Below are 57,671 nucleotides of genomic sequence, written 5' to 3' on the forward strand. Positions count from 1 at the left end.
CGAGGTCGAGCGGTACCTGTGCCCGCGCCGGAAGATCTCCTTCGACGGCTTCGTGAGCTTCGAGGGGCACCGCTACGGCGTGCCCTACTGGTACGTCCGCCGCGAGTGCAGGGTGAACCGGGAGGGGCGCGTGGTGCACATATACAGCGACGACCTCTCCCGCGAGCTCGTCGCCCACGCCGTCGGCACCGGCGCCGACAGCTGGTGCGAGGGGCAGTGGGAGACATCGCCGGCGCAGCCCGAGGAGCTGCCGACCCAGCCGGTGGGGACCGTGGTCGAGCAAATCGCCCCGCCCAGGACGAAACCCGGTTTCGAGAGGTTCGACTTCGGGAGGGCCGAATGATGGCGGGCGCGGGGGCGAGCCCCTACGAGCTCGCGAGCGACGCCGCGTCGAGGCTCGGGATCGCCGTCGGGGCGGAGGAGCTCGCGACCCTCGCCTCGGACCTCGACCTCGGCGACGGGGAGATGGCCGCCGTGGCAGCCACCTTCTCCTACCTTGCGGAGAAGAGGAGGCTCGCCTCCATCGAGACGCTGCTGAGGCTGAGCAGGCTGCCCAGGCGCGAGCCCAAGACCTTCGAGGGCTTCGACTTCTCCAGGATCCAGGGCCGGGACGCGGCCGCGCTGGGCAAGCTCCCGTCGCTGGCCGACCTCTACGCGCACCGCAACGTCGCCTTCGTCGGGCCCGGCGGCATAGGGAAGACGCACCTCGCGCAGGCCTACGGGCGCGAGTGCTGCATGCGGGGGCTCAAGACCTACTACATAAAGGCGACCGAGCTCAGGGACAGGTTCCAGAAGGCCGTCCAGCGGGGAAACACCTCGCGGGTCGTCTCCTCGCTCGTCAAGCCGTCGTGCCTCATCGTTGACGAGGTGGGGAGATGCGTCTACGACAGGCCGTGCACCGACCTGTTCTTCGATGTCGTCGACAGGCGCTACGAGAAGGAGGGGCCGAACGCGATGGTCCTCACGAGCAACATCGCCCCGAGCGGGTGGGATGAGTTCTTCACGGGCGACGACACGCTCCTCTGCGCCCTCGACAGGCTGTTCGACAAGGCGTCGGTGTTCGTGATGCGGGGCCCGAGCTACCGCGGCAGGGAGCTTGACACCTACTCGGTGGAGGCCGTCCCCCAGGCGGTGAAGGTGAGGGGGATCCAGCCCGAGGGGATGTAGGAATGCGATAGGAAAGTCATAGATGCGGGCGTGTTGGCTAAAATGGGTCGGCCGGGATTGGTCAATCTCGGCCGACTATATTTGGCTAAATTATTCCGGCGCTAACACTATCTTAAGCACTACGGCATCGAACCTGCCCACGAACCTGGCTTTAAGTACAGCTCGATTGAATCTGCTTTTGAATACACTTCGAACAAGCCTACCTATCGCTACAGCTATGTACGCGACCACCCCTCCAACTGGATGGGTCGCACCGACGCCTACTCCGAGGCCGGCATCAACGAGAAGGGCGTCTCCTGCTCCGCCACGCTAAGCACCTCCTATAACGAGGAGGCCGCTGCAGCAGACCCCATCGATGAGGAAGTGGGTCTGGGCGAGTACAGTTACGGCAGCATCATCCTGGGCGAGAGCGCCACGGCCCGCGAGGGCGTCGAGCTTCTCGGCAGCCTGATCGATGATCAAGGCGTCTGCACCAACGACCAGATCATCATCGCCGACAACAACGAGACCTGGCTGTTCGCCACACTTTCCGCCCATCAGTGGATCGCCATGAAGCTCGCTGACGACGTCGCGTCGCTCAACCCTAATATCGGGAGCCTCAACTACGATGTCGACCTCAATGACACCGAGAATTGCCTCCACTCTGAAAAGATCCAATCCATGCCCGAAGAAAAGGGTTTCGCCAAATACTCCGCTGACGGCAAATTCGATGTCGCCCAAACGTATGGCGAAAGCCTCGCCGATTCCGGCGTAAACCAGTGGTCCCGTTATGTGCAAGGCCGCAATTATTTTGGTAGTCAGCTGACCGAAGGCACAGATTACGACATTATCACAGTAAAGGAGAAAGGAAAACCTGACCAAAAGGGAGCCATGGTCAGCGAAATCCAGCCCCTGTTCTTCAAGCCTGGCAAGTCTGGTTGGAGCACTTTCGAGTTGATTCGCGCCTTCGGCAACCGCGGCGAGAACGTCCCTGGCCTCAACGCGAACACTGATGGTGTTTATTGCATCGGCAGCGAGCGCAACACCGAGATCAACCTCTTCCAGATTCGTCGCGGGTATGACCCCGAAGTCGCTACCATCCAGTGGGAAATGCTCTCCCGCGCCGCGTACTCCGTCGCCATCCCGTTGTACTCCGCTCTGATAACTGAGGTCAGCCCGTACTTCAGCGATCAGACCGTCTCCTACGATCACTGCAAACAGACTGACGTCGTGTACAACGAGGAGCCCGAGAACTCAATCAACTACGTCCTCATGGACATCAGCTCGCTCTGCTTTGAGAACCCTGACACCCTTGGTATCAGCGTCCGTGCCTACCTCGATGCGCTCCAGAACGAGCTCATCGAGCAGAACAAGGAAGTTGACGCCGCCATGCTAGCCGAGACGACCACCGAGGGCCGCACTGCCCTGGCTAACAAGGCCGGCAAGGCTGCTACCGAGAACACCTACAAGAAGTGCAAGGCACTGCTCCAGGAGATGCGCGCCTATCAGAAGGCCGAAAACTTCGACCAGCCCTTCACCCCGAGCGACCTGAACACCGAGATCAACGGCCTCAAGGTGTCCATCACCTACGCCAAGGACGCTCTTGCCACCGACCCGGTAACCCCGGATCAGCCTGGTACTCCTGAGCAGCCCGGTACTCCTGAGCAGCCCGGTACCCCCGAGCAGCCCGCTAAGCCCGAGCAGCCCACCACCAAGCCCGAGAAGCCTGGCAAGTCGGACACCACGACCACGGTAACCACCAACAAGACGAACACCAAGGGCGGCCTGCCCACCACCGGTGATCGTTTTGATGGCCGCATGGTGGCCGCATTCGCCATCGCTGGCGTTGCCGTCATCTCCGCGGGCGGTTACTTCCTCTACCGTCGCAATAAGGAGTAACGTCTTAGCTGAGCGGACAAGGCAGCAATGGCAGCCTCGCCCGCTCAGCCCGCTCTTTTGACCGGCGGGAAACCCGCCTGAAATCTTTTTAAAAAAGATTTCCCCGCACACACTTCGCTGTGCTATAGTGCAGCGCAACAGCAACTAGGTGCGACCGCGCCACGGCATCACGAAAGGAGCCACCAACATGAAGAACACGATGAAGTCTCTCAACAACTGGTGGTGGCGTGATGCGAATACGATCGGTCGACAGTGAGTCCCTCACGCCTGTTTTTGCGCTCTAGGTGATTGGAAGGCCTCCGGTTTCGACCGGGGGCCTTTTTCTATCTCGAGCCCGATCGCATTCGCATCACGCGCCTCCGCTTTTCTCTTGCACCCCCATTCCGAAAGGATTTTCACCATGTCTCAGAACACCACCGCCGCCCAGCCCCGCACCGTCCAGACCGCCGACCGCGGCAAACTCGACGTCCGCGCCCTCGTCCTGCTCGCCATCCTGCTCGCTGCCGGCTTCATCCTCAACTTCACCGTCGGCAAGGCCATCTCGGGCATCTCGGGCGGCATGATCAGCCCCGAGTTCATCATCTCGGCCTTCTGCCTCACCATCCTGGTCGTTCGTCCCAACATCGGCCAGGCGCTCGTCATTGGCCTCATCTCGGCTGCCGTGATCCAGATCACCACCACTTCGCCGTTCGTCGATTTTGCCGCCGAGGGCATCGCCGCCATGCTCATGGCCGGCATCGTCAACGCCGCCGGCAAGAACGGTCAGGTCAAGCCAGCCATCGCCATTGTCGCAACCTTCCTGACCACCTTTGTCTCCGGCGTCATCTTCATGATCATCAAGATGGCCATGCTCGGCGTGGTCGGCGAGCTCGCCGCCGCCATGCTGCCCGTCGTTGCCATGACCGCCGTCTTTAACGCCATTCTGGTCGGCGCCCTCTACCTGCCCATCCAGAAGGCTCTTAGACTCAACTAACCCGCTCGGCTTTACGAGCCACCCCATCTTGGCGTTCATTCGTCGCTCGCGTACCCAAGTACGCTTCGCTCCTCTTTCTCGCGCCAACCTGGGGCCCCTCGTAAAGCCGTCTCCGTGCTTCACCACCAAAAACTGTCCCAAACGACTAGCTTTTGGGGACGTTCTTAAACGACTAGTCATTAAAGAACGTCCCCAATGACTATGAAAGGTATCCATGGAAACGATCATCAACGTCGACGATGTCTCGTTCTCCTATGGCACGCAGACCGAGCAAGCGCTCAGCCACATCTCGCTCAGCGTGAACAAGGGAGATTTCATCGGCATCATCGGACCCTCGGGCGCCGGCAAGTCCACGCTTGCCGCCTGTCTGTCGGGCGCCGTGCCCCACCACTACACCGGCACGTTCTTTGGGTCCGTCATGGTCGACGGCCACGACACCTGCGAAGTCTCGCTCACCGACGTGTCGCAAATCGTCGGCAGTGTGCTGCAGGATATCGACACGCAGATGGTCGCTTCGGTCGTCGAGGACGAGATGCTCTTTGGCCTCGAGAACTTTGGCGTTCCCCACGACCAGATCAAGCAGCGCGTGAGCGAAACTCTCGAGACCGTCGGCATCAGCGACCTGCGCGACCGCGAGATCGCCACCCTCTCGGGCGGACAGAAGCAAAAGGTAGCCATCGCCGCCATCCTCGCCATGCGTCCGCGCGTCTTGGTTCTCGACGAGCCCACCGCGGCACTCGACCCCGCCAGCTCCACGTTGGTCTTCGAGACGCTGCGTGAGGCAAACCGCGCACTTGGAATCACCATCGTCGTCGTCGAGCAAAAGGTCGCCCTGCTCTCGGAGTACTGCAACCGCGTGCTCGTGCTCAACCATGGCGAAATCGCGCTGCAGGGCGAGCCACACGAGGTCTTCGCGCATACCGACGAGCTCCGTGCCATCGGCGTCGACTGCCCTCGCGTCACGCGTATCTTCAATAGCCTCGAGGCCGATGGCCTGGTAAGCGGTACCCCCTGCTTGGATGTCGATGAGGTCGAGCGCATGATTTCGGGCATCGTCGACCCCGCACGCGCGGCTATCGAAGCCCAGGCGCCCGCCGGTTCCCCGCATGCACCGTCGTTGCGCCCTCATGCCAAGGACGCCGAACCCGTACTCACCTTCAACCATGTTGAGTTTGCCTATCCCAATGGCGGCGCCGCCGTACACGACCTTAGCCTGACGCTCTATCCCGGCGAGCTCGTGGGCATCGTCGGCCAAAACGGCGCCGGCAAGACCACGCTCACCAAACTGCTCACAGGCCTGCTTAAGCCTGCCTCGGGCAGCGTGCGCGTTACGGGCCTGGACACCGCTGCGGTCCCCACGAGCCGCATCGCCCGCGAGGTCGCAACGCTCTTCCAAAACCCCGACCGCCAGATCTGCAAGGATACCGTGCTCGACGAGGTCGCTTTTGGCCTGGAGCTTGCCGGCATCGACCGCGCCGAGGCCCTGCGTCGTGCCCAGCTCGTCATCGACCGCTTTGGCCTGCCCGCCGACGAGGCGCCTTTCTCCCTTTCGCGCGGCCAGCGACAAATGGTGGCGCTCGCCTCCGTCGTAGTGGTTGAGCCCAAGATCGTAGTGCTCGACGAGCCCACGAGCGGCCTTGACTACCGCGAGTGCATGACCGTCATGGAAACGGTGCGCACCATGGCAGAGCGCGGCTGCGCCGTGATCATGGTCTGCCACGATATGGAAGTCGTTTCCGACTTTGCCGAGCGCATCGTTGTGATGGCCGACGGCCGTATCCTCGACCGCGGACGCACACACGAGCTGTTCTCGAATATTAAGCTCATGCAGCGTGCCTACGTGGAGCCGCCCCAGGTCATTGAACTCTCGCGCCGCTTGGCATCCTCCGTCTCCCCCGCTTTTGCGCAGGTGAGCGAGGTTACCGATATCGTTCGCATTACCAAGGAGATGGTCCGTCGTGGTTAACGTCATCGACTATATGCCGGGCGACACGCTGTTGCATCGCCTGAACCCCGTCGTCAAGCTGGGCTTCGCCGCCGCCATCATCATCGGCATCTTTTTGTCCGACACCTATGTGGCGCTGTTAGGCTTTTTGGCACTCACCCTTGCGCTGGGCGCCTACGCCGGCGTCGTCAATCGCCTGTTCTCGCTGCTCAAGCTGCTGATTCCGCTCGCGCTCATCATGCTGGTGCTGCAGTTGGCATTTATGCGCGACGGCAATGTGGTGTGGGGCTTTATCACCGACACGGGCCTTATCACTGGATCGAAGGCCTGCCTCCGCCTGCTGGGCGTAGCGTTGCCACTCATCCTCATGCTCATGGTGACCAAGCTCAACGACCTTGCCAACGCCTGCGTCGAGGTACTGCACGTACCGTATCGCTACGCCTTCACCTTTACCACGGCACTGCGTTTTGTGCCGGTGTTTGGCCAAGAGATGAATGCCATCATGGAGGCGCAGACCGCGCGCGGCGTCGAGTACGACACCAAGAACCCCATCAAGAAGCTCAAACTCATGCTGCCGTTGTGCGTGCCGCTGCTTATCTCGAGCGTGGGCAAGACCGACGCCACCGCGCTTGCCGCCGAGCAGCGCGGCTTTTATCTGCGCACGCGCGCCAGCTCGTACAAGCGCTATCCCATCAAGGGTCTGGATGTCGCCGTGCTCGCCATCAGCGCCGCCCTCATTGTCCTCGGTTTCCTGTTCTAGCTCATCGTCAGCACCAACCGCCTAATGCAAAAGGCCTCGGCTCGCACCAAACGAGCCGAGGCCTTTACTGTTTCCCCAGATAAAACCTACCAAAATAAACCTGTCCCTTTTTGGTAGGCATGGGGCTAGAGGCGGTAGGGAGCGCCGCTGCGAATGATGGATTCACGCACCAAGACGTCCATGGCGTCGAGGGTAATCTCGGGCATCTCGCGGTACTTCTGCAACACTGAGAGCTCCGTGCAAGCCAAAATGACGCGATCGCAGCCGCTGCGGGCGAACTCCCACATCACGCGGTCGAACTTGTCCATATCGGGCTCGCGTCCGGCTTTGACGTCGTCGTAGATGAGCGACATCACGTCGGCCTGACGCTTCTCGCTGGGATAGACGACCTCGACGCCCGCAGCCTCGCATTCGCGCCCATAGACGCCCGCGCCCACGGTGCCGTCGGTGCCCATGATGCCGATCTTGCGCACCGGCTCTGCCGGCATGCTCAGGTTGGGATCGAACTCGCACTCCCCCATCACCGCACCGGCCAGAGCATAGCGCACCGACTCGCGCGGCATGTGGATAATCGACACCTTCGTAAACGACTGGATCTGGTCGTAGAAGTAATGTGACGTGTTGCAGGGAATGGCGATGTGCGCACAGCCCAGCGATTCGAGCGCCTGGGCGCACTCCTTCATGGTCGCCAGCAGCTCGGCATGCTCACCGGTCTTGATGGCCAGCGTGCGGTCGGGCATGGTCGACTTGGAAAGCACCACCATGTCGATATGCTCCTGGTCGCACGTAGCCGCCGTATGGCGCACCACCTGGTCGTAGTAATACGACGTGGCCTCGGCGCCCATGCCGCCGATAACTCCCAGCTTTTCCATCGCCGCCTCCTTGGTGACGCTTGCGCAATTGCGCGTATCATACCCGCGCCCGCCCGATGTAAACCGGACGGGCGCCTCACTCATCTACTTGTAATACGTCTTGAACAGCTTAAAGTGACGCAGCTTGGTGTGCCACATGCGCAGCCAGCGGTTAAAGACAAAGTCGCCCTTCATAAACGAAGGGTCGGCGCCCTTGCCTTCCCTATCTAGGCGATGCACCTTAGCGCGCAGCTCGGGATCCTTGACATACTTGTCGACGACACCCATGGGGACGACCATCCACAGCGCCTCGTCCTGCGCCGTCACAAACTCCGGCTCAAACGGGCGGTTGAACACATACTCGTCTACCACGTACTTGGCAACGTTAAAGCCGCTGTTGGTGACATAGTAGTTGCTGCGGCCCTGGCGGGTGTTGAAGTCGAAGAACTTAAACGAGCCATCGCGCTCGTCATACTTCACGTCAAAGTTGGAATAGCCCACAAAGTGAAGGTCCTCGAGCAGCTTGCGCACGCCATCCATAAGCTCGTCATTGGGCTCGGTGATGATACAGGCGTGGTTGCCAACGCCATGGGGCTGATGCTCCTCGAGCAGCACGTGGCCCAGGCACATCATGCGCACCTTACCGTTGCGGTCGGAATAGCTGGTGAGCACGCGCATGTACTCGTCGTTGCCGGGCACGCGGTCCTGCAAGATCAGGTCGTCGGTGTAGCCGCTGGCATAGGAGTCACGGATAACCTGCTCCAGCTCGGTTCGATCGGCAATCTCATAAGCCTTCTTCTGGCCCTCGAACTCATGCTGCCACCACATGATGCCGTCGGACGGCTTCAGGATCATCGGGAACGGGAAGTCGATCTGGTCGAGCACTTCGGCCGGTGCCTCGCCTTGCGCATTGAGCATCTGCGCAGTAAAGGTAAAGGTGTGCGGATACGGCACGCCATGCTTCTCGCACAGCTCGTAGAAGATCTCCTTCTTCTGGCACTGCTCGAGCATGCTGTAGGGTGCATAGGGCGCAACGATGTTATCCGCCAGCTCATCGGCATCCTTTGCCTGGGCCACCAGGGCAACATAGTTATCGCCGCAGCCCATCAGGACGATCGTCTTATCGGCATGTGCCCGAGCGATATCGTTGACGGTCTTGAGCATCACGGGCATGGTATCGATGTCGACATTGGGCGTGTAGTCGATAATCTGGCTGCGATACGCAGGGCCCGTCTGATACTTGCCAAAGACCAGGCTCTTGACCTGATACTCTTCGTAGAAGGCGCGCGCCACCGAATAGGCGTTGATGTCGCCACCGAGCAGCACGGGAATGAACTCGCGCTCTGTAAATTGCAATGCCATGGAAACTTCCTATCATGAACTGCCCGCACAACGGGCGGTCTTAGTGCAACCGATTCATTCTAGCGTGCCAAACCGCCAGCACCCAAAGTTCCACCGTATCTATGGCAATCGGAGGATCAAACTCGGCGCAAAGACAGCGCTCACCGCTGTACGACAACGGGCAATGAACCTACCGTTGTTGTAGGATTCAGTGTATTGACATCCTCGAGCGAAAGGCGCGCACGTGCCCCAAGACCATCCGACCGATAATCCCATTCTCAATGCCGCGAGGCGCGAGCTGGCGGAACGCACACAAACGGCAGCTCCCCTACGCACCGCAAACGATGCTTACAATGGGCCTGCCCGTATCGTCTCAATCAACACGTCGGAGCACAAAGGCACGCGTAAGTCACCCGTCGCCGACGGGCACGACACCGTCATCGAGCAATTTGGCCTCGCTACCGATGCGCACGCCGGACATTGGCACCGCCAGGTCTCTTTTTTAGCCGCGGAGTCCATCCAGACGGCGCAGGCACTCGGGCTCGACGTACACGAGGGTGACTTTGGAGAGAACTTCACCACGCAAGGCATCAATCTACTCTCGCTCCCCCTGGGAACGCAGCTCAAGATTGGCAACGATGTCCTGGTCGAAATCAGCCAAATCGGCAAGGTCTGCCACACCCGTTGCGCCATCTACTATCTCGCTGGCGACTGCATCTTTCCCCACGAGGGCGTTTTCGGCGTGGTACTAAAGGGCGGAGAGGTCCATACCGGCGACGAAATCCAGGTAGTCAAACTCGGCGACGGCACCTGTTCGTTCACCCCCGCCGAGGCCCTCGAAGAGATTGAGCAGGCTCGCCAGAAGGGCACACTGTAGTTGTAAAACCCCACGTTGAGATAGCTTTTACAGCCCAAAACTCCTCTCAAACAGGCCCCGTAACGTTAAAGTTGAACTCTATGGTTTCTCAACAATTCATCATAACTGCAGGTCAAAGCCAAAGCCTCAAGTTCAACTTGACCCTTTGGAACCTTTAAGGTTCAAGTTGAGGTCGAAAGCAGTAGTAGAATACCGTTCGAACCATAACCTACGATTGATTGCAGAGGGACTGGATGCAGCATTCGAATCATCGCGCCGCAGCGCTCATTGCGTCGAAGCCGGCTCGTATCATCACGAGCGCCGCGCTCGCCGTTGCGCTGACGGCCACGCCGATGCTCTCCCCCGTTGCGGCGTATGCCGCCTCGCAGGCAACGCAGGACCAGCTTTCCGCAGCCCAGCAGAAGATCGAAGCCGCCACGAGCGCCTACAACGATGCCCGCACCAAACTCGACGATTTGCAAAAGCAGATTGACTCCAATGAGGCAAGCATCGAGGAAATCGAGGCTAAGCTTCCCGAGCAGCAGGCCAAGGCAAGCTCCGCCATGCGCGATCTGTACAAGTATCAGAAGGGCACCAATCCCATCGTGAGCTTCCTGGTCAACGCGCAGAGCCTGGGTGAGTTCATCACGACCTGTAAATACACCAACCAGATCACGAGCTCGAGCGTCGACGAGATCGAACAGCTCAATAACATGCAAACCGAACTCGAGCAGAACAAGGCCGAGCTCCAGCAGGCCAAGTCTCAGCTTGAGGCAGAGCAGAAAAACGCCGAGGATGCGCTGGCGCAGGCCCAGCAGCTCCGCAGCGAGGCGCAGGCAAAAGCCGAGCAGGAAAATGCCGCCGAGCTTGCCAAGCTTGAGGCCGATAAGGCCGCTGCCGCCGAGAAGCTCTCGGGCGAGGGCGTAAGCGGCAGCAATTCCAGCAGCCAGGCCAACAACGCCAACACCACCATCGACACCACGCCGAACAACTCGAACAGCGGCAACTCCGATTACGACTCGTTCATTAATGAGTGGACGAGCCGCATCGACAACTACCTTGCCGGCTCCCCCATGGCAGGTCAGGGCTATAACTTTGCCGTTGCCGCCTGGAACACCGGTGTCGACCCCCGTTGGTCCCCCGCCATCGCCTGCATCGAGAGCACCAAGGGTGCTTATTGCGCCAATTCTTACAACGCCTGGGGCTGGAGTGCCCGTGGCGGCGGTTGGCGCAGCTTTGGCAGCTGGAGCGAGGGCATCTCCGCTCACGTTGCCTATCTGGGCGCCAACTACGGCTCCACCCTTACCCCGGCAGCGGCCAAAAAGTACTGCCCGCCCACGTGGCAGGACTGGTACAACAAAGTCGCCGCTCAGATGAACCGCATCTAGGTGCAACTGCAAAGGGCCCCAATGGGGCCCTTTTCTTTTAGGTAGCGGAGGTATCGACGACGCCGGTCGCATTGGCAACCGCGACTATGACGATCATGCATAGGAGCAGCACACCCAATGCCTTGAACCAGAGTTTCGCGAGTTTCTTGCCGCGATAGCTGTCGAGCAGTGCGGATCGCCGACGAAGACGGCGCTTATCGAGCAGCGCAAAATGCATAAGCACCATAAGGCCATCGACAAAGAAAAAATACTCGATTATGAGAAGCCACGTCGGGTAGCTTTGGTTTGCTCCCGTGGGGTGAAAGACAGCAAAGTGACTTCCGGCAAAGAACACAAGCAGCGAGAAGCAGACGAGCGTATTCCAAATGCGCCCCAGAGACTCCGGAACGCGAGAGAGCAGACCACATGCAGCGGAGGCGGCGGGACTAGGAAGCCCTGCGGGGTTTTGGGGCCCTTGGGGCGTCAACACCGTCTCCGAGGCCGGAGTACGGACAGGCGCAGGCGCAGAAGGCCGCACGGGGTGAATCAGGTCGTATGCCACGCGCGTCGCCCGTCCCAACGCTTCCGCACTCGCAAAACGTTTGGCCGGGTCGAGCGCCATCGACATGCAGATGACATCGGCAAGTGGAGTGGGAATGCCACGCGCCTCGCATTGCTCGCGCATGTCGAGCCCTGGTTTAGGGTCGACTCCCGTCAAGCAGAAGAACAACAGGGCGCCAAGTGCGTAGACGTCGCTGCGCACACTCGTCTGCCCAAACCCATACTGCTCGGGCGGCGCATAGGGTCGTGTGCCAAACTTGACGGTGTCGGCATCGGCGCCATCGCGCCATACGCGCGCGATCCCTAGGTCGATAATCACCAGCGATGAAAATGTCAGGCCGTCATCAGGCGTATAGTTGGCACCTGTCACGATGATATTCGACGGCTTGAGGTCGCGATGGATCACCGGCGCCGACGTCTCCCCCGCCATTGCAAAACCGGCATGGAGCTCGCCCACGGCGTCGCAAAGGACAGGATACAATTCACGCGCATAATCGGGGGTGGCTCCCAGACGGTCCACCAGAGCCCCGAGTGTCTCCCCTTCGATGTATTCCATAACCACGTTGAGCTCGTCGCCCACACGACGACAATCGACGATTCTGGGCAGGTGCTCAAAACGCCTACCTGCCCGTTGCGCGGCAAACAGACGCTCGTATGCCCCGCCGATTTGAGCCGAAGCATCGATGCGTTTACGGACAAAGGGGCCGAGCGAACCACCGCCGGTTCCTTCAAAGTACACGAGCTCGGTTGTTTCAACGGACGAGCGCTTAAGTACACGCTCCACGCGATAGCTGTCGTCGCGATCGAGCGACGCCAGGTGCTCGGCAAGCGCTGCGGTCAGCTCGTCATCGGAATATGTTGGGGTCTGAGTATCCATAGCCTCCATCATAGCGCAGGGCGCAGACACCCCATGGCATCCGCGCCCCGTTCGTTTGCGTCGTTGTTCGGCAGCTCCGCCAGCTCAGATATCAACCGCTAACTCACCGTCTCCTCGCCAAAGCGATACAGCTCCTCGTTGACCTTTTGGAGGCTGCATCCGCGATCGATACAAAAGATGATAATCGCATCGCGGCGGTCCTTGCAGTTAAGGACGCTTACTCCGGCAGCCGTCAGCGCACGGTTGGTTTCTTTGAGCGTCAGCGCCATCGCAAAGGCAATCTGCAGCACCTTATTGCGACTCGGATGACGCGCACCGGTAAAGATCTGATAGCCAAAGGTCTCATTGAGATCGGCCATACGAACCACGCGCGAGCGCTCCAAGCCCTTTTCCTGCAGTAGCTGCTTCAGGTAGTTCGAAAGCGACGGGGCGGCAAAGTCGTGCTCCCTGATATAGCCATCGATGTTCGGCGCATCGAGAAGTTCATTGAGCAACTCCTCGGTCAGCTTTTTATCGGGCATACGACTTCACCTCCCATACGGCGCAACGGTAGCGACATGCTAGGCCAGCACCCAGCTTGCAGTGGCAGACTTATCAAACATGTTGGCAAAATACAGTGCCTTCTTGATATCGCCATCAAAGTAGATATTGCCCGCCACGGAGCCACCGGCGGAAAGGGTACCAGACTGCAGCTCATCGGAGCCCTCGCTGTAGTAACCCTGATTCTGCTGAGCGCCGTTGGCGTCCTCGCCCTTCCAGTCGTAGATGTTGTAATCTGCGCCCTCATCGCCATTGTTGACGTACGTGACGTGAATGCCCGTCATGGTCGAACCGTCATAATTTGTGAGGCCGGGCTGGACGGAATCGACAACGACGGAAAGACCGGAAGCCGTGGTGACCGTCGCACCAACCGCCAGGTCAGTCGTAGACTGCTCTTCCTTCTTCGCCTCTTCCTTCTTGTCGTCATCGCCAGCGTCCTCGGTGACGGTCGCCTTATCGCTATCACAACCGGCAAGAAGACCGGCAGTCCCCAAGGCGACGGTGGCGAATGCGCCAAGTGCAGTGCGACGGCTCAGCAGCACTTCGTTTTCGAGCTTTTTCATTATGCATCCTTTCTACGATCCGGCTACCGTGCCGGCACACAGCACATCGTAGGAAGGATTAAACTTGAATTCATTAGCTGAGAGCTAAGGTTGCGGTAAACGGCCAATGCAGTTATCCAAACGCCGAGCAAACGCACTTTGCGCGACCGTCTGCTGGCAGCGCATCAAACCACCGCGACGGATTCCCCGGTAAAAGCACTGATCATCAACAGGACAAAGAAAACAAGGTAGCTGGCACTCAGCAGGTACGCAATGATCAGAAAGACGACCCAGCCGACATTGGTTTTACCGTCGGCACGGCGTTGCTCGCGATTGCGGCAGAGCCAAATCGTCACGCCGATGGCAGTGATAAACAGCACGAGCGCCGCCGCGGCAAGCCCGGCAAGCGCAAACATCACGCCAATGCTCACAGCAATAACCGGGAGCAGCAGCAAACCGCACCCGCATCCACCCGGACTATATACGGCAGGCTGTCGGCGTCGCCTCATCGTCACGCCACCCCCATCATCTCTGAGCACTACAGCGCAATGGCCTGCTGAACAGGAACGATCTTATCGAGTTCCGGTTCGATCCGCCTTTTCTCGGCCTCAAGGTCAAACGCCACCTGAGCGCGCAGCCAATAACCATCCGTCAGGCCAAAATAACGGCAAAGACGGAGGTCGGTGTCGGCCGTCACGCGACGTTTTCCCAAGACAATCTGCCCGATACGCTGAGCCGGAATCCCGGTCTCTTTCGCAAGGCGATATTGAGAAATGCCCATGGGAACAAGAAACTCCTCTTTGAGAAGCTCACCAGGAGTCACTGGCGACAGCAAATCGGACGAGGTCTCATCACTTGTGATAATCGACGATTTCGACATTCCAAGCCATCTCCTGTCTCCACTCAAAACAGACCCGATAGCGCTCGTTAACACGGATGCTATATTGACCGGCACGATCGCCCTTCAAAGCTTCCAGGCGATTGCCCGGCGGAACGCGAAGATCATCAAGCGAAGCACAAACCTGCAGTTGGCGAATCTTCCTCAACGCAACACGCTCAAAGGGCACGAACCTCCTGACCCGCACACCCATGGCAAAGCGTTCGGTATCCTCATCTTCATACGATGCAATCATAGTATCGCCTTACGTTAGTAACGTCAAACGTTTCTATAGACTTACATCTCTATTATATCGTACGTTTGTTCGTGTTTTCTAGAACAAATAGTCCTTCACACCTTAGTCAAGCAAAAGCAATCGTTTATAGACATCGAGGCCTGTGAGTAGGATTTCCTCGTCGAAGAGCATGCTATCGGTATGCAGAGCGCTTGTGGCATAGGCGGGGCAGCCATCCGAATCACTCGGGTTGTCTTGGCCCTCTGGCATACCCGTGCCCAGCAGGAAAAACACGCCCGGCAAATGGCGCTGATAGAACGCGAAATCCTCGGCAATTAACAGCGGCTCCTCCATAAGCTGCAGCCCGGGCAAGGCAGGCGCGACGCTGGCAAATAGCTCGGGGTCGTTGTCGACCGGCGGATAGCCCTCGGCAAAGTCGAGATCGTACGTGCAGCCCGTTGCAGCGCAGGCATCGTCCAGCACGCGGCGCACGCCCTCGCGTGCCCGGTCGAACATGTCGTCTGTAAACACACGCAGGCTGCCGGCAACATGGGCCTCCCCCGCCACCGCATTGCAGACGGTGCCTGCCTGCAGCAGGCCGAACTTGCCAATGCAGGGCTCATCGGCACCCAGCTCATCCATCAGTTCGCGCTCGGCAACCAAGAACTTGGCAGCCGCCAGCGCCGCATCGTGCGACTCCTCGACCGGAACGCCATAGGTCTTAGCAATATGGATGCTCGTCCCGTGAATATGAATGTGTGTCTCACTCGAACGCGCCAGCAACGGACCGGAGCAGCTCGCCAACGTGCCGGCGGGCAGATCGGGCCACACATGGAAGCCAAAAATGCGGTCGGCCCCATAGCGCTCGAACACACCGCTCTCGCATACCGTCTTGGCACCACCGGTCGTTTCCTCGGCCGGCTGGAACACAAAGAGAACATTGCGCCTAATGGCGCCCGGATGCTCGCGAATCGTACGGTCGACATACGTCGCGGCGGCAAGCGCCATGGCCATGTGTCCGTCATGTCCGCAAGCGTGCATCTTGCCGGGATGGGTTGAGGCAAAGGCCGCTCCCGTCGCTTCCGCGATGGGCAGCGCATCCATATCGGCGCGAATCGCCGTGGCATGCGCGGCATCAACGCCGGCGTCGAAGAAAGCACAGACGCAGCTGGGGCACGGATGGGTCACTTCGCAGGTGAGCGGTGCCAGCACGCCCTCGATATAGGCAATGGTTTGCGGAAGATCGAAATCGAGCTCCGGAATGCGATGGAGATCGCGGCGATAGCGACGGAGTTCTTGGAGCTCGGTCATAGAGGATCCCTTCGTGAGGCACATCTGTTGCAACTTATTGTGATACAGGATTGTGGCGCACATGTTTCCAGCATATCCCTGCATTTTTTAAACGTTATATACGAATACTCTTGTTTGGTAAAGTGCAACGTGGTAGGGTCGTTACCACTTGATAGAGGCGCGGGCACGAAGAACCGCGGGCGAGCCGGCAGGCTTTGACCCCGTGGGGAGGCGAAACCCGCCGAACTGGGCTTTTCGGGCACGAACAACCTGGTGGGCCTGTGGGAAACACCCACAGGACTGTCTGCAGCAATGCGGGAGCGCTATCCGGACATTGGGTCCACGCTATGCGGATTCGATGCGCAGATGGCGCCGTCTGGATAGCGAGGTTTACGGGACATGGCATTGACCCCCAACGAGGCATATGCGGCCAAGCAGCCGTTTGTGGACAAGGAGACACTCGAGCATATCGTCGAGCAGTTCCCCACGCCGTTTCATCTATACGACGAGGCGGGCATCCGCCGCAACATGCAAGAAGTGCGCGACGCCTTTGCATGGAACCCGGGCTTTAAGGAATACTTTGCCGTCAAGGCCAACCCCAACCCGGCGCTCATCTCCATTCTCAACGAATACGGCTGCGGCTGCGATTGCTCGAGCTATACCGAGCTCATGATCGCCCGCTCACTGGGTATCACGGGACACGACATCATGTTCTCGTCCAACGACACACCGGCTGCCGACTTTGAGCTCGCCGACAAGCTGGGTGCCATCGTCAACTTTGACGACATCAGCCACATCGGGTTCTTTGAGCGCGTTGCGGGGCCCATCCCCAAGACGGTCAGCTGCCGCTTTAATCCAGGCGGCCTGTTCCAGCTCTCCAACGGCATCATGGACAACCCGGGCGACTCCAAATATGGCATGACCACCGAGCAGCTCTTCGAGGCCTTCCGCATGCTCAAGGCCAAGGGCGCCGAGGACTTTGGCATCCACGCATTCCTTGCCAGCAACACTGTCACCAACGACTACTACCCCAAGCTCGCGCGCATCCTCTTTGAGCTTGCCGTACGCCTGGAGCGCGAGACCGGCGCACACGTCGCCTTCATCAATCTGTCCGGCGGCGTCGGCATCCCCTACCTGCCCGAGCAGCAGACCAACGACATTCGCGCCATCGGCGAGGGAGTACACGCGGCATACGACGAGATCCTGGTTCCCGCCGGCATGGGCGATGTGGCGATCTGCACCGAGATGGGCCGCTTTATGATGGGCCCCTACGGCTGCCTGGTCACCAAGGCCATCCACGAGAAGCAGATCTACAAGGACTATATCGGTGTCGATGCAAGCGCCGTCGATTTGATTCGCCCTGCCATGTATGGCGCCTACCACCACATTACGGTAATGGGTCAGCCGGGCGGCGCCGACAAGGCCACAGCGTCCGTCACGAACACCTATGACATCACGGGCAACCTATGCGAGAACAACGACAAGTTCGCTATCGATCGCGAGCTGCCGCATATCGACATGGGTGACCTGCTTGTAATCCACGATACCGGTGCGCATGGCTACTCCATGGGCTACAACTACAACGGACGGCTGCGCTCGGCCGAGGTCCTGCTGCGCCCCGATGGCGCGGCCGACCTCATCCGCCGCGCCGAGCGCCCGGGCGATTACTTTGCCACGCTCGACGTGCTGCCGTGCGGCCGAGAGCTGCTGGCCAAGTCGCGCGCCGAAAGTGCACGCCGTCGCGCCAAAGACGAGCGCTTGGCAGTCGCAGCTCAATGGAACAAACGCATCCAGATCGCAGAGGCGAAGGGGAAGAACATGGACATCCGCAATCTCGAGGGCTCAACCGTCGCCCTAGTTACGCCGTTTAAAAAGGACGGCAGTGTCGACTTTGACGCGCTTGGGCGCCTTATCGATTTCCACCTGCAAAACGGCACCGACGCCATCCTCACCCTAGGCACCACCGGCGAGAGCGCCACGATGACCGACGACGAGGACAACTCCGTTGTCGCCGCGGTGGTCAAGCAAGTTGCAGGACGCGTCCCCGTCATCGCCGGCTCGGGCTCCAACTCCACGCAGACCATGCTCACCAAGTCGCTTACTTACCAGGGCTTGGGAGCCGACGGCCTGCTGCTCATTACCCCCTACTACAACAAGTCTAACGAAGAGGGTATCTATCAGCACTTTAAGACCGTAGCCGATGCCGTGGACATTCCCTGCATCCTGTACAACATCCCCGGTCGTTGCGGCTGCGGTATCAGCGAGCACAACGTAGAGCGCCTGGCCGCACATCCCAACATCATGGGTATTAAGGAAGCCTCGGGCGACGTCGCCTACGCGGCCAAGATCGCTCACCTGCTGTCAGACGACTTCCGCATGTACTCGGGCGAGGACGCGCTTACCGTGCCGCTCATGAGCCTGGGCGCCTCGGGCACCATCAGCGTGTGGGCCGATGTTCAGCCGCAGCTCGTGCACGACATGTGCCACGCCTATTTGGACGGCGACGTGGAGCGCGCCCGCGATATCCAGATTGCCGGTCAGCCGCTCATCAATGCCCTCTTTAGCGAGGTCAACCCCATCCCCGTTAAGGAAGCGCTCGCCCAGATGGGCATGATCGAGGCAAACTACCGTATGCCGCTGTGCCCCATGGCAGACGACACGCGATCCGCACTTACCGATGCTCTGAAGGGAGCTGGTCTGCTTGATTAAGACCGTCATTATGGGAACGGGCCGCATGGGCTCGCTCATCCGCACCACCGCCGAAAGCATTGTCGATGCCGCCGGGCAGCCCGTTTTTGATATCGTGGCCCAGATTGGCTTCGATTTGAGCGAGCTCGAGAACGCACCGGCTGCCGATGTGATTATCGACTTCTCGAACGTCGCGACCTTCGACGCTGTCGTCGCCTATGTCGAGCGCACGGGCGCGGCGTTGGTCTCAGGCACCACAGGCTACACCCCCGAGCAGATGGACCGCCTGCGTGAGCTGGGCCAGAACACCCGCGTTATGCACTCGGGCAATTACTCCATCGGTATCGCAGCCCTGCGCCATCTGGTAGCGCAGGCTACACGCGAGCTGCCCGGCTTTGACTGCGAAATCGTCGAGACGCACCATAACCAAAAGGTCGACGCCCCCAGCGGCACTGCCAAGTTGTTGCTCGACGCCGTCGTCGAAGCCGAGCCCGAGGCAGGCTACCACCCCGTCTATGGCCGCGAGGGCATGTGCGGAGCACGCGATCCCAAGGAGATCGGCATGCACTCGCTGCGCGGTGGCACTGTCGCCGGCGTCCACGAAGTGAGTTTCTTTGGCCAGGACGAGGAGGTCACGCTCACCCACCGCGCCACGAGCCGTCAGATCTTTGTCAACGGCGCCCTGGCAGCCGCGCAGAAGCTCGTCGCCCGCGAACCCGGCTTCTATACGTTCGACCAGGTCATGTTTGCCTAACCAGGTATCAACCGAATCCACCCAAAGGAGAGATAGCGAATGAGCAACGCAGCCGAGATGGATGCCCAGGAGATTATCAATTACATCGCCACCGCGCCTAAAAAGACGCCTGTCAAGCTGTATGTGCGCGAGAAACCCGGCATGAAGGTTGCTTGGGGCGACGCACATGTCTACGGCGGCCGTCGCGGCAAGACCGTCTTTGGCGACTGGGACGAGCTCAAAGCCATCCTGGACGCCAACGCCGATTCCATCGATTACTACGACGTCGAGAATGACTGCCGCAACTCCGCCGTCCCCATGCTCGACCTTAAGGGCATCAACGCCCGCATCGAGCCGGGCGCGATCATTCGCGACCGCGTCGAGATTGGCGACCGTGCCGTCATCATGATGGGCGCCATCATCAACATCGGCTCCGTTATCGGCGAGGGTTCCATGATCGATATGGGCGCCGTGCTGGGCGGTCGCGCCACCGTGGGCAAGAACTGCCACATCGGCGCCGGCACCGTGCTGGCAGGCGTTGTGGAGCCCGCCAGCGCCACGCCCGTCATCATCGAGGACGATGTCATGATCGGCGCAAACGCCGTGGTCCTGGAAGGCGTGCACGTGGGCAAGGGTGCTGTAGTTGCCGCCGGCGCCGTGTGCGTCGAGGACGTCCCCGCCGGCGCCGTCGTGGCCGGTGTCCCCGCCCGCGTCATCAAGATGCGTGACGAGAAGACCGACAGCAAGACCGGTCTCGAGGAAGGCCTGCGCCAGCTGTAGGGTTACGCGGTTTTACCAAACCGCGTAACTAGTCGACGCTACAAACGACCCAGAGCGGCAATCTGACGTTCAATCGTCGGTCGCGTACCGAAGTACGCTTCCCTCCTCTTTCACGTCACCTTGCTCGCTTAGGGGCGTTTTCGCTGACGTATGCTCAACCTACGGCGCAATTCAGCTCCAAGCAAAAAGGCCGAAGCCCTCATCCGAGGCTTCGGCCTTTGTTTTTTTGCAGTGTCCAAGCACAGTTTATCGATTCTCGATGCTGCCGATATTCTTGAGCTCGATGGAGATGAGGCCGTTGGGTTCGTTGACAAACTCGATGTACTCGGAGTTCGAGCCCATCTCGGCCGGGAAGCTGATCTCGATACCCGTGTCGGTACGGATCTTATGATTGCGCACCGCCGCGCGTTCGACCTGCTTGCGCTCCACGGGCACACGCTCAGGCACTTTCTCCTCGGTCAGTGCCGCGCGCACACTCTCCTTGATAACCGGTTCGTCCTCAAAGACCTCGTCGACGATATCCCAAGGCGGCAGCTCCTCGTCATCCTCGACCTTCTCGGCAACGGCAGCCTTAACCTTAGCGAGCGCTATAGCCGTGTTGGCACCGTGCTCCTCGGCGACTTCCTCGACCACACGCGTCACGGTGTCGATGACCTCCTTGCCCGATACGCCCGTGTCGCACTGCAGCAGGCCATCGGGGATAAGCATACAGTCCTCGCCGGCAATCTTGCGCTTCTTGTCCACGTAGCCGATCTCCATGGTACTCGCGCGCACGATGGCATAGCTCGGCACCTTTTGCGAGGGGTTTGGCAGAATGGCGTAGTGGCGCGCGATGTCGTTGCGCACCTCCCCCTCCTCGCGGCCCACTTCGTGCATAAAAGCCTGCTTGGAGCCCAGCAGCATCACGGCAAACCAGCGGGCATCCTCATCGTCGTCAAAATCGGCCACGAGCACGTCGGTGGACTCGGCTTTCTCGGCTTTGGTGAGCTCGGAGGAAATAAACTCCGCAATCTGCTGCGACAGGTCCACGAACTCGCGCTCGCCAAAGAAATAGCCCTTGAGCTCGCCACCAAACGCAGAGCTCTCGGCAAACGTGGCGCGTTTATTGTCGGCCGAGGTGCGTGCGCGGCGCAGATGCGTGGTCACGAAGTTGCGCACGGTACGACTCTCGATATCGAGCTCGCGCTGGCTCATGACGTTGACGGCAGAGTCAAAGTCCAGGATATGCAGAATCGCGTGATTGATTTTCATATACGGCATTCCGTTCTAGATCGATTTCGGCACGAACCAGTATAGCGGTCGAGCCCGCCCCAGGCGCATCGAAGATTGGTGCATCGGGGACAGGTTGCTTTGCACCAATGGCTAGCGCAGGAGCTCGGACTGCCAAGTCTCGAGCTGTTCTGCCAAACTCTTGCCGGCAGCGGGCATGTCGATCTGGGGTCGTTTGGGCAGCAGTGCGCATTTAAGGATTGCCGCGATGGTCTGCGAGACAAAGCGTCGCGTATCCTTGTCAAAGCCTTGCGTAGCCTGGAGCATCACGGGCAGGCTCTCGCGCAGATTCCCAGCGATATCCGCAAACCGCTCAGCACCCGTAGCCTCAAACACGGAGAACAACGCATCTACAAAACGCTCGCGCTCGCTAGGCGACACTGCAAGCAGCATCTCGCGAATAGAGCCATCAACGTATCGAGCACCGGCGGACAGGCGCTCGCAGTACACGAAGTCGCGACCATCAACCACCCAGCTAAAGGGATTGTGTTGCAGCAGGCTGAACTCGGTGCTCTCAACGATGGCATAGTCCTCCTGTGTCTCGAACATCATGCCAAAGATCGACGACCGAGGTAGCGTCTTGTCGATTCGACCGGAAAGATCGGCAAAGGCGTCGCCGTTCAGGAACTCCTCGACGAAACCCGGACCATCATGGGAATATGCCCGTTCGATTCGCTCACGGGCGACATCGGAGCACATTGCCGCACCGTACACCGCAAGGTTTCCACCCTTGGAATGACCTCCGCACAAAAGCGGCCCGTCAATCGCATCCGCCGCCTCGTCCACATAACGTGCCGCGGATTCCTGGGCCGGCACAGGACACCGGAACGCCATGTTAAAGTCCTCTTTCCAACCCACAATCGTGCTGTCGGTCCCCCGGAAGGAAAGGTAACTAAACCCCGCCGGAAACCGGAACGCCATGGCTGCAAACTGCTCCGTCGCCACCACATCGCTCACAGCACGATAGCCGCAAACGTGCACGCCACGGTAGCGAGGACTTGCTGCCACGGCCTCCAACAAGGCCCTGCTCCCCTCCGGGTCCCACAAGTCGTCAATCATGTCCCGATAGCACTCGGCACGCAGCAGCTCGCGTACGTCCAGGCCCTGCCAGTTCGTCAGCTCCGCCATATCACCCGGCAAACGCAAATAGGACAACCACGCAAAGACCAGGCTATCCACCGCGCAGAACGGCCGCTCCTCAAACGGATCAAACGCCGTCTGGGCATAGGTCAAAAAATTAGGCGAATCCGACATGGCCCTCCCATCGACTATAGTGCATTGGGGTCAGGTTACTTTGCACCAAAAAAGCGCCCGGGCCGCGTGGACTCGGACGCCTTCATTGTAGCTTTTCGCTCTAGCGAGCTTGATTTAGCAGGAGAAATCGACGCTGTCGATGATGTCCTTGAGGGCCTTGGCGGAGACGGTGAGCTCATGCTGCTCGTCATCGTTCAGCGGCACGGGGACGCGGCAGACAACGCCGTCGCGGCCAACGACGGTCGGCATGGAGATGGCAAGATCGGACAGGCCATACTCGCCCACCATGAGCGAGGAGACAGGCAGAACGGTCTGCTCATCGCGCATAACGGCGGTGCAGATGCGCTTGACGGCCATGGCGACGCCATAGTAGGTGGCGTGCTTCTTCTCGATGATGGTGTAGGCGGAGTTCTTGACGTCCTCGGCGATGCGCTTCTCGGCGGCCTCATGCTCCAGATGGCCGTGAAGCTCGCAGAAGGTGTTCAGCGGCACGCCGGCAACCTGGGCGCTGGACCAAGCGACGAACTCGGAGTCGCCGTGCTCACCCATGACATAGGCCTGAACGTCGCGCGGGTCAACCTCGACGTGGGCACCAAGCATCTGCTGCAGACGGCCGGTGTCGAGCACGGTACCGGAACCGATGACGTGGCCCTCGGGCAGGCCGGACATCTTGATGGCGGCGTAGGTCAGAACATCGACCGGGTTGGAGACGATGAGCAGAATGCCGTCGAAGCCGGACTTCTTAATCTCGGGGATAATGGACTTAAAGATGTTGACGTTCTTGTTGACCAGGTCCAGGCGGGTCTCACCGGGCTTCTGGGCAGCGCCAGCGGTAACGACAATCATGGCGGCGTCGGCGACATCGGAATAATCGCCGGCGTAGATCTTCATCGGCTCGGCAAACGTCATGCCGTGCGCGATATCCAGGGCCTCACCCTCGGCGCGGTTCTTGTCCACGTCGATGAGGACCATCTCGGAGAACAGACCACTCTGCATCAGCGCGAACGCCGAAGACGAACCGACGAAACCGCAGCCGACAATAGCGACCTTCTTCTCGTTAACCATTAGAAACTCCCATCTCTCTCCACAAACAAGCCGCCCGGGAACGACCCGAGCGGCTTGTCGTAATCCCAATACATCCAATCGGGACTTTGATTATGCTCCTATTCGCAGCCAAAAATCGACCGTTTACCGAAATTGTTTGCAGGATTCGTAAAATAACTGCACGAAATCGGTTTCGATATATTGACGAGGCGAAATAGCTTTCTAATACAGGCCCGCCTCGCGAATGGCCTCGACAGCCAAAGCAATCTGATCGGGCGGCAGGACCAGCGCCATGCGCACGTGCCCCTCGCCCGAAGGACCAAAGCTCGCGCCCGGCGTCACCACAACGCCGGCCTTCTCCATGAGCTCCTCGCAAAACGCCATGGAATCGGTGCGACCACCGGGAAGCTTGGCCCACACAAACATGGAGCCATGCGCGTTGGGACGCTCCCAACCCAGGTCCTCAAGACCGTCGCACAGGGCATCGCGGCGCTCCTGGTACTTCAGACGCTGCGCCTCGACCTCATCGCGCGGACCGTTCAGGCAGGCGATAGCAGCCTTCTGGATCGGGAAGAACATGCCAAAGTCGATCTGGCCGCGCAGCTTGGCAAAGGCAGAGACCACGTCCTCGCGGCCGACCAAAAAGCCAATGCGGGCACCGGTGACGTTAAACGACTTGGAAAGCGAGAAGAACTCCACGCCCACCTCGAGCGCACCGGGATACTGCAAAAAGCTGCCACCCGGCTCGCCGTCGAACACGATGTCGGAGTACGCGTTGTCATGGACGATGAGCAGGTCGTGCTCGCGGGCGAAAGCGATGATCTCCTCGTAGATCTCGGGCGTGCCCACCGAGCCCACCGGGTTCGCGGGCAGCGACACGATCATATACTTGGCACGATCGGCCACCTCGGGATCGATACCCGCCACATAGGGCAGGTAATTGTGCTCGGCAACCAGCGGATAGTACTCGAGCTTGGCATCGGCGATCTTGGCACCCGCCTCAAAGACCGGGTAGCACGGATCGGGAACCAAAATAGTGTCACCCGGATCGAGCAGGGCCAGGCCCAAATGACCCACGCCCTCCTGCGTGCCGTTGCACGACTGCACCATGGACGGTGTAATGCCCGAAACGCCAAAGCGGCGCTCATAGTAATCGCACACGGACTGCTTGAGTTCGGGCAGGTCGCGCAGGGCATACTTCCACATCTCGGGATCTTGCGCCGCTTGAGTGAGCGCCTCGACCACGTGGTCGTACGGCTTAAAGTCGGGCGTGCCCACGCTCATGTTATAAATGGTCTTGCCCTGAGCCTTCAGCGCAAGCAGTTTGTTGTTGAGCGAGGCGAAGACCTCCGCGCCAAAGCGGTCGAGACGCTGCGATGCCTGCATGGTGCCACCTTTCGATATAAAAAAACGCGGCGCTCCGACAAGAGCGCCGCGCGATACGGGCCATCAGATTGCAAAAGTGTAACGCTTGCAACCCCCGTATTGGTTCAATTTAGCCAACCTTAGTCAACCGGATTGAGCGCATCGATCTGCGCAAGCCACAGACGCGAGCTGGCGTCACTCGGCATACGCCAATCGCCGCGCGGGCTGAGCGTCACCGAGCCCACCTTGGGACCATCGGGCAGGCAGCTGCGCTTAAACTGCTGGGCAAAGAAGCGACGGTAGAACGTACGTAGCCACGTGTGGACGGTCTTGGCGTCGTAGGCGCCCTCGAAGCTCTTGAGCGCCATGCGGTAGATCTTGCCCGGCTCAAAGCCAAAACGCAGCAGGTAGTAGAGGAAGTAGTCGTGCAACTCGTACGGGCCCACCAAATCCTCGGTCTTCTGCGCAATCTCGCCGTCGCCCGTGGGCGGCAGAAGCTCGGGGGACACCGGCGTATCGAGGATATCGAGCAAGACCTCGGCAATGCGCCCGCCAAAGACATCGGCGGCATAGCGTACCAGATGGCGCACAAGCGTCTTGGGCACGCTCGCGTTGACGGCGTACATGCTCATGTGGTCGCCGTTATAGGTAGCCCAGCCGAGCGCCAGCTCCGACAGGTCGCCCGTGCCAATGACAAAACCGCCAGCCTGGTTGGCCAGATCCATCAGAATCTGCGTACGCTCGCGCGCCTGGCTGTTCTCGTAGGTCACGTCTTGGACGGCCGGATCGTGCTCAATGTCCTTGAAGTGCTGCTCCACAGCCGCGTGGATCGAAACCTCGCGGAAGCTCACACCCAGGTCGCGAGCGAGCGACTCGGCATTCGACTTGGTGCGATGCGTCGTGCCGAAGCCGGGCATGGACATGGCTGTGATACCAGTGCGCGGCAGCCCCAGTGCATCGAAGGCACGCACGGTCACAAGCAGCGCTAGCGTGGAGTCCAAGCCGCCCGAAAGGCCGATAACCGCAGCCTTGGTACCCGTGTGGGCAAGGCGGGTCTTGAGGCCCGCAGTCTGCAGATCGAGGATCGTCTCGCAGCGCTCGGCCAAGTCGCCGTGGTCGGCCGGCACAAAGGGCGCGCGCGGGAAAACGCGGTCGATATCGCAGGCATCGCGCAGGACAGGTTCTTCGGCCAGCACGCCCTCAAACGAAAATTCAACGGTCGTGGCCTCCGGCGCATCGTCCGCGCGCGTCCACGTCGTCGAGCGACGGCGCTCGGCAACCAGACGGTCAAGATCGACATCGGCGACGGCCATATCGCAGGTAAGCAGTTTGGTCGCGGCGAGCTTCGAACCGTTTTCGTAGACAAGGTTCTCGCCTGCAAAGACCATGTCGGTCGTGGACTCGCCCTCGCTCGCGTCCGCATAGGCATAGGCGCAGTACAGGCGTGCGCTCTGGTTAGAGATGAGGCTGCGGCGATAGTCTGCCTTACCGATGATTTCGTCCGAAGCCGACGGGTTGAGAATCACCGTCGCACCGGCAAGCGCCATCTCGGTCGAAGGGGGCGCCGGCACCCACAGGTCCTCGCAGACCTCAACGCCCAGCACCATATCCTCGGCACCCTCGTCACAGCAGCGGTAGACAAGCTCCGAACCCAGCGGAACCGGACCCTGACCGGCAAACTCGACCCACACAGGATCTGCGGGCGCCGGAGCAAACCAGCGGCGCTCGTAGAACTCGCCATAGTTGGGCAGATGCTTCTTGGCCGTGAGGCCCAAAAGCTCGCCCGCGCAGCACACGGCGGCGCAGTTGTAGATATTCTCGGCAACCGCAACGGGAAGACCGATGGTAAAGACAATCGGCAGCTCACGAGTCTCATCGAGGATATGCATCAAAGCAGCCTCGCAGGCATGCAGCAGCGTGCGATTATGGAACAGGTCGGCCGCGGTATAGCCGCACAAGTTGAGCTCGGGCAGCACCAGCGCGCGAACGCCGCGCTCGGCAGCCTCGCGAACAGCCGCCAATGCAACCTCGACATTGTCCTCGACATCGGCAACGCGAATCTGCGGCGACGCCGCCGCCACACGCAAAAAGCCATCGTTCTTATTAGCCGAAACGCAGCATTGCCTTGTTGATCTGGACACTGGAGGCCCCTTCTACCCTGAGATTCAGTCTAACGGACGTTCACATATCTCTAACTAGCCAAAGCAACCTCCCAGTTTACTGAGAGGCCAACCTGTGCTAAGAGCATGTATTTCAATAATATCTTTAATTAAAAAGGAGAAATCGATAATCGACTTCTCCTTTAAGCGAGGCGAGTAAATTTCGAAACTAATGGCAGAATTTATCCATGTAGTCCTCAAAGTCGAACACTTCTACCACGACGCCCTCTTCCTGAAACTCTTTCAGTTGCTCCAAGAGATCTTTGTTAATAACGTCCATGCAGAAACCTCCTCTATCTAATCAATTGTAGTATATCTGCTTTCATGCAATTATCAACCAACTTGTTTAGTTGCTCCTCGTTTGCCGATAGTCCCTTGAATATCAACTTCATCCGAACACCTCCCATATTCATCCGTACATGTACGGATGAATATGGGAACCCGATACCCTGAGGGCCGGATCGGCCGGCCCCGGGAGATCGGAGGACGTCATGTCCGGAAAGAGCGGAAAGAGCGGGAAGGGCGCCGCGAGGGCGGTCCCGAGGGCCTACGGCAGGCTCACGAGGCACGAGCGGGACACGGTCCAGAGGATGCTGGAGCGCGGGGCCTCGTGCAGGGAGATCGCGAGGGAGCTGGGCAGGTCGCCCTCGACGGTGAGCGCCGAGGTGGCGTCGCACAGGTTCGTGACGGCGCCGAAGCCCAGGCGCGGCGAGCGCGTGGACGCCTCCGCCGACCTGTCGGCGGCCTGCCCGCGCCTGGCCGCGTGGCCGCGATGCTGCAACGGCTGCGGCCGGTACCGCGCGATCGGCTGCAAGCGCCGCCCCCACGTCTTCTACGAGGCCCGGGCCGCGCAGCTGTGCGCGGACTCGGTGCTCGTCTCGTCCAGGCGCGGGATCGACGCCGACGAGCCGGCCGCGGCGGCCAGGCTGGAGGCCATCAGGGACTGCCTGCGCCGGGGGCTCTCGCCCGAGCAGATGGCCGCATGCAACGGAGGGCCGGTGGACCTGTCGCCGTCGACCATCTACCGCTGGGTCGCGGCGGGCTACGACGGCATGACCAACATGGAGCTCAGGCGCAAGGTCGGCTACAGGCCGAGGAGGCGCGCCGCCGGGCGGGCGGCCACGCGCCACTCCGCCCGCAGGTCGCATGCCGCGTTCCTCGCCCTCGGGGAGGACGCGTGCGCCGCGGCCTGGGAGATGGACACCGTCGAGGGCGCCCGGGAGGACTCGGCCTGCCTGCTCACGCTGCTCCACCGCCCCAGCAGGCTCCAGCTGGCGCTCCTGCTCGGGGAGAAGACCTCCGGGTGCGTCGCGGCCGCCCTGGAGGGCGTCCGGGCGGTCCTCGGCGCAGACGGGACGCGCCGCGTGTTCCGCGCCGTGCTCACCGACAACGGCGCCGAGTTCTCCGACGAGGGCGCGATCGCCGCGCTCCTCGGCGAGGGGCCCGGCGAGACGAGGCTGTTCTACTGCGACCCGCGCCGCAGCGACCAGAAGGGCGCCTGCGAGCGCAACCACGTCGAGATCAGGAAGCTGCTGCCCAAGGGCGCCGGGCTCAGGTTCGACCGGCTATCCCCGGCCGACATGGCGCTCGCCATGTCGCACGTGAACTCCGAGCCCCGCGGCGCGCTCGGCTTCTCGACGCCCGCGCGCGCCTTCAGGGCGATGCTCGGGGACGACGCGGCGGCGCTGCTTGACGCCTACGGCGTGGAGGATGTGCCTCTGGCCGAGCTCGACCTGACGCCGGGACTCATCGAGAGGGCGCGCGCAGAGAGGGGCGATGCCCCGCTGTCCTAGCCTGAAGGGAAAAAAGGAATAGGCGGACCGACCGTCCGGCTGAGTCTGGGAAGAGGCGCCGGACGGAGGGCGGAGCATGGCCACCGGACCCATCGAAACACATCTCCACCGTTCCTTCAACTGGGAAAATGCCGCCCCCGGGGCCCGCGAGGGGCCTCGGGGGCGTTCGGGTAGCTGCGGGAACGGCCTGTCCGCCTAATGTGTTCGGCTGAGATCGGAAATCAACCTTTGCCGATAGTCCCTCTTTTTTCAAAATGTCGCGCACCTCGTTCTTAGTAATCGGCTTTTCAAACAACGAAAGCAAAGCGAACGAAAAATCATTAACCGCACACATTCTATGGGTGGCACAACTCAGCAGTACTCTTAACCCCTCTTTTGAGCGTCCGACTTCTTTCACAAACGAACTTTTAACCAATTGAAAACCATTATCGTGCATTACATAATCGGCATCGATATTTGTATTCAGCAATCCATAATGCAACAGTTCTTCTATCGCCCTTGTCAGCTCGAGGTCGCCCTGATCAAGGATAAGAGAAATGCTACAATCGGCCTCCAATAAACGGGCCAACTTAAGGTATACCAACTGGGAAACAGCATAGACATGATGGTATTCAGAATTATAGAAGTAGGCAAATGGCTCAACGAGCACGACAGAGGTCTTGGAATCCAGCCAGATTCGATCAGCTGGATTTAGACTAGTTAGCCGTCGCTTTACTTTGGTCAAATGTCCCTTATACCTGACAGCGTGAATAGAATCTAGGATCCAGGTCACCTCTGAAATATGAAGCCGCTGGGGCAAGTCAATTGTGTCGCTACCGTTTATGACCTCTTGCATATAAAAATCAATATGATGCTCATCAGATAAGGATTTTGCTTCATTTAAAGTTAAACCAGTGCCTGAAACATAATCCACTTCGAGGCGCAAATCCTCATATTGGGACTTCGGCATTACAGAGACACCATACTTATCGGGATGATTCCAAACATCCGACCCCATAACGAGACCAAAATTCGTAAATCCTCTCGTGGAATATGGAACACCACATACCTGTTTTGAATAATTCAAAACATTCTCTGTATAAGCTAAGGTGTTCAGAGCCTCTTCTTTAGTTTCGGTCGGAAAGCCAATCATAAAGAATAGATGAACAGGAATACCCGCATTGAGACAATCATGGATATTGCGATCAATCCAATCAACTCTCGTGTTCTTCTTCATTAGATCAAGAACTCTTTGGTTGTATGACTCGAGGCCAAACTGAATCTGCCTACATCCACTTTGGTATATCTTGTTGAAAACGTCTGTACTTAGGGTTGGAGAGAACCTCGTTTCTCCATGCCAGAAAAACGTTTTTCCCGATGCGTTTATTTCATCCGCGAGTTGCTCCATTCTTTTGCCTTCGAATGTTTCATCCACAAAAGAGAAAACTCTCGTGCCGTATTTTTCATTTAACCGACACATTATTTCAAATACTCTCGATATAGGCATCTTTCGGTAACAACCACCGGTAGCACCGGGAATGGTGCAGAAGGCGCAATGATTAAAACACTGCCTAGAGGAATAAACCGGCAATATTAACTCAGGCATGAAGTATTTAGAAAGGGCGAAGCCATCGAAATCGGGAACTGTATCGTTGATAAATGTTTGCTCAATCCGATGGTTTTTATATATCTTTCCACCTTTAGCATGGCAAAGGTTTGGAACACAGTCGAGATTGTCATCACCAGAGTCAAGAGCCTCAAGAAGACGTGCAAGCGGCTCTTCGCCGTCATACATCATTATCGAATCAATGTATTCAAAAAAGGGATGCCATTCTTTCATGCAGTCATCTGCTAAACGAGTAATGTAATTGCCGCCCAATGAGACGTGTTTAACAGATGGACATTCTTCTTTAATCAGTTTCGCTAACGTAACTGCAGAAATCAATTGGAAACAGCCGCTCACCGAAATCCCAATAAACTCGATTTTTTCCCTCTGAATACGCTTAAGAAAGGCAGTTTCATAGAAGGAAATAAACGGATTATGCAAGGTATCCGCAAGCGATTTCATTATTTCTGGTGTCGAATAATAATCATAGGGCAGATCTATGGAGTTGAACGTGTATTTAACTCCATATGAGACGTGATTTATGATATAGAGTGCATTTCTAAAAATGTTTTCAGCATATTGTCTTTCTTTTAGATTAAAGTATCTCTTCGATCTGAAAATATCTTTTGCCTCGTCAACATTAAGTGCTGACTTTTGTATCAACTCGATTGTTAATTGAACATTCGAACTAAACGAATCCTTTGATTCCCGATACCTTTTACAGCACTCTTCGACATGTCTAAAAGATAGGAGGTCATCGTAAAATTCCACGTTTAAGTCAACAATGTCAACTTTGTATTGTTCAACCTCTTGAAGATATGACTTCAAAACAGGCAAGGCAAGATACGGCCCCACTGGACTCCATCCTGGGGGAAATACTAAAAGCGTTTTAGGCATATCAACGTCACATCTTTCGCAAATAATTCAATTGAAACACAACTACCATCATAATTGAAAATACACCAAGTCCTGTAACGAGAATTGAGAACATCGCGATGCTCGTGAACAGCGAAACAAGGAGTGTTGAAATAACAACAGCAACCGATTGCAAAGACTCCCTAATTGAAAACAGGCTCATCGATTCAGATCCGTCTCTCGCCAAATCCTGCAGCGATGTTATGAGAAGCACATCTTGAATGGCGTTTCCGGCACCGACGATAAAAAGGAAAATAAACGATATCCCAGACGCATAGCGATAGCCAAACGCCAGATACGCACCGAGCGCAAGATACGTCACAAAACAATATGATTTAACGCAATCGGAACCACTGATTAAACGACCGTATATTGTATTTCCGAACAACAGTCCGATTGTAAGACTACTCTGAAGGAATCCGTATTGTATCGATGACGAGTCAAATTGCAATTGCGCTATAGCTGGCAAAAGAGAATTCAGAGAGCCGAATGCCACGCCACTAGAAATATCGATTAATAGGAAACCAATTGCCAAGTGCTTCGCGTTAAGATCACTAAATGCAGTCCAGTTTTTTTCATTTTTGCTTATCCCCTCTTTATCATTAACCTCGATAACCGACGGAACATCTCGCAGCAACCAGAACGACGCGGCAAAAGAAAGCGCGTCTAATGCAAGAACAGCCTCCGCCCCAAATTGAGCGACAACAAAACCGCCGGCAACTGGCCCCAGAACCATCATCAAATTCTGCAGAAACCCAAACGAATTATTAATTACGTCGCGATTGATACTATTCGTATTGGCTCTTAACAACGAGTAAAAGCAGGGCATTTCAACCGTTCGGCAAAGCGATACCGCGCACGTAATAGCAAACATACTCCATTTACTATCAACAAAAATATAGCAAACGGATAATCCCGCGCGAATTAAGTCTGCCAATCTCATGGCCTGCAGTGTCCCGATACCCATCTTCTGAGGCAGCTGCGCGAGCGCAACTGAAAACAGAGCGGGGGCAAATCTGCAGCAGACCATCAAAGCAGTTGCAGAAACATCGTGAGTTACCTCGTAAATCAGCATTGGCAAAGCAATATTCGCACACCAATTGCCTATTTCGCTTATCCCTCTAGCAATATATAGGACCCGAACCGGACGGCTAGCTCTCAATACCGTGAACATCAGGATTAACCTCGTATTTCAGGCCTCGCTCATCCCTTAATAGGAATCCATAATCAACCAAGTACCGCCTCAACACGGCATAATCAGGATAGAGCTGTGACAGCACACGATTAACCTGAAGCTCCGTATAACTTGTATTTAATTCAAAGAAAGAGACGGCCCATAGCAGCATGATTCTTTTATAGCTTTCCTTTTTTGGAATTGAAACCAGCTCGCCATTCTTGAGAAATCGTTTTTTAAAGTCTATTAGCTCATCCATTCACATCCTCCATTTCATACGCATCTAATACTAAAAATGCATACGCTTTAGGTCATCGTATTCGGCTTCTTTATTCGAACTAAACTCGAACTAATCTAAATTATTTGCTCAAACACTCTTCGAAAGCTCGTTTTTCACTCTGAGTAAAATGCCCTTCCCAGTCAGTCCACGAACAGGAAGGCAACTCACAGCGAGCGGAGTCGAAGCCCTCTACCGTCGGTCGTTCAAAATGCACGATAACCTTTTCGATATCCCCATCTGTTATCAGGTCAGAATGAACGACCTCGGTACCGTCTTCGAATGTCATATACGGGTACATCACGTAAACCACCTCGCAATCGTTAATCCAGTTTAGCATCAAGCTATTGCACCAAAGACAGCAAGCCCCCTTGATGAGTTGATGGTATCTGTTAAATGTCACGTACGATTCACATCTGGTGGGTACCCTGATGGCTACACGAAACGAAGCAGATTTACACCGGGAGGACCCCGTATGACAACCAAGTACACCGACGCGCCGCGCACACGTGTCATGACGCCGGCATCGCTCAACAACGGCGTTCACGAAAACCATTCCATCGGCCAGACCATGGCCATCGCGCCCAAAAAGGGCCTGTTTGACGACATTTCCATTCCCCAGATCATCGCCGGCGCCGCAGCTGCCGCTACGAGCGTCGCGCTTGCCTCCAAGATCGGTATCGCCGGATCGGTGATCGGTGCCGCTGTGAGCTCGGTCATCACCGTTGTGTCCTCGCAGGTCTACCGCCACTTTATCTCTGCCAGCGCCGAAGCCATCAAAGGTACGCACGCCACCGTCGACTACCCCGCCGGCGCCTATGAACCCGTTGAATTAAATGCCGAGGAGCACTTAGGCGGCGCCGCGACTACCCAGGAGATGCGCCAGATTGCAGGGCGCGCGACCACGGCGCGCGTCGCCCCCGACAGCCTGCGCGCCAAGGCGGCGGCAGAGCGCAGCCAGACGCAAAAGAAGGTCATCATCTTCTCGATCGCCATCGCCATCGTCGCGGTCATCGCCTGCGCCGGCGCCATCCTTATCACCACCGCCGGTGACGGTCTGGGCGAGCGTCCCGAGCCGATTCTGTCGTCACGCACGACCGAGCACGACGCGGACAGCACTGGTCAATCGCAAAGCCAGCAGGACGACTCGCAGGGCACCTCCGCATCCACCGACTCGTCCTCGAACACCCCCGATCAGTCGCAGGGCGCCGATTCTTCTGTGAACAACAACGGTACGCAATCCGGCACAACCGACTCAAGCCAAACGACTGACGGCTCTCAACCGAGCACGGGCGACCAGACGAGCGACACCACGTCGGGAACGGGCTCAGCAGACAGCAGCAACACCAGCAACTCGAACAGCTCGAGTGGAACCGCGTCCGGCACGGCATCTGACAGCTCGAGCCAAGGCACGGCATCGGGCAACTAAGCACGTTTGCCCCTCATAGATAATCGACCTGTATAACGGGCGCGAACCGGCAACGGTCGCGCCCGTTTGCCTTGGGCGCCGAGGTAGCAAGCCCCGCGCGATGGTAAGATGCTTTGGTGTGTAAAGAGGAGATTTGCCATGAGCAAGACAATAGTTAAGCCCACGCTATCGCTGGGCAACCACATCTATCTGTATCGTCTGCTGCGTGATGCGATTGGGTGCGGCAAGCAAACGTTTATGACGCAGGTCGAGGAGGCGCTCGCTGCTGGTGACATGGCCGCTTATGACCTGGGCTTCGAGTCCACGCGCGAGCTGCTCGAGGAGCTCGACGACTGCATAAGGCTGACCGTCTTTAAGGGCGGTCGCCTGTATGCCACGCTCATCGCCAACGAGGCCTGGGATGCCGCCCTTGCCAAGGGCGAGGACAAGCCCAAGGCTGCCAAGGGTGCCAAGCAGTCCTACAAAAAGAAAAAGCGCGGCGAGAAGGACCTCAAGGCCGTGCGCCCCAAGCACGTTAAGCGCGCCGGGCCCGAGCCCGTGGCCGAAGTCGCTCCGGAGCCCGAGCCCGAGGCAGAGATCGAAGTCGCTATTGAGGTAACGGCAGAAGCCGACACCGAAATCACCGCCACGACCGATCCCGAAGTCATATCCGAGCAGGAAGCCACTGCGGAGCTCAACGAAGCTCCCAAGTCGACAACCGAAGAAGCCGCTGACCAGCCCGAAACGCCTGCGTTCCAAAACAGCGATGTCTTTGGCGACGAGACCGAGGACGATCAGCCCGACGAGCCCGACGATCAAGGCGCTACCGAGTCGGCGCCGGAGCCCGAGACGCCGCAGCCCGCCATCTCGCTCACGGTCGTCTATGACCCCGAGAACGCAAACGCCGGCATCACCACCATGGCATCCACGCCCATCGAGGCAAAGTCGAGCGTCGAGAATCAGAGCGCTCCGCAAGTCGAGTTCGACACCGCGACCGCAGACGCACCTGCCATCGTCGAACCCGCAGATTCCGCGGCGATGCCGAAAGCGGACACCGAATCAGTACTCGGCGCCGAACCCGCGCCCGTCATCGAGGTGACGCCCGTCAATGAGCAGGCCTTCGCACCGACGATGGTACCGGCCCCCGCACCCGTAGCGCCCGCCATCCCCGAGGACTTCCCCGTCGATTTCGCAACCGAGGTCTTCTGCCCCGGCCCGCTTCTGCACCAGCTGTCAACCTATCTCCCCTACGGCGCCGACACGCTCGGCATCGTCGGCGAGTACTACTGGATCGCCCGCGAGCGCGGTACCATCGAGGCCGCGCGAAACCGCGCAAGCTTCCCTCTGCGCTACACGCAAGCCGGCGAGCGCCACGAAGTCACCGTGCGCATCCGCCGCAACACCACCGGCGGTCTCGGCGCCACCTGGACCATCGACAAGGTCGAAGAATCCGCCGAATAGTAAAAGGGACGATAACCCTCAAGGTTATCGTCCCTTTTTCGTTAGGTCACCTGAACTCGACTAATCTCGCGTCAGCTTGCGGTGAATACGATGCGGCTGGGCTGCGTCCTCGCCCAGGCGCTCGATACGGTTGGCCTGATAGGCCTCGAAGTTGCCCTCGAACCAATACCAGTTGCCCGGGTTCTCGTCGGTGCCCTCCCACGCCAGAATGTGCGTGGCGACGCGGTCCAAGAACATACGGTCGTGGCTAATGACCACCGAGCAGCCCGGGAACTCGAGTAGCGCCGCTTCGAGCGAGGACAGCGTCTCGACATCGAGGTCGTTCGTGGGCTCGTCGAGGAGCAGCAGATTGCCGCCCTGCTTGAGCGTGAGCGCCAGGTTCAGACGGTTGCGCTCGCCACCGGAGAGTACACCAGCGCGCTTCTGCTGGTCCTGGCCCTTAAAGCCAAAGCTCGCCACATAAGCACGGCTCGGAACCTCGGTCTCGCCGACCATCATGTGGTCCAGGCCGTCCGAGACGACCTCCCACAGGTTCTTATCGGGGTCGATGCCGGAACGGTTCTGATCGACATAGGAGATCTTGACGGTCTCGCCCACCTCGAGCTCGCCCGAAGTCAGCGGCTCCAGGCCCACGATAGTCTTGAACAGCGTGGTCTTGCCCACACCGTTGGGGCCGATGACGCCCACGATGCCGTTGCGCGGCAGGGTGAACGAAAGGTCGTCAATGAGCACGCGGCCATCGAACTCCTTGTGCAGATGATGGGCCTCGAGCACCTTGTTGCCCAGACGCGGGCCCACGGGGATGCGGATGTCAGTCCAGTCGAGCTTCTGGCTTGCGCGCGCCTCAGCCTCCATCTCCTCGTAGCGGGCCAGACGGGCCTTGTTCTTGGCCTGACGGGCCTTGGGCGAGCTGCGCACCCACTCGAGCTCGGCCTCCATGCGCTTGGCGAGCTTGGCGTCGCGGTTGCCCTGTGCCTCGATACGGGCGGCCTTGGTCTCCAGATACGTGGAGTAGTTGCCCTTGTAGGGATAAAGGTGACCGCGGTCGACCTCGCAGATCCACTCGGCAACGTTATCCAGGAAGTAGCGATCGTGTGTGACGGCAAGCACCGCGCCCTGGTAGTTGTGCAGGAAGTGCTCGAGCCACAGGATCGACTCGGCGTCCAGGTGGTTCGTGGGCTCGTCGAGCAGCAGCAGGTCGGGAGCCTCGAGCAGCAGCTTGCACAGGGCCACGCGACGACGCTCGCCGCCGGAAAGCACGTTGACCGGCATGTCGGAATCGGGCAGCTGCAGCGCGTCCATGGCCTGGCCGAGCTTGGAATCGATATCCCAGCCGTCGGCGGCGTCGATCTCGTCCTGGAGCTTGCCCATCTCGGCCATGAGTGCGTCCATGTCGCAATCCGGGTCGCACATCTCCTCGCCGATCTTGTTGAAGCGATCGACCTTGGCGATCATGTCGCCAAACGCCATGCGCACGTTCTCGATGACGGTCTTGTCGTCGTCGAGCGGCGGCTCCTGCTGCAGGATGCCCACGGTGTAGCCGGGGGTGAGCCTGGCATCGCCATTGGAGACCTCCTCGATACCGGCCATGATCTTGAGCAGGGTCGACTTACCCATGCCGTTGGGGCCCACGACGCCGATCTTGGCACCGGGGTAGAAGCTCAGGGTCACGTCGTCAAGGATTACCTTGTCGCCATGGGCCTTGCGAGCCTGATACATGCTATAGATAAACTCCGCCACAGTCATTTCTCCTTATCTAGCTGCGGAACGTCATCTGACCTGTCCTTCTGGAAAAGGCAGAGAAATAGGTCCGCGCGTTCTAATAAAAAGGGGCATGGTTGCCCACACCCCTAATACTACCTGGGAAAAGTCCCCCGGAACATACTATGAACTGCGTACGCTAGTTTTCCGCAACCTTAGCGAACGGCTCGCTGCGATTTACGCCACAGCAGATACGAGTAGACGTAGACGGCTCCGACCGAACCAAACGCCAGAACCGCAATCACCGCGGCGACGACTTCATTCGAAAGCACCGCACCTGCCACGCCCATCACAATCAGGCCAACACCCAGCACCATAAAGCAGGCACCGCCAAAGCGCTGCGTACGGCGCCAGTTCTCGGAATCGGCAAGTGCCCAGGGCGTCTTGATACCGAGCGTATAGTTCTGCTTCACACGCGGCAAGTAGTTGCCTACGCCGATGAACAGCAAACCGACAACACCGGAAATCAGCACGTTAACCGAACCGACCGCCGGCACCACGCCCCAGACCGTAAGCTCTCCCAGCCAGCTTATGGCGCACATGAACAAGGTGAAGGCGATTACGAAGCCCTGATAGAACTTGCCCGAGGTTCGATATGCCTCACCTTTGGGATCGATGCGCGGCACCACGCAGAACATTGCGAGAAGCGCCAGCGGCAACGCGCCGAGCGCCGATGCCATCCAGCTAGGACCCCAACCGTCGACGGCGCCGCTCGCTCCCCAGTGCGTGGGAATCTGCGCAGGCAAGCTCGGCATCACCATGAGGTGCGCTACGACATTGGCGACGCACAGAGCGATCAGCGCAATCCACACACGCCGCGATACCCCCGTGGCGTGAATACCCTTGTTTTCGTTATTCATCCTTATCACCTTCCGTGTTTGTAAAGCCCATAAACCAACCGATCAAGTCCTGCATGACGGTGGTGTTTAAGCTGTATACGATGTTTTGGCCATGGCGCTCGTCGGTCACCAACCCGGCGTTTTTGAGCGTCGCCAAGTGATGGCTCAATGACGGCTTGCTAATGTCAAAATGCCCGGCAAGCTCCCCGGCCGTACAATTGCCCTCGCGCAGCAGTTCCAAAATGCGCCGCCGCGTAGGATCGGCCAGCGCTTTAAAACCCTCTCCCGGCATAGGACCTCCTCTCAGTATTTCGCTCGACGCGCACACTATACTCGATATTTAGATGTTTGTCTAACTATCTAATTCAGCAATAGCCATAGAACACTCGTTCGCTTTTAGTTACAATACCGTTAGAAGCAGATGGGCCAGCTCCCCTCTACCAGAGAAGGAGATGGACTATGAGTATTGACGATGTCCTGACGTTGTTATTGCTTGTAATCGCGGCTGTGGAGCTCGGCATCCACATTGGAGGTCGAATGAAATAGCCGCCCCCGCGTAATGCGAAGACGGCCACTTCTCACGCCATAAACGTGTTTCGGAGTTGGCCAACCCGCGGCCACGGGTGCCATCTGCTTCAATCTTATGCGAATCCCCGCTTCATTTCAACATGCCCCAAGGCCTCAAATGGAGGCAGAATAATACCTATAATGGCGATAGCCAATTACGTTAATTACTTCCCCATCGGAGGATATCTATGACCGAAACCGCAGCCGCCGCTCCCGTCGAGACGCGCGACACCAAGCTCGAGATCATCATGGGGCGCGAGGCGCTCGACAAGCTCGCCGACGCCACGGTGTTGGTGCTCGGCTGCGGCGGCGTGGGCTCTAACTGCTGCGAAGCGCTCGCCCGCGGCGGCATCGGCCATTTCGTAATTCTGGATAAAGACATCATTGCGCCCAGCAATATCAACCGTCAGGCCATCGCGTTTCACAGCACCATCGGCAAGCGTAAAGTCGACGTCATGGAGGCCATGATCCATGACATCAACCCTGCCGCCACCGTCATCAAGCGCACCGAATACCTGCTGAGCGACAACATCGACGAATTCTTCGCGAGCGTTCTGGAGCAGACAGGTGGCACGCTCGACTACGTTATCGACGCCATCGATACCATCTCGGCCAAGCTCACCGTCGCCAAGTATGCTCAGGACCACGACATTCGCCTGGTGAGCTCCATGGGCGGCGGCAACAAGCTGCATCCCGAATGCCTGCGCTTCGCCGATATCTTTGACACGGTGCGCGACCCCATGAGCCGTATCATGCGCAAAGAGTGCAAAAAACGTGGCATCAAGAGCCTGCACGTTCTATTTAGCTGCGAGGAGTCGGTCAAGACTCAGCGCCGTGACCCCTCCAACATCCACGAGCGCACCGAGCTCGGAACCGCCAGCTTTATGCCGCCCATCATGGGCCAGATGATTGCCGGCGAGGTTATTCGCAAGATCAGTGGACGCGGTACCGAGCGCGTTCGCGCCGACGGCCAGCGCCTGGACTAGCAAGGCACACCGCGATGAAGCTGCAGTCCTTTGATGCTCACTGTCACCTCGACCTGATGGCCAGCCCGAACACCGTTGCCCACGAAGCCGCAGCGATGGGACTGGAGCTCTTTGATTGCGGCGTCGATCCACGCGATTTCGCGTCAGCATCCGAACGCGCCAGCAGTAGTCCCAACGTTATTGCAGGGGTGGGCCTCCACCCCTGGTGGATTGCCGACGGCCGATGCGGAACCGCCGAGGTCGGCCTGCTTTGTGAACTCGCCATCCGGGAACGGTTTATCGGCGAGGTCGGGCTCGATTTCTCGCCACGCTTTGCAGGCACCGAGGGAAACCAGACGCAGGCATTTGAACGGCTATGCCGAACGTTATCGCAGTCCCCGCTACCTGGACGCGTTCTATCCATTCACGCCGTTCGCGCGGCGGGAGCAACTTTGGACACTTTGGAGTCGAACGACCTTCTTAAGGACGTCCCCAACTCCCCCACCATTATCTTCCACTGGTTTAGCGGCACCTCAGATGAGTTTGTCCGCGCACGCATTGCGGGCTGCTACTTTTCCGTGAATGAACGCATGCTTGCGACCAAACGTGGGCGCGAATACGCGCGACAGATTCCACTTGATCGCTTGCTACTCGAAACCGACGCGCCGGCCGAACCAGACGCGGAAACATCCGCGCGACAGCTCGTCGATTCACTCATAAGAGTATCCGAGGTCATTGCTGCGCTTAAAAACTGCCCCGAGGAGAGCATCAAGTCGGTCGTCCTGGAAAATTCCCACTCCATTTTCGACTTCCGCTGACCTCGGTGGGCAAAAAATGCCAAATATGAGTACTGTTGTAAAACTGGTCACATTATTTTGCACCAAAACAACGACCTGATAATGTACAACTGTTCATTATCAGGTCGTTTTAGCATACCCAGGGACATATTAGACGGCTTTAAGTTGTCCGCAGACACTCAACTTGGACCTCAAGAGCCAAATTTTGCTGCTACTAAATTTGTGACAGTACTCATATTTGGCATTTTTTGCCCACGACCCTCAAGGGACATGCGAATCGCACAACGCAGCCCCCATAAGAGCGTGGGGCAATTCGGCGGCGCTATACTAGCTCGTGCATAAGGTCGCAATTTCGCGCATATAGCTCATCAAAGATACGGCGGCGCGATGCGTACAGCTCATGAGCGTCCATATCAGGCTCGATCGTTTGCGCGACCCCAAGAACCCGGGCAAGCTCACCCCATGATGAATAGGCGCCGCCAGCAAGTGCCGCCATAAGAGCATCGCCAAAACATGCGCCCACCGTAACCTTCGCAACCGAGACCTCACGACCGCAGACATCGGCAATCGCCTGCATCCATACCGGATTCTTAGTTCCGCCGCCCACGAGCATGATGCGCTCGATGGGAAGCCCGTGCTCGCGCTCGATGATGTCGACATGAGCCGCAACAGTGTAGGCGATCCCTTCCAAAGCCGCGCGGACCATATGGCCCCGGGTATGCCTTTCGGTCAGACCGAAGAACACGCCACGCGCCTCGGGATCGTTGAGCGGGGTGCGCTCGCCCGCAAAGTATGGAAGACACAGCAGGCCATCTGCTCCAGGACCTACCTGCCCGGCATCGTGCGCCATGACCTCATAGGCATCGGGGCCGCCGGAGTGTTCGGCATCCATGACATCGCGGTACAACTCGCGTCGCAACCACGCCGTCAACGCACCTGCTGTATTGGTCCCGGCGCAGATGCCGTAGGTTCCGGGGATGATGAATGTCCCTGGCCATAGACGAGCGTCATCGACCATATGGTCCGCCAAATAGATAAAGTAGGCCGTGCTCCCGAGTTGCACCATCATGTCCCCGGGGCAGAACACTCCAGTAGAAATCGCCTCGGCGCCCGAATCGCCTGTTCCGACAAGCACCGGCGTATCCCTCGCAAGACCGGTTTCAACCGCCGCCCGATCCGTGATTACGCCGGCGATATCGGTCGCCGCCATGACTTCGGCCATCTGGTCGGGACGGCAGAACCGCGCGCACCCGCGCTCATTAACCTGCTACGTCTCACGATCGTATAAGGGAAGGAAATCCTCGGCAAGGTAACGGTCGATCGTAAACCTGCCGGTAAGCTTGGCGCATAGATAGGACGAAGCCGTAAGAAACTTCGCCGCCCGCTCATGGACCTCGGGCATATTCTCCTTAAACCAAAGGACCTTAGGGGCGATATCCGACGAACACGGATCGTGTCCAAAGAGCTGGCGAGCGCGATCGGGACCATATTCGGAAAGAAGCTCGTCAATCTGCGGCTTCGAGCGAGCATCGACCCCGTAGAGAATTGCCGGAGCCAAGGCGTGGCAATCTTCATCGACCGGCACGCAATCACAGCCCAAAGCCGACAACCCTACGCAGCGGATCTGGTTCGCCTCGATGCCCGCGCGCTCGATAAGCTCGCGAGACAGCCGGCAAAAATCACCCCACCAAATCGCTTCTGCATCGTGCTGATACCAACCATCCTGAGGGTTCTCGGTCTCATGTTGACAAGATGCCTGCGCCACAATTTGACACTCCGCATCTATTAACACACCCTTGGACGCACTCGTTCCAATGTCGATGCCAAGATAGTACGGTATGCCGCTCACTCCCCTCTCGCGGCACGGGCGGCAGCCATGAACCGCGCGACCCGTTCGGCTTCGGCAGGGGCGTCGAGCTTGCCGTCTCGCTTGAGGCAGGTACCGACAAACGCGCCATCATAATGCGAAAACACGTCTGCAACGGTATTCTCGCGACATCCCGTTCCACATACCACCGGCACATCGCCAACACGGACGCGCACCTCGTCGGCAAGCTCGCCCGAAGCGCCGCGCCCGGCAGCAGACCCGCCAATAACAAGGGCGTCGGGTAGGCAGTTGAATACCAGCGAATCGGCAATATCGGGAGTCGATCGGTCGTTAAGGTACACCTCGCCCTCGCTTGTGATGAAATGGAACATCTTTAGGTCATCCAGACGCAGGGCGGCACGGCGGCGCATGGTGTGCGCAAAGTCACGATTGATCAGGCCAAGATCGCCAGCCCAGGCACCGCAGAAATTGCAGCGTGTAAACTGCGCCTCAACGGCGGCGCACAGCTCGATCGTGGCATCGCCGTCATAAATAGCCTCTGCACCCCAAGGGGTCGAGAAATCTGCGGCAAGAGCTCCGATGACATGCCCCATAGCGGCAAGGGTCACTGCCGACACATGCTGCTCGTAGGGCATCGATAGCTCATTGGTGATCAGAATGCCGTCCACGCCACCCGACTGCAGCGCTTCGAGATCGCGCTTGGCGGCATCGATCACGCGCGAAACGCTGCCGCCCGGATAATACAGAGGATCGCCAGGCAGCGGCTGCAGATGCAGCATGCCAATTACCGGTTTCTCGGTCCCAAACATCGAAGCCATAACCGACATGGTCAATCTCCTTTAGCTCGCCGACTCACAGACATCAACTGCTACTCGCCCAGCACCTCAACGAACACTTTTCGCTTCTGAGGTCCATCGAACTCCGCAAGGTAGATGTTCTGGGCCCCGCCACATACAATGTGGCCGTCTTGAACGGGGAAGAAGCAGCTATTGCCGCAAATCATGCTCTTGATATGACCACAGGAGTTATTGCCCGTGGCACCATAGCTCGGCAAGAAATGAGAATGCGCATAGGGGGCATTGGGCGGGGCAATGCGATCGAGCGTCTCCATGAGATCGGTCTCCACGCACGGAAGCCCCTCGTTCACCACGATGCCGCAAGTCGTATGCGACAAAATAATCGCTGCCAGTCCATCGGTCACCGCACTACGCTCGATGGCGGCATGCACATCTTCTGTGATATCGATGAACTGGTCGGGCGCCGTCGATAGATAGCTCAATGTCTCGAGTGTCACCATGTCACTCATCACCTTTCAGAAAACGCAGCGCCGTACCGGAATACAGATTCTCCCGCGCCTCATCGCGCATGGGCACAGTATCAAGCGCCCGCTTGAGCTTGAAGGCGCGGAAGCGTGGCGTATTGCTGGCAAACATCACCTGATGAGACAGGGCACGCTCATACCACAGCGGTCCCATATCGACGGTGAAGAGCCGCTGCATCATTTCTTCGGGCGAATCGATATAGGTAATAGAGGCATCCGTATAGCAATTGGGATACTTGAGCAGCATCGCCACGGTCTCGCGCACCCAGGGCCAGCCAAAGTGCGTCAGGTTAAAGCGCACATCCGGATGCGTTGCGATGGTGTGCTCAAACGCAAGCGGGTGGCTTCGCGAAAGCTCCGCACCCGGCTCCCAGGACATACCGGCATGGAAAACCACCGGCTTGTTGTAGCGCTCACAGAGCTTGTAGAGCGGCTCGGCCACGGCATCATCGGGCGCAAAACCTTGCTTTGCCGGATGCAGGCAGAGCCCCTTGGCCCCCAGCTCGGTAAAGGCACGCTCCAGCTCATCGGCGGCGCCACTCACTTGCGGGTCCACGCTCGCGAATCCCCATAGGCGATCGGGGTGCGCGGCAACAAGCGCGGCAACCTGGTCGTTGGTGCCAAAGTGCCCGCCGCACGCCGTGGTCACATCGAGCGGCATGAGCACGCTTTTCCGCACATCGCAGACATCCATTTCGGCCACGAGCTCATCCCAGTCCATGGGGCCCATGTGCCCCATGCCAAACTCACGCTCCCAAAAACCAAAGCCGTCTGGCTCGTCGCCTGGCGTATAGATCTCGCCGTAGAGCATGGGCTGGACCAGCATATCGATTACCATCTTGCACTCCTTTCCAGGCTTTTATTCCTAGTACGGTTCGAACGACCCAATGACTCGGGACGAAAGCTCGGCACCGGCATGCATGCACGCCGGCACGTCAAGCCCATCCAGTACACCCTTGGTGAATCCGGCGATATACGAGTCGCCGGCGCCCACGGTATTGACAACCTTCTCGGCCGGCACGATCCCACATTCATAGAAGCGCTCACCGTCATAGGCGATGCTTCCCTTCTCGCCAAGTGTGGCGACTGCCACGCGCGGGCCCAGCTCCTGCACATGGCGCACCCAGTCGCGCAGCTCCGCGCTATCCTCCTCAAACGACATAAAGGCATAGTCAACGTAAGGAAAATGGTTCTCACAGGCGTATTCGGGATCTTGACTGAACACCGAAAAGTCCATGACGACGGTCTTGCCTGCCTCGTGCCATTCGGGCAGCAGGTCTAAGCAGTTTCCAAACAGGTCGGTATGGATGACATCGTGCTCCAGGATAAATGCCCGGTCATCATCGTTTGGTCGGTACGTTTCCATGACACCGTCAATCGCTTCGAGATGCACGCGGTCGACGCCGTCCTTCAACGCCATGAGCATCACCGAGGTATCGCCGTCCTCCACGCGAAGATGCGAGATGTCGAACCCCTCGGCAGCCAGCGCCTCGCGCATTTTGTCTCCGTACTCGTCCTTTCCGACGACCGACACCGCAGATACCGATATGCCCATTCGCGCCAGGTGGATACCCCAGTCGATGCCATTGCCAGTCGGATAGAACACGCCGATGTTTTGGTACACGTCCGCACAGCAAAAGCCAGCTGCACATGCTTTGATATTCATAGTCTTCTCCAGCAATCAAAAAGGGGCCCACCCAAGGCGAGCCCCTATCCGAATTCCGATGTAATCTAGCGTCAGTCAGCCAAGGCTTCAGCCCCAAGCCTCCCGGCGCTTTCTCAGGCTACTCGGCGATCGGAGCTCCGTGGCCCCAAGAGCCCTCCATGCCGCACACGGTCGAGGCAAAACCTGCCGCAAAATCGAGCGCACGCTCAATGGCCTCAGGTCCGTCCTCGCCGCGCTTGGCGGAATCGAGATAGCACATCATGAATGAAGTCAGGAACGAGTCACCGGCTCCCATGGTGTCCTTCATGTCCGTTACAGGCTTTGCCAGCTGGCGATAGTAGCGCTCGCCGTCATAGGCGATGCAGCCCTCGGCGCCCGCCGTTGCGGACACAAAGCGCGGGCCCAAATTCTTAACCCAAGCGAGGCGCTCACGAATCTCATCCTCACTTGCAGCGTCGGCAGCGCTAAAGAAGGCGAAGTCGACAAACGGGGCAATCTGCTCATAGTATTCATCGGTGGAATCGTCCGAGAAGTCAAACGATACGGTGATGCCCGCAGCCTTCAGCTTGGGAAGCTCGCGCTCGGTAAAGCAGTAGTTGCCCGAGTGGACTACGTCGAACTGCTTCATGTATGCCAGGTCAAAGCGATCGAGCACATAGCGCGCATCGCCACGGATACCGCCCTCGTTGGAGCCGAGGAAAACACGGTCGCCCTCGATAACCGTCACACGCGCCGCGCCGTTCTCGCCAATGAGCTGCTCGCACTTAGCGAGCTCGATACCCTCGTCCTCGAGACTTGCAATCACATGCTCGGCAGCGGCGTCGTTACCAAAGATGCCCATGTACGCGGAGCGCGCGGCACCGCACTTCTTGGCGTAAACGGCAAAATTCACCGCATTGCCGCCGGGATACATGGTATGGATATGCTCATAGCGATCGACGACGTTGTCACCGAACCCGAGCGCGTTAACGTTAAAAGACATGGTATCTATCCTTCCTAGTACTCAACAACGCCCATGTAGCGGCGGAAGTCGGGGTCGTGATCGAACACCTTGCCGCGCGCTGCACGCAGCTCGCAGTTCATAGCGTAGAACAGCACCGGATCCAGATAGGCACGAACGCTCGCCGGCACGGCCTCCATACCGTACTCCTTGGCATCAAGCACCATCAGCGTGTCGGTATGGGTCTCGAGGAACGCCAGGGCGCGCTCGTCCATAGGACGGCACTCGCTCGAGCCCATCTGCAAGAAGTAGAAGACGCCATCCTGGGTAGCCTCAAAGGGGCCATGGAAGTACTCGGCGGAGTGGATATAGCTGCAGTGCTGCCACTGCATCTCCATCAGCGAGCAGATAGCGAAGCCGTACGTCTGGCTAAAGTTGGGACCGCTGCCCAGGATATAGAAGAACTCATGCTCCTGGCAAAGCTTGGCGAAGCGATCGCCCAGCTCGGCATTTACCTTTTCGCGTGCGGGAGGCAGAATCTTATCCATTTCGGCAATACCGGCATACATGTCGGCGAGATCGGCGTAGCCCTCCTGCTGGTCGAGCAGCTCGGCCGCGAGCGACAGCGAGATACCGGCAGGAACTTCGGCCTGCGGAACGCCCTCGCCCCACGGGTACACCCAGGTGACCCACTTGCCATTATCGATCTTGGAACCGGCGTTATCGGTCTGCGCGATCACCGTCGCGCCCGCGGCAAGGGCAATCTCGCAGCCCTCGACGACCTCGGGGGTATTGCCGCTGTGACTGCAGGCAATGACCAGAGACTTCTCGCCCAGGCGACGGGGACGCATGATGTCGAACTCACGGGCCGTATAGATATACGAGGTGAACGTCGTCGCCTCGCGCTGCAAGAGCTCATGGGCCGGAATCAGATCGATCATGGAGCCACCGCAGGCGATCCAGTAGGCGCTGTCGAACTTGCCCTTCTCGGCAATTGCTTCCTTAATCAGATCATGTGCGTTCATGTTTAGTTCCTTTCCAGCTTGGCCGGCCATGCAGGACGTGTCTTGCATGGCCGAGCAAAATCTTATCTAGTCAATCAGATACTTCTCGAAGGCGGCCATGTTCTTGGCATCTGCCGCCGCCGGATCATCGAAGTAGCGACCGTCCGTGATTTCCTGGCCCAACATGCCATCGAAACCATGGGCGTTGAGCGTGGCGACGAAGGCATCCATATCGTGCTTGCCGTCACCCCAGACCAGATGGCCATAGGGATCGCCGTCGATAAAGTGCATCTCGTGGATCGCACCGTCGCCAAATGCGGCAAACCAGTCCTCGAGCGACTCACCCGCAACGCCCATTGCGGTCGTATCGACCATAGGCTGCAGGTACGGACTCGCGACCTCATCAATCATGCGCTTAGCATCGGCGACGGTCGTCACAAGGTTGCTCTCCTCGGGACGCAGGCTCTCCATCGTTAGCACCAGACCGTGCTCGCCGGCATACTCCGCCAAGATGGATAGGTGCTCGCGACTGCGCTTCCACGCCTCTTCGCGATCCTCGTCCCAGTCACCCCAACCCGAGTTTACGGACATGCGGTCGCATCCCAGCACCTCGGCAAGCTCGATGCCATGCTTGAAGTACGCCAGGCTCCGCTGCTCATGGAGCGGCTTACGAGCGCAATACTGCCATGGGTAGACCACGTTCTCGGGACAGAGCGTCCGATAGCGCAGACCACGGTCGGCGGCCTTTTTCGCCAGAACCTCGGCCTCAAAATACCCAGTGTGATCGAGCGTCACATGGGGCTCGGCGCACCACAGCTCGATGGACTCAAAGCCCAGGCGCTGTTGCGTATCCAAAAAATAGTCGAGCGACCACATGATGTAGTGGATGTTCATGCCCGCGATCTGCTCGCGACGCAGCGTCGGTTTGGTTTCAGACATGCTAAACCTCCTTATTTCGGTCGAACACGATACGTCCGTCCGACATGGTCATATCAACAGCAAGGTCACAAGCATCATGGTAGTCAAGGCCAAACACATCGCGATCGAGCACACAGATGTCGGCAAGCTTACCGGCCTCGAGCGTCCCCAGCTCATCCTCGCGCATGAGGTCATATGCGCCCCCTGCCGTCCACGCACGAAGGAGCTCGGCAATCGTCAGCGTATTGCCCTCATTCACGGACAAACCGTCGGCAAAGAAACCGCCGCATGCGCTAAATACTGATTCGCCCAAGCTCGGAATCAAGAGCGGGAGGTCGGTGCCACAGCACACCGTGCACCCCGCGTCTTCCATACCGCGACGGTTCCAGCTGTGCAGCAGTCGGACCTCGCCGATCTGCCGACGCATCATCGACAGGCAGTCCTCGCGTTTATCGAGCGTGAGGATCTGGGGGTAGACCTCGCAGATTCCGCCCAGCTTGCCAAACAGGGCAAGGTCTTCCGGATCAGAGTTCTCGAGGTCGGTAATCGCATGGCGTCGAAGCATGACTCCGTGTTCATCTCGCGGCAGCGAAGCATACAGCGCAACGGTGTGGCGAACGGCGCCGTCACCCTGACAATGAAGCGAGTAACGGAAGCCCTCGGCATCAATCGCGCGCAGCTCGTCCTCAATCAAACCCCACTCGGGCTCCTCGACAACCGTCTTGCCGGCAGCCCCTGCATCGGCCGTCTCCTCATAAGGATCGATCATCTCGGCAAGTCCTGCCCACACGCCACGATCGGTCATACGGTTGAAGCCCGAGAAACGAACAAACGGTCCCTGGAAGCGATCGCGCGCCGCACGAGCATAGGACAGATTCGCCCCGGCGCCCACCGGCTGCGACATCATGGAGACGCGAACCGTCAGCTCGCCAGATTCCTCACGACGCGCCATCTCGTCGGCAAATCCGTAATAGTCGTCGAAGGCCATCTCTTTGATAGCCGTGACACCGCGAGCGTTCAGCATCGCCATGTAATCAGAATACCCGGCGCGTACCTCGGGAAGCGCCAGGAAGTCCCGCATCATACGCCAGGTCTTCTCGGCGTAGCAGGCCTCGGGCGTAAAACCATAGCGCTCGCTGGCGGCGGCGTTGAGAACGCACGTCTCGGCACCCGGAGTAAAGCAAACAACAGGAACGTCTCCGAAGGCGTCGTCGAGCGCTGCCGCCGTTTTTTCATTCTCGGCGCCTTCGGCGAGCGATGCGGGAAGGTCGTGCCCAAAGGCGGCGGCACAATCGAGATGGGCATCCTTCCACAAACGCAGAAGCGCTACCACTTCGTCGACGTCAGAGGCTTCGGATAAGTCGGCTCCCAAGCTCCGCAACGCCCAGCCCGTATAGAACGTATGCACATCGACCAAGCCAGGCATGACCGTTCTGTCGCCACAATCGATCACCTCATCTGCCTGGGCGAGAAACGAGTCTGCCTCGCCAGCGCTACCGACGGCTTCAATCCGATTGCCGCGTACCGCGACAAAACCTTCAAACGGCTGGTCTTCCGTACCGGTGAAGACGCTCTTGGACGTCAGCACCGTCAAACGATCGGACATCGCGACCTCCTTACGCCGGAAGCATGCCGGAGATGGCGGTAATGACCAAGCCAAACACGACCATGAAGATGAAGAACTTCCAGATGGTCTTCCACCATTGGCCAAACGAGATCTTTGCCACGGCAAGGCCCGCCACCGTCATACCTGCCACGGGGCTAATGGTGTTAATGGTCTGGTTGGCAAACTGCAGCGCCGTTACGGCGGCTTCGGGGTTGAGGCCCATAAGCTCGGTCAAAGGACCCATGACAGGCATGGTAAGCGCGGCCAGGCCGGAGCTCGAAGGAACCAGGAAGGACAGGAGACCAAGGACAACGTACATGAACGTGGTGTACACGGCGGCAGGGGCTCCAGCAAGCAGAGTGGCAAGTGCCTGAAGGATGGTGTCGATAATCATGCCGCCCTCGGCGATGACCAGAATGCCGCGAGCGATACCGATAACGACGGCTGCGTAGGCAAAGTCGGCAAGACCCTTAACGAACTCATCGGCAATGGTCTGCTGGTCAAGACCGCCCAGGATACCGGCGAGCAGCCCCATGCCAAGGAACACGGCAGAGATCTCGTTCATATACCAGCCCTGCGTAACAAGACCCCACACGATAAGCGCCATACCACCGGCAAAATCAATCAGCACGAGCTTCTGGCGAGTGGTGAACTCTTCCTCGATGGAAGCATCGGTCACGGAGAACTCAATGCGCTTGAGTTTGTCGTCCTCGAACGTAACGGACGACTTGGGGTTCTTCTTGACGCGCATGGCATAACGCATGGCCCATGCGATGCCGGCGGCGGTGAAAATAACCCATGCAACGGCACGCAACCACAGCTGCGGGTTGCCCTCGATGCCAATGATGCCCTGCGCGATCAAAACGTTGAACGGGTCAATCGTCGAGGCGCAGTAGCCCAAGTTGGGACCGAGGAAGCAGATGATAAATGCCGTCATGGAGTCATATCCGATGCCCATCATGATGGGGATGAAGATGGCATAGAACGGCAGGGCTTCCTCAGACATGCCAAACGTGGTGCCGCAAATGGACAACAGCGTCATGGTAATAGGAATGATGAGGATGTCTTTGTTTTTGAGCTTTTTAATCACGCGGCTCATACCGGCGTTAAGCGCGTTGGTCTTGGTGATGATCGCGAACGAGCCGCCGATCAGCAAGACGAACGCAACGACGTCGGCGGCCTCTTGAATACCCTTAGTAGGCGCCTGCAGGACCGCAAAGATATCTTGGCCCAGGTTAACGGTCTCGCCGGCCTCGGAATCGGTATAGTTCTTATCGACCTGTTCATAGGTTCCGGCAACGGCGACTTCGCGCTCGCCTGCCGCAGTCGAGATCGTCTTGCGCTGGTATTGGCCAGAAGGAACGACCCAGGTTAAAACTGCAAAAACCACGATCAGCAAGAACATGATCGTATAGACGTGCGGTAATTTGAATTTGAAACGTCTGTTTGTCTTCTTCGCCTTCGTATCTGACATAGATACCTCCAAAGAACCCGAGGCCTTATCGTGTCTCGCTTTAACGTTCGCGCAATGCAAACGTCCTATGACGTTCTATAGATTATCAGCGTGTTTTTAGCACTTCAAGGATATTTCGGACAGATTACGAGGACTCGGGTGAACGGTCGTTCAACGGCGGCGAACGGCAAAAACGCCCGGCAGGCAATTTAGCCTGCCGGGCGTTCTCTTGATCAACGTCCTAAATATCAAAAACGTAGCGCGATCCTACAATCCGCTGTCGGCCGATGATAAACGGCCGCTGCTGCTCGTCATAGAAATATGCCTCCATATAAAACAGAGGCTCTCCCGTGGGAACGGACAGCAGCCGGGCGACTTCGGGTGACGCACACGCGATCTCAAGCGTGCACGGCTCGGTGCGAGCAGGCCCGCGACCCGTCTGTTCGCGCACGACCTCGAAAATTGATTGATCGGTAAGGTCCGCCTTCGCCAAAAAGGCGTTGTCTTCATAAACGTACGTGTTGTTCTCGAGCATCACGGGGATGCCATCGGCGGTGCGCACGCGTTCGATGCAGATCAGCTCCGACCCAGCGGGAACGCCAAAAAACTGCGCTTCGGTAGCATCGGCCGGCAACACTTTTCTTGAGACAATACGCGCCCCGGGCTCCATCTCGTTGACGCGGCAGGCGTCCGAAAAACTCTGAACGTCGTCCTTCTGGCGGATTTTACGCTTGAGCTTGGGGGCGTTTACAAACGTGCCCCTCCCCTGCTGCTTGGTTAGGTAGCCCTGCTGCACGAGCTCCTCAATGGCCCGCCGAACGGTAACGCGACCAACTTTGTAGCTTTCGGCCAATTCGAATTCATTCGGTATCCGAGCGCCCGCCTTATAGGTACCAGAATTGATGTCATTTTTGATGATATCGATAACCTGTTGATATAGCGGGATTGCCGCTTTTCCGTCGGTCAACCCTTCAGTCGATGGCATTTGCCCTCCCCTAGCAAATATGGAATCAATAATCGGTGCGGATTACGCATCGCCAGTCCTACGCAAGCTCCAGCAGCTCCGGCAGCTGGTCGATGATCTTGTCAGCGGCATCCTGGCTAAAGCCGAAGCGCTCCTCGCGCTTGGCGATCACCGTCAGACCCGCTCGCTTGCCGGCAGTGATGCCAGGGACGGAGTCCTCGACGCAGCAGCAACGGTCCGCAGGCAATCCCAGCAGATCCAGCGCATGCAGGTAAATATCGGGTTCGGGCTTGCTCTCCTTAAACTGCTCGCCGCTCACCACGTACTCAAAGGCATCCGACAGGCCGCACGCATCGAGCACTTCCTCGATGCTGTCCATGGGAGACGAACTGGCCAGCGCCACGCGAACGCCGCGACGCGGGAGCTCGCGAATCGTCTCCACGGCGCCCGGATTGATCAAGGTCTGATAATCGCGCGGGCGTTTATGCGCCCACTCATCCCAGCGGGCCAGCGCCTCCTCGCCGGTAAAGTGTCCCTTTCCGGCGCGCTCAAACCAATCGACCAGCATATGCAAGAAGAACTGGTGCGAGGTACCAACCTGCCCGTTCAACTCCTCTTGGGTCAGGTTCAGCCCAAGCTCTTTGGCAAACGCAGCGGTCTCCCCCAGGTAATAATACTCGGTATCGACGATGACACCGTCCATGTCAAAGATAACGGCGTCGAACGGAAATGCGGACACGGCACCCTCCCTAACAAAAAGGCGCCCGCAAGCGGACGCCCGAACCATGCACTATCGGCGATTCTAACCCAGCAGCCTATCGAGTGCCACCGCGATGCCGTCTTCGTTGTTATCGGCGGTCACCATCTGGGCCACGGCCTTGACCTCATCGACGGCGTTGCCCATGGCGACACCGGTGCCGGCCCACTCGATCATGGACTTATCGTTCTGACCGTCGCCAAACGAAACGACCTCACTGGCATCGATACCCAGCTTGGGCAGAGCGCCCTGCAGCGCGCGGGCCTTATCGATACCGGGCGCCGTAAACTCAAAGTACCAATCGGCCGTGAACATGCCCGAAAGCGTCTCGGTAAAGGGCGCGTACATCTCCTCGTGATGCGCCTGCAGATAGGCCGGATCGCCCGCGGTGAGCAGTTTGTCTACGGGGTAAGCATCCGCGACTTCATGAAGGCTCTCGACCTCGCGAATCTTAAGATCGCACGCGTCGCGCTCATACTTGACGATATTCTTCTGCGAGCCGTCAGGCAGCGTGATCATGCAAAGGTACGAGTCCACGACATGCAGGTCGCGACCGAGCGAGATCATGGGAATCACGTCAAAGTTGCGCAGGTGGTCGAGCAGACGGTGCAGCTCGTCGACCGGCATAGCCTGGTCAAACAGCACCTCGTCGGTCTGAGCATCGACCACGTGCGCACCATTAAAAGCCACCAGCAGGCCATCGTGGTTCTGAAGATCGAGCTCCTGCGCCAGAGCATGAAGCCCCCATGCGGGACGGCCCGAAGCCAAGATGAGCTTGATGCCCGACTCCTGCGCCGCGAGCAGCTTCTCGCGCGTGCGCGGGCTGATCACCTTCTGGTCGTTGGTGAGCGTACCGTCGATATCCATTGCAATGGCCTTGATTGCCATATATGCCTCCCTGCGTTGAGTTTGTCGCGCACCATCATATCCGAGCCGAGCATCCCCCGAAGAACATTTTTGAAAAAGATACTTGCCAAATCGCTGGAGCCTGATTAAGTTAAAGACGACCGCTCCGGTGGTCACGAATTGATCGAGCATATTCAGTTTCAGTTTTCAGCGTGTAAGAGAAAGAAGATCGGCATATGAACATTAAGCATCTTTTATCGACAACTAAATAGCGGAGCAAGACCGCCCGAGGCGCTCGTTAACGCCAGTTGTTCCGTCTAAGCACGGAGCACGCCCATCAGCCGGCAAACGTTCCTCGAGCATATTGACCCCATAGCGCCCAATCCAGCACATCAAACTCGGCAAGCACATCACCAACGACACCCAGCACATTACTCGCAAGCAAGCACATCACAGATTGGAAACACCATGAACACCACCCATCTCCAAACTGCCGGCACCGTTCTCCAGGCTCGCATCGACCGCGCCCTGCACGGCGGCTACGACGCCAACTTCGCCGCCGCAACGATCGCGAACTTCGCCCTGCTGCCCATCGACGAAGCCCTGAGTAACCACGAGTTTTCGGCAAATCGATGCGCCGAGATCATGAACAATCCAGCCATCCACAAACTTACCGACCCTTACCTCGGGCCCCACGGCAAGACCAACGGCCCGTATACCATGGGCCATCTGGCGCACATGGTTACCGCACTCGACACTAAGCTTCGGCTCGAGATGGACGACGAGACGCGGATGACATTAATGGATCATCGATACGACCTACAAAACGCGCTGACGCTCCCCATTCACGACCTCGCCATGGGTCTCAACGCCTTGGAGGCACGGCACCAGCAGGCAAACTGCGGGCAAGATGACATGCAGGGCCCGCCCGGCATCATGGTGCTCGACCGCGAACGTTACAACCGCGCAACCGCCGGGTTTCAGGCCGGTCCTACCACGGTTCGCGCCCTTATCGACATGCTCCGCACACTCAGCCTCAACCGGCTCTTCGACGGCTATCGGGCACTGGCGCCTGTCGGCCTTCGCGCCCAAACGACCCGGATCATCGATATCCAGCAGCGACAGTTCAAGCGCTACCGCGACGATTGGGAGATGAGCCAAAGCATCGTTCACTTCTACCAGAAGTGCTACGACCCCAACAAGTTTCCCGACGACCTCGAACGCCGGTTGCACCTTGTCTATACCGCGCCCATTGCCACACTGCTACGGCTTGGCGCGTTCGACGAGGCGCTAGCTAAAGCCGGGAGCCATAAGGCAGCAACCGAGCTTGAACGCCGGCTCGAGTGTGCCTTTGAGCCCTAACGATAGGCACACGCAACGCTACCCCAACCTACCATCTTCCAGAAAGGAGTCCCCATGGACACCATCCAGCCCCCTATCATCAGCCCGCTCACGATGCGCGAATCGGCCCGCGGCATCACGCTCAGCTCCGTCTACGACGAGATGCTCGCACGCCGCGAGCTCTCCGTCGTGGGCGACATCAACAGCTCGATGGCCCACGACCTGTGCCAGCAGATCCGTCTGCTCGCGGCCACCGACCCCGCAGCCCCCATCACGATCTTTATCGCCAGCCCCGGCGGCAACGTACGAGCCGGCCTTGCCATCTACGACACCATGCGCCTCTCGCCCTGCCCCATCCACACCGTCTGCCTGGAGCTCGCCGCCTCCATGGGAGCAATCATCTTTATGGGCGGTGACGAGCGCCGTATGGCGCCCCATGCCGAGCTCATGATTCACGACCCGCTGATCCCCCAGGGAGCAGGCGGCTCGGCACTTGCGCTGCAGGAAACCAGCCGGCGTCTCATGCAGACCCGCAAGGCCCTGACGCAAATCCTGTCTGATCGCAGCGGCCTTTCGGCCAAGCGTATCCAAACACTCACGGCAAAGGATACGTACCTTTCGGCCGAGCGCGCCGTCGAGCTCGGCTTTGCCCACGAAATCCTCTCGACCACCAAGGAGGTCGCCCATGTCTAACCTCGCCAGCCGCCTCGCCGCATCTGAGTCCGCATTGTCCACCATCCTCGCCAAGGATCGAACGCTTTCCTGCGACACCCGCCAAACGGGACTCAACAACAATGCACTTGTGATCGGCCCCTCGGGAGCCGGCAAGACCCGAAACGTCCTCAAGCCCAACCTACTGCAAATGAACGCAAGCTACATCGTGCTCGACACCAAAGGCACGCTCTGTCGCGAAGTGGGACCCGTGCTGGCAGCCCACGGTTACCGCGTGCAATGTCTCAACTTCGCCGACCTCAACACCGTCCCGGCCCTTGCGCCCGGCATCGAGCGCTGCGGCTACAACCCCCTGAGGCACATTCGCCGCAAGGCGGACGGCAGGCCCAACCAGCAGGACATCCTCTCGGTGGCAAAGGCCATCTGCCCCATCGAGGACAACAACCAGCCTTTTTGGGATCATGCGGCGGCAAACCTGCTGTCGTGTCTTATCGCCTACGTCACCGAACAGCTACCCGCCGACGAGCAGACGATCAGCTCGGTCATCAAGCTGATCGAGCACCTGCAGGACGGTGCCACGGGTCGATTGTTTGACGACCTGATCACGACCGACCCCCAAAGCTATGCCCTCTCGCTATGGCGGCGCTACGCCATTACGCAAAATGCCGAGCGCATGCACGCGAGCATCGTCGGCATCCTTGCCGAAAAGGTCATGTGTCTGGGATTCGACGGTGCGGCACAGCTCTATCGTGAGTGCCATCAGGTGGACTTCGCTTCCATGGGACACACCCCCTGCGCCCTGTTTGTAACCGTGAGCGATATTGACCGCAATCTCGATCCGCTGACCGGCCTCTTTATTTCGCAGGCGTTTATGGGCCTCATTCGTGAGGCCGATAGGCAGCCCGACGGCAGCCTGCCCGTGCCCGTGCGCTTTATGCTCGATGACTTCGCAAATCTGCAGATCCCCCAGATCGACAACGTGCTCTCGATTATCCGAAGCCGCAACATCTGGGCAACGCTGCTATTGCAGTCGACCAATCAGCTCGATGCGCTCTATGGCGAGGCACGCGCACGCTCCATCATGGGCAACTGCGACACGCATCTGGTGCTGGCGTTCCAGGATCCCGAGAGCGCCCGGGTGTTTTCCGACCGCGCCGACGCACTGCCCAGCACGCTCATGGCGACGCCGATCGATCGCTCGTGGCTCTTTGTGCGCGGCCACACTCCCGAACAGGTCGAGCGCTTTAGGCTCGAAGACCATCCGCTCTACGGGGAGCTGCCCGAGGCGCAGCGAGGCCATGCGGAGACCGAGATCTAGGCGCAGGGTTCTCGCAGCGCGCGGCGCCCCGGCGATGTTTCACAAAGGCCGTGCGCCCCGGGACCACGGCAAAGCAAAGGGGCCCGCATCCGATAGGATACGGGCCCCTGACTATAAGGCGCGATGCGTTAACAGCAGCGACT

The 57,671-nt window shown here is 58.6% G+C and carries 54 protein-coding genes and 1 riboswitch (2 of these 55 only partly in view); of the genes, 19 read left to right on the plus strand and 35 right to left on the minus strand.

Annotation, left to right across the window (positions count from 1 at the left end):
- The 6 genes from istA to OIL77_01040 form a co-directional block, all read left to right on the plus strand.
- Positions 1-343 carry the 3' portion of an IS21 family transposase gene (gene istA / locus OIL77_01015; GenBank protein ID HJI44007.1) on the plus strand. The gene continues 965 nt to the left of window position 1, outside the view, so only the last 343 of its 1,308 coding nucleotides appear in the window; its start codon lies beyond the left edge, outside the window; its stop codon occupies positions 341-343.
- Entirely contained in the window at positions 343-1,167 is an 825-nt protein-coding gene (locus OIL77_01020; GenBank protein ID HJI44008.1) for an ATP-binding protein, read from the plus strand. Before istA ends, OIL77_01020 begins: the two co-directional genes overlap by 1 nt.
- Positions 1,168-1,293: 126 nt before the next feature.
- A complete protein-coding gene (locus tag OIL77_01025; protein ID HJI44009.1) occupies positions 1,294-3,045 on the plus strand; it encodes a C69 family dipeptidase in 1,752 nt (583 codons plus the stop codon).
- 400 nt (positions 3,046-3,445) lie between these two features.
- A complete protein-coding gene (locus OIL77_01030; GenBank protein ID HJI44010.1) occupies positions 3,446-4,018 on the plus strand; it encodes a hypothetical protein in 573 nt (190 codons plus the stop codon).
- 214 nt (positions 4,019-4,232) lie between these two features.
- Positions 4,233-5,984, plus strand: coding sequence for an energy-coupling factor transporter ATPase (locus tag OIL77_01035; GenBank protein ID HJI44011.1), 1,752 nt, complete (start codon positions 4,233-4,235; stop codon positions 5,982-5,984).
- Positions 5,977-6,723, plus strand: a complete 747-nt coding sequence (locus OIL77_01040; protein ID HJI44012.1) for an energy-coupling factor transporter transmembrane protein EcfT — start codon at positions 5,977-5,979, stop codon at positions 6,721-6,723. Before OIL77_01035 ends, OIL77_01040 begins: the two co-directional genes overlap by 8 nt.
- Before the next feature lie 125 nt (positions 6,724-6,848).
- On the opposite strand, the gene OIL77_01045 is transcribed toward OIL77_01040, so the two are convergent.
- Both OIL77_01045 and OIL77_01050 read right to left on the minus strand, forming a co-directional pair.
- Positions 6,849-7,595 carry an aspartate/glutamate racemase family protein gene (locus OIL77_01045; GenBank protein ID HJI44013.1) on the minus strand — a complete coding sequence of 249 codons (747 nt, stop codon included), beginning with the start codon at positions 7,593-7,595 and terminating at the stop codon, positions 6,849-6,851.
- Between the two features lie 84 nt (positions 7,596-7,679).
- The gene (locus OIL77_01050) at positions 7,680-8,936 is read right to left on the minus strand and encodes an ATP-grasp domain-containing protein (GenBank protein HJI44014.1); all 1,257 of its coding nucleotides are present in this window, start codon (positions 8,934-8,936) and stop codon (positions 7,680-7,682) included.
- 223 nt (positions 8,937-9,159) lie between these two features.
- Here OIL77_01050 and OIL77_01055 point away from each other — a divergent pair, with 223 nt between their 5' ends.
- The gene (locus OIL77_01055; protein HJI44015.1) at positions 9,160-9,792 is read left to right on the plus strand and encodes an MOSC domain-containing protein; all 633 of its coding nucleotides are present in this window, start codon (positions 9,160-9,162) and stop codon (positions 9,790-9,792) included.
- A 233-nt stretch (positions 9,793-10,025) separates the two neighbouring features.
- Positions 10,026-11,159 (plus strand): hypothetical protein, encoded by a 1,134-nt coding sequence (locus OIL77_01060; GenBank protein ID HJI44016.1) that lies wholly within the window; start codon positions 10,026-10,028, stop codon positions 11,157-11,159.
- A 37-nt stretch (positions 11,160-11,196) separates the two neighbouring features.
- Here the strand turns inward: OIL77_01060 and OIL77_01065 are convergent, their stop codons facing one another.
- The 7 genes from OIL77_01065 to OIL77_01095 all read right to left on the minus strand — a co-directional run bounded on the left by OIL77_01065 (position 11,197) and on the right by OIL77_01095 (position 16,081).
- Complete coding sequence (locus tag OIL77_01065; protein HJI44017.1) at positions 11,197-12,576, minus strand: protein kinase; 1,380 nt, start codon at positions 12,574-12,576, stop codon at positions 11,197-11,199.
- Positions 12,577-12,674: 98 nt separating this feature from the next.
- Complete coding sequence (locus tag OIL77_01070; protein ID HJI44018.1) at positions 12,675-13,097, minus strand: XRE family transcriptional regulator; 423 nt, start codon at positions 13,095-13,097, stop codon at positions 12,675-12,677.
- Positions 13,098-13,136: 39 nt separating this feature from the next.
- Positions 13,137-13,679, minus strand: a complete 543-nt coding sequence (locus OIL77_01075; protein HJI44019.1) for a DUF4352 domain-containing protein — start codon at positions 13,677-13,679, stop codon at positions 13,137-13,139.
- 164 nt (positions 13,680-13,843) lie between these two features.
- The gene (locus OIL77_01080; GenBank protein HJI44020.1) at positions 13,844-14,089 is read right to left on the minus strand and encodes a hypothetical protein; all 246 of its coding nucleotides are present in this window, start codon (positions 14,087-14,089) and stop codon (positions 13,844-13,846) included.
- A gap of 107 nt (positions 14,090-14,196) precedes the next feature.
- Positions 14,197-14,538, minus strand: coding sequence for a HigA family addiction module antitoxin (locus tag OIL77_01085; protein ID HJI44021.1), 342 nt, complete (start codon positions 14,536-14,538; stop codon positions 14,197-14,199).
- Positions 14,510-14,791 carry a type II toxin-antitoxin system RelE/ParE family toxin gene (locus tag OIL77_01090; GenBank protein HJI44022.1) on the minus strand — a complete coding sequence of 94 codons (282 nt, stop codon included), beginning with the start codon at positions 14,789-14,791 and terminating at the stop codon, positions 14,510-14,512. Before OIL77_01090 ends, OIL77_01085 begins: the two co-directional genes overlap by 29 nt.
- Before the next feature lie 102 nt (positions 14,792-14,893).
- Positions 14,894-16,081, minus strand: coding sequence for an N-acetyldiaminopimelate deacetylase (locus OIL77_01095; GenBank protein ID HJI44023.1), 1,188 nt, complete (start codon positions 16,079-16,081; stop codon positions 14,894-14,896).
- A gap of 144 nt (positions 16,082-16,225) precedes the next feature.
- A riboswitch (Lysine riboswitch) is annotated at positions 16,226-16,394 on the plus strand.
- Positions 16,395-16,459: 65 nt separating this feature from the next.
- Here OIL77_01095 and dapA point away from each other — a divergent pair.
- Genes dapA through dapD form a run of 3 tightly spaced genes read left to right on the plus strand, consistent with a single transcriptional unit; the run spans position 16,460 to position 20,261 of the window.
- The gene (gene dapA / locus OIL77_01100) at positions 16,460-18,769 is read left to right on the plus strand and encodes a 4-hydroxy-tetrahydrodipicolinate synthase (GenBank protein ID HJI44024.1); all 2,310 of its coding nucleotides are present in this window, start codon (positions 16,460-16,462) and stop codon (positions 18,767-18,769) included.
- Positions 18,762-19,502, plus strand: a complete 741-nt coding sequence (gene dapB, locus OIL77_01105; GenBank protein ID HJI44025.1) for a 4-hydroxy-tetrahydrodipicolinate reductase — start codon at positions 18,762-18,764, stop codon at positions 19,500-19,502. Before dapA ends, dapB begins: the two co-directional genes overlap by 8 nt.
- A 39-nt stretch (positions 19,503-19,541) precedes the next feature.
- A complete protein-coding gene (gene dapD, locus OIL77_01110) occupies positions 19,542-20,261 on the plus strand; it encodes a 2,3,4,5-tetrahydropyridine-2,6-dicarboxylate N-acetyltransferase (GenBank protein HJI44026.1) in 720 nt (239 codons plus the stop codon).
- A gap of 246 nt (positions 20,262-20,507) precedes the next feature.
- Here the strand turns inward: dapD and OIL77_01115 are convergent, their stop codons facing one another.
- The 5 genes from OIL77_01115 to OIL77_01135 form a co-directional block, all read right to left on the minus strand.
- Positions 20,508-21,512 (minus strand): nucleoid-associated protein, encoded by a 1,005-nt coding sequence (locus OIL77_01115; GenBank protein ID HJI44027.1) that lies wholly within the window; start codon positions 21,510-21,512, stop codon positions 20,508-20,510.
- Positions 21,513-21,623: 111 nt separating this feature from the next.
- On the minus strand, positions 21,624-22,784 hold the full coding sequence (locus tag OIL77_01120) for a DUF2974 domain-containing protein (protein HJI44028.1): 1,161 nt from the start codon (positions 22,782-22,784) through the stop codon (positions 21,624-21,626).
- Positions 22,785-22,898: 114 nt separating this feature from the next.
- The gene (locus tag OIL77_01125; protein ID HJI44029.1) at positions 22,899-23,849 is read right to left on the minus strand and encodes an L-lactate dehydrogenase; all 951 of its coding nucleotides are present in this window, start codon (positions 23,847-23,849) and stop codon (positions 22,899-22,901) included.
- Between the two features lie 201 nt (positions 23,850-24,050).
- Positions 24,051-25,214, minus strand: a complete 1,164-nt coding sequence (locus OIL77_01130) for an aminotransferase class I/II-fold pyridoxal phosphate-dependent enzyme (GenBank protein HJI44030.1) — start codon at positions 25,212-25,214, stop codon at positions 24,051-24,053.
- A 119-nt stretch (positions 25,215-25,333) separates the two neighbouring features.
- The gene (locus OIL77_01135) at positions 25,334-27,334 is read right to left on the minus strand and encodes an NAD(+) synthase (protein HJI44031.1); all 2,001 of its coding nucleotides are present in this window, start codon (positions 27,332-27,334) and stop codon (positions 25,334-25,336) included.
- Positions 27,335-27,843: 509 nt separating this feature from the next.
- Here OIL77_01135 and OIL77_01140 point away from each other — a divergent pair.
- Complete coding sequence (locus OIL77_01140) at positions 27,844-29,145, plus strand: IS30 family transposase (protein ID HJI44032.1); 1,302 nt, start codon at positions 27,844-27,846, stop codon at positions 29,143-29,145.
- Here the strand turns inward: OIL77_01140 and OIL77_01145 are convergent.
- The 3 genes from OIL77_01145 to OIL77_01155 are packed head-to-tail and all read right to left on the minus strand — an operon-like array spanning position 29,099 to position 33,078.
- The gene (locus tag OIL77_01145; protein HJI44033.1) at positions 29,099-31,627 is read right to left on the minus strand and encodes a B12-binding domain-containing radical SAM protein; all 2,529 of its coding nucleotides are present in this window, start codon (positions 31,625-31,627) and stop codon (positions 29,099-29,101) included. The genes OIL77_01140 and OIL77_01145 overlap by 47 nt on opposite strands.
- Positions 31,628-31,634: 7 nt before the next feature.
- Positions 31,635-32,819: an MFS transporter gene (locus OIL77_01150; GenBank protein HJI44034.1), complete on the minus strand. Its 1,185-nt coding sequence runs from the start codon at positions 32,817-32,819 to the stop codon at positions 31,635-31,637.
- Positions 32,797-33,078, minus strand: coding sequence for a DUF2087 domain-containing protein (locus tag OIL77_01155; GenBank protein ID HJI44035.1), 282 nt, complete (start codon positions 33,076-33,078; stop codon positions 32,797-32,799). Before OIL77_01155 ends, OIL77_01150 begins: the two co-directional genes overlap by 23 nt.
- Before the next feature lie 493 nt (positions 33,079-33,571).
- On the opposite strand from OIL77_01155, the gene OIL77_01160 reads away from it, so the two are divergent.
- Together OIL77_01160 and OIL77_01165 are read left to right on the plus strand one after the other, a co-directional pair.
- Positions 33,572-34,525: a hypothetical protein gene (locus OIL77_01160; GenBank protein HJI44036.1), complete on the plus strand. Its 954-nt coding sequence runs from the start codon at positions 33,572-33,574 to the stop codon at positions 34,523-34,525.
- Between the two features lie 138 nt (positions 34,526-34,663).
- Positions 34,664-35,965 carry a hypothetical protein gene (locus OIL77_01165; GenBank protein HJI44037.1) on the plus strand — a complete coding sequence of 434 codons (1,302 nt, stop codon included), beginning with the start codon at positions 34,664-34,666 and terminating at the stop codon, positions 35,963-35,965.
- Positions 35,966-36,025: 60 nt separating this feature from the next.
- Here the strand turns inward: OIL77_01165 and ettA are convergent, their stop codons facing one another.
- The 3 genes from ettA to OIL77_01180 form a co-directional block, all read right to left on the minus strand.
- A complete protein-coding gene (gene ettA, locus OIL77_01170) occupies positions 36,026-37,705 on the minus strand; it encodes an energy-dependent translational throttle protein EttA (protein ID HJI44038.1) in 1,680 nt (559 codons plus the stop codon).
- A 176-nt stretch (positions 37,706-37,881) separates the two neighbouring features.
- Positions 37,882-38,586: an SdpI family protein gene (locus tag OIL77_01175; GenBank protein ID HJI44039.1), complete on the minus strand. Its 705-nt coding sequence runs from the start codon at positions 38,584-38,586 to the stop codon at positions 37,882-37,884.
- Positions 38,579-38,857, minus strand: coding sequence for an autorepressor SdpR family transcription factor (locus OIL77_01180; protein ID HJI44040.1), 279 nt, complete (start codon positions 38,855-38,857; stop codon positions 38,579-38,581). Before OIL77_01180 ends, OIL77_01175 begins: the two co-directional genes overlap by 8 nt.
- A 463-nt stretch (positions 38,858-39,320) precedes the next feature.
- Here OIL77_01180 and OIL77_01185 point away from each other — a divergent pair, with 463 nt between their 5' ends.
- Together OIL77_01185 and OIL77_01190 are read left to right on the plus strand one after the other, a co-directional pair.
- Entirely contained in the window at positions 39,321-40,118 is a 798-nt protein-coding gene (locus OIL77_01185) for a tRNA threonylcarbamoyladenosine dehydratase (GenBank protein HJI44041.1), read from the plus strand.
- A 14-nt stretch (positions 40,119-40,132) separates the two neighbouring features.
- A complete protein-coding gene (locus OIL77_01190; GenBank protein HJI44042.1) occupies positions 40,133-40,915 on the plus strand; it encodes a TatD family hydrolase in 783 nt (260 codons plus the stop codon).
- A 301-nt stretch (positions 40,916-41,216) separates the two neighbouring features.
- Here the strand turns inward: OIL77_01190 and OIL77_01195 are convergent, their stop codons facing one another.
- The 14 genes from OIL77_01195 to OIL77_01260 form a co-directional block, all read right to left on the minus strand.
- Positions 41,217-42,116 carry an FGGY-family carbohydrate kinase gene (locus tag OIL77_01195; GenBank protein HJI44043.1) on the minus strand — a complete coding sequence of 300 codons (900 nt, stop codon included), beginning with the start codon at positions 42,114-42,116 and terminating at the stop codon, positions 41,217-41,219.
- 45 nt (positions 42,117-42,161) lie between these two features.
- Positions 42,162-42,743 (minus strand): FGGY family carbohydrate kinase, encoded by a 582-nt coding sequence (locus OIL77_01200; protein ID HJI44044.1) that lies wholly within the window; start codon positions 42,741-42,743, stop codon positions 42,162-42,164.
- Entirely contained in the window at positions 42,740-43,549 is an 810-nt protein-coding gene (locus OIL77_01205; protein HJI44045.1) for a BtpA/SgcQ family protein, read from the minus strand. Before OIL77_01205 ends, OIL77_01200 begins: the two co-directional genes overlap by 4 nt.
- 41 nt (positions 43,550-43,590) lie before the next feature.
- Positions 43,591-44,028, minus strand: a complete 438-nt coding sequence (locus OIL77_01210) for a secondary thiamine-phosphate synthase enzyme YjbQ (GenBank protein HJI44046.1) — start codon at positions 44,026-44,028, stop codon at positions 43,591-43,593.
- Positions 44,021-44,881, minus strand: a complete 861-nt coding sequence (locus OIL77_01215) for an amidohydrolase family protein (GenBank protein ID HJI44047.1) — start codon at positions 44,879-44,881, stop codon at positions 44,021-44,023. Before OIL77_01215 ends, OIL77_01210 begins: the two co-directional genes overlap by 8 nt.
- 27 nt (positions 44,882-44,908) lie before the next feature.
- Positions 44,909-45,709, minus strand: a complete 801-nt coding sequence (gene frlD, locus OIL77_01220; GenBank protein ID HJI44048.1) for a fructoselysine 6-kinase — start codon at positions 45,707-45,709, stop codon at positions 44,909-44,911.
- A 118-nt stretch (positions 45,710-45,827) separates the two neighbouring features.
- Positions 45,828-46,691, minus strand: a complete 864-nt coding sequence (locus tag OIL77_01225) for a PfkB family carbohydrate kinase (GenBank protein HJI44049.1) — start codon at positions 46,689-46,691, stop codon at positions 45,828-45,830.
- Positions 46,692-46,705: 14 nt separating this feature from the next.
- Complete coding sequence (locus tag OIL77_01230) at positions 46,706-47,674, minus strand: SIS domain-containing protein (protein HJI44050.1); 969 nt, start codon at positions 47,672-47,674, stop codon at positions 46,706-46,708.
- Positions 47,675-47,740: 66 nt separating this feature from the next.
- Positions 47,741-48,592, minus strand: a complete 852-nt coding sequence (locus OIL77_01235) for a sugar phosphate isomerase/epimerase (GenBank protein HJI44051.1) — start codon at positions 48,590-48,592, stop codon at positions 47,741-47,743.
- Position 48,593: 1 nt separating this feature from the next.
- Positions 48,594-50,177: an amidohydrolase family protein gene (locus OIL77_01240; protein ID HJI44052.1), complete on the minus strand. Its 1,584-nt coding sequence runs from the start codon at positions 50,175-50,177 to the stop codon at positions 48,594-48,596.
- Between the two features lie 10 nt (positions 50,178-50,187).
- On the minus strand, positions 50,188-51,651 hold the full coding sequence (locus OIL77_01245) for a YfcC family protein (GenBank protein HJI44053.1): 1,464 nt from the start codon (positions 51,649-51,651) through the stop codon (positions 50,188-50,190).
- Positions 51,652-51,871: 220 nt separating this feature from the next.
- Positions 51,872-52,615, minus strand: coding sequence for a GntR family transcriptional regulator (locus tag OIL77_01250; protein ID HJI44054.1), 744 nt, complete (start codon positions 52,613-52,615; stop codon positions 51,872-51,874).
- A gap of 58 nt (positions 52,616-52,673) precedes the next feature.
- On the minus strand, positions 52,674-53,381 hold the full coding sequence (locus tag OIL77_01255; GenBank protein HJI44055.1) for an HAD family phosphatase: 708 nt from the start codon (positions 53,379-53,381) through the stop codon (positions 52,674-52,676).
- A gap of 15 nt (positions 53,382-53,396) precedes the next feature.
- Positions 53,397-54,239: a Cof-type HAD-IIB family hydrolase gene (locus OIL77_01260; protein ID HJI44056.1), complete on the minus strand. Its 843-nt coding sequence runs from the start codon at positions 54,237-54,239 to the stop codon at positions 53,397-53,399.
- Between the two features lie 426 nt (positions 54,240-54,665).
- Here OIL77_01260 and OIL77_01265 point away from each other — a divergent pair, with 426 nt between their 5' ends.
- From OIL77_01265 to OIL77_01275, 3 genes are read left to right on the plus strand one after another with little or no spacing between them, the layout of a single operon-like run.
- Positions 54,666-55,559, plus strand: a complete 894-nt coding sequence (locus tag OIL77_01265; protein ID HJI44057.1) for a hypothetical protein — start codon at positions 54,666-54,668, stop codon at positions 55,557-55,559.
- Between the two features lie 54 nt (positions 55,560-55,613).
- Positions 55,614-56,231 carry an ATP-dependent Clp protease proteolytic subunit gene (locus tag OIL77_01270; protein ID HJI44058.1) on the plus strand — a complete coding sequence of 206 codons (618 nt, stop codon included), beginning with the start codon at positions 55,614-55,616 and terminating at the stop codon, positions 56,229-56,231.
- Entirely contained in the window at positions 56,224-57,528 is a 1,305-nt protein-coding gene (locus OIL77_01275) for a type IV secretory system conjugative DNA transfer family protein (protein HJI44059.1), read from the plus strand. Before OIL77_01270 ends, OIL77_01275 begins: the two co-directional genes overlap by 8 nt.
- A gap of 141 nt (positions 57,529-57,669) precedes the next feature.
- Here OIL77_01275 and pgi read toward each other — a convergent pair whose 3' ends face one another.
- On the minus strand, positions 57,670-57,671 hold a 2-nt sliver of the coding sequence (pgi, locus tag OIL77_01280; protein ID HJI44060.1) for a glucose-6-phosphate isomerase. 1,693 nt of this gene lie beyond the right edge of the window; only 2 of the gene's 1,695 nt are visible here; its start codon lies beyond the right edge, outside the window; its stop codon straddles the right edge of the window (only 2 of its three bases are visible, at positions 57,670-57,671).

This window comes from Coriobacteriaceae bacterium, from assembly GCA_025993015.1.
Lineage (GTDB): Bacteria > Actinomycetota > Coriobacteriia > Coriobacteriales > Coriobacteriaceae > Collinsella.

Excerpts from the sequence above, each read along its gene's own strand:
- OIL77_01185 (HJI44041.1), top strand. The coding sequence starts at position 39,321 with ATGACCGAAACCGCAGCCGCCGCTCCCGTCGAGACGCGCGACACCAAG.
- OIL77_01255 (HJI44055.1), bottom strand. The coding sequence starts at position 53,381 with ATGGTTCGGGCGTCCGCTTGCGGGCGCCTTTTTGTTAGGGAGGGTGCC.
- OIL77_01210 (HJI44046.1), bottom strand. The coding sequence starts at position 44,028 with ATGAGTGACATGGTGACACTCGAGACATTGAGCTATCTATCGACGGCG.
- OIL77_01240 (HJI44052.1), bottom strand. The coding sequence starts at position 50,177 with ATGTCCGATCGTTTGACGGTGCTGACGTCCAAGAGCGTCTTCACCGGT.
- OIL77_01150 (HJI44034.1), bottom strand. The coding sequence starts at position 32,819 with ATGTTCACGGTATTGAGAGCTAGCCGTCCGGTTCGGGTCCTATATATT.
- OIL77_01205 (HJI44045.1), bottom strand. The coding sequence starts at position 43,549 with ATGTCGGTTATGGCTTCGATGTTTGGGACCGAGAAACCGGTAATTGGC.
- OIL77_01160 (HJI44036.1), top strand. The coding sequence starts at position 33,572 with ATGACAACCAAGTACACCGACGCGCCGCGCACACGTGTCATGACGCCG.
- OIL77_01225 (HJI44049.1), bottom strand. The coding sequence starts at position 46,691 with ATGTCTTTTAACGTTAACGCGCTCGGGTTCGGTGACAACGTCGTCGAT.
- OIL77_01130 (HJI44030.1), bottom strand. The coding sequence starts at position 25,214 with ATGCAGGCATCGCAGCGTCTCGACCGCTTTGGCGCGGAGGTCTTCGCC.
- OIL77_01180 (HJI44040.1), bottom strand. The coding sequence starts at position 38,857 with ATGCCGGGAGAGGGTTTTAAAGCGCTGGCCGATCCTACGCGGCGGCGC.
- OIL77_01265 (HJI44057.1), top strand. The coding sequence starts at position 54,666 with ATGAACACCACCCATCTCCAAACTGCCGGCACCGTTCTCCAGGCTCGC.
- OIL77_01020 (HJI44008.1), top strand. The coding sequence starts at position 343 with ATGGCGGGCGCGGGGGCGAGCCCCTACGAGCTCGCGAGCGACGCCGCG.
- OIL77_01230 (HJI44050.1), bottom strand. The coding sequence starts at position 47,674 with ATGAACGCACATGATCTGATTAAGGAAGCAATTGCCGAGAAGGGCAAG.
- OIL77_01060 (HJI44016.1), top strand. The coding sequence starts at position 10,026 with ATGCAGCATTCGAATCATCGCGCCGCAGCGCTCATTGCGTCGAAGCCG.
- dapD (HJI44026.1), top strand. The coding sequence starts at position 19,542 with ATGAGCAACGCAGCCGAGATGGATGCCCAGGAGATTATCAATTACATC.
- OIL77_01050 (HJI44014.1), bottom strand. The coding sequence starts at position 8,936 with ATGGCATTGCAATTTACAGAGCGCGAGTTCATTCCCGTGCTGCTCGGT.
- OIL77_01155 (HJI44035.1), bottom strand. The coding sequence starts at position 33,078 with ATGGATGAGCTAATAGACTTTAAAAAACGATTTCTCAAGAATGGCGAG.
- OIL77_01235 (HJI44051.1), bottom strand. The coding sequence starts at position 48,592 with ATGTCTGAAACCAAACCGACGCTGCGTCGCGAGCAGATCGCGGGCATG.
- OIL77_01075 (HJI44019.1), bottom strand. The coding sequence starts at position 13,679 with ATGAAAAAGCTCGAAAACGAAGTGCTGCTGAGCCGTCGCACTGCACTT.
- OIL77_01090 (HJI44022.1), bottom strand. The coding sequence starts at position 14,791 with ATGATTGCATCGTATGAAGATGAGGATACCGAACGCTTTGCCATGGGT.
- OIL77_01165 (HJI44037.1), top strand. The coding sequence starts at position 34,664 with ATGAGCAAGACAATAGTTAAGCCCACGCTATCGCTGGGCAACCACATC.
- OIL77_01045 (HJI44013.1), bottom strand. The coding sequence starts at position 7,595 with ATGGAAAAGCTGGGAGTTATCGGCGGCATGGGCGCCGAGGCCACGTCG.
- OIL77_01095 (HJI44023.1), bottom strand. The coding sequence starts at position 16,081 with ATGACCGAGCTCCAAGAACTCCGTCGCTATCGCCGCGATCTCCATCGC.
- OIL77_01190 (HJI44042.1), top strand. The coding sequence starts at position 40,133 with ATGAAGCTGCAGTCCTTTGATGCTCACTGTCACCTCGACCTGATGGCC.
- OIL77_01145 (HJI44033.1), bottom strand. The coding sequence starts at position 31,627 with ATGCCTAAAACGCTTTTAGTATTTCCCCCAGGATGGAGTCCAGTGGGG.
- frlD (HJI44048.1), bottom strand. The coding sequence starts at position 45,709 with ATGAATATCAAAGCATGTGCAGCTGGCTTTTGCTGTGCGGACGTGTAC.
- OIL77_01245 (HJI44053.1), bottom strand. The coding sequence starts at position 51,651 with ATGTCAGATACGAAGGCGAAGAAGACAAACAGACGTTTCAAATTCAAA.
- OIL77_01175 (HJI44039.1), bottom strand. The coding sequence starts at position 38,586 with ATGAATAACGAAAACAAGGGTATTCACGCCACGGGGGTATCGCGGCGT.
- OIL77_01120 (HJI44028.1), bottom strand. The coding sequence starts at position 22,784 with ATGTCGGATTCGCCTAATTTTTTGACCTATGCCCAGACGGCGTTTGAT.
- OIL77_01125 (HJI44029.1), bottom strand. The coding sequence starts at position 23,849 with ATGGTTAACGAGAAGAAGGTCGCTATTGTCGGCTGCGGTTTCGTCGGT.
- OIL77_01275 (HJI44059.1), top strand. The coding sequence starts at position 56,224 with ATGTCTAACCTCGCCAGCCGCCTCGCCGCATCTGAGTCCGCATTGTCC.
- OIL77_01085 (HJI44021.1), bottom strand. The coding sequence starts at position 14,538 with ATGTCGAAATCGTCGATTATCACAAGTGATGAGACCTCGTCCGATTTG.
- OIL77_01270 (HJI44058.1), top strand. The coding sequence starts at position 55,614 with ATGGACACCATCCAGCCCCCTATCATCAGCCCGCTCACGATGCGCGAA.
- OIL77_01215 (HJI44047.1), bottom strand. The coding sequence starts at position 44,881 with ATGGTAATCGATATGCTGGTCCAGCCCATGCTCTACGGCGAGATCTAT.
- OIL77_01260 (HJI44056.1), bottom strand. The coding sequence starts at position 54,239 with ATGGCAATCAAGGCCATTGCAATGGATATCGACGGTACGCTCACCAAC.
- OIL77_01030 (HJI44010.1), top strand. The coding sequence starts at position 3,446 with ATGTCTCAGAACACCACCGCCGCCCAGCCCCGCACCGTCCAGACCGCC.
- OIL77_01140 (HJI44032.1), top strand. The coding sequence starts at position 27,844 with ATGTCCGGAAAGAGCGGAAAGAGCGGGAAGGGCGCCGCGAGGGCGGTC.
- OIL77_01115 (HJI44027.1), bottom strand. The coding sequence starts at position 21,512 with ATGAAAATCAATCACGCGATTCTGCATATCCTGGACTTTGACTCTGCC.
- OIL77_01070 (HJI44018.1), bottom strand. The coding sequence starts at position 13,097 with ATGCCCGATAAAAAGCTGACCGAGGAGTTGCTCAATGAACTTCTCGAT.
- OIL77_01065 (HJI44017.1), bottom strand. The coding sequence starts at position 12,576 with ATGGATACTCAGACCCCAACATATTCCGATGACGAGCTGACCGCAGCG.
- dapA (HJI44024.1), top strand. The coding sequence starts at position 16,460 with ATGGCATTGACCCCCAACGAGGCATATGCGGCCAAGCAGCCGTTTGTG.
- OIL77_01250 (HJI44054.1), bottom strand. The coding sequence starts at position 52,615 with ATGCCATCGACTGAAGGGTTGACCGACGGAAAAGCGGCAATCCCGCTA.
- OIL77_01195 (HJI44043.1), bottom strand. The coding sequence starts at position 42,116 with ATGGCCGAAGTCATGGCGGCGACCGATATCGCCGGCGTAATCACGGAT.
- OIL77_01035 (HJI44011.1), top strand. The coding sequence starts at position 4,233 with ATGGAAACGATCATCAACGTCGACGATGTCTCGTTCTCCTATGGCACG.